Genomic DNA, 56,837 nt, shown 5'->3' with positions numbered 1-56,837 from the left:
AAATAGATGATCATTGTCTCTCACCACGCTACGCCTTCCGGGAGGGTTTAAAGGCTGGCTTTATGTGCCTGCCAGCGCTCATTCAGTGCTTCAAGCTGGGCATTGACCGTCTTCCAGCGCGCCGAGCCCATCAGCTCCTGACGACTAAATGAACCTTTATGATACAATTGTGTAACACGCTCTGCATTGATCGGCGACAGGTTATCCAGCACGCTGACGGCTCCTTTACGATTATTGCAGACGAGGATCATATCGCAACCCGCATCCAGCGACGCCTGCCCGCGTTCTGCATAGCTCCCCATAATCGCCGCTCCTTCCATCGACAAATCGTCGGAGAAAATCACACCGTTGAAACCGAGCTCCTGGCGCAGAACGGTTTTGAGCCAGTGCGCAGAACCGCTGGCCGGACGCGGGTCAACATCACTGTAAATCACGTGTGCTGGCATGATGGCATCCAGTTTGTTATCGGTAATCAACGAACGGAATACCGACATATCTTTGGCACGAATGTCCGCCTCCGGACGCGGATCGCGTGGCGTCTCTTTGTGCGAATCCGCAGTCACTGCGCCGTGGCCAGGGAAGTGCTTCCCGGTGGTTTTCATTCCCGCATCGTGCATACCATCAATAAAACGGGTAGCCATCGCCAGTGCAATACGCGGATCCTCATGATACGAACGTTCACCAATGGCAGCACTGATATGCCCTACGTCCAGCACCGGTGCAAAGCTGATGTCGATATCCATCGCAATCATCTCACTGGCCATCAACCAGCCCGCATCCTGTGCCAGTTTGCCGCCCTCTTCCGTACCCAACAGTGCCGCAAATGATTGTGCCGCTGGCAGGCGGGTAAAGCCTTCGCGGAAACGTTGTACACGCCCGCCTTCCTGGTCTACAGCGACCACCAGACGATGATGGGATGCTGCGCGGATTTGCCGGACCAGTTCACGCAGCTGCTCCGGATCGTGATAGTTGCGGGTAAACAGAATCAGACCACCAACCAGCGGGTGCGCCAGAATTTCACGCTCCTCCGCATCCAGCTCAAACCCTTCTACATCCAACATGACTGGACCCACACGAACCTCTCTTATCCTTTAGTTTGTAACTGACGCCAGACGTCATCTGCCAGCGTAATAAATTGTTTGTCACCTGACTGCCGCAGGCGGACTTCGAACCAGCCTGCCATCAGCATCAATACCCACGGCCGCCAGCGCCTGACCTGATGAGCCAGAATTGTGGCATCCAGGTGGGCAATCCGGGCATAGTCGCTGATGAGCGTTTGTCGCGCGGTATCCTCTTCCGCCCACACTGCTGCCAGCTCCAGTGCCACATCCCCGTCTCCGGCATATTCCCAGTCGATAAGCCTGGCCCCTGCTGACGTATGAACGATATTCCCGGCGTGGACATCCATATGCAATGGTACCAACCGTAGCGGCTGTGGCTCTCCCGCTTTACGCAGCCGTTTAAGCTCAGCCAGCCAGAAAGGCGTTCGTCTGCCGGGTAAAGCCTGCTGCCAGTATTGTTCAAGCAGTGGTGCCAGCGTGACTCGCCACCCCAGACGCGGCTGGCTGTGCAGATGATACAACATAGCCGCAAGCGTGGGGGGATCCGGCAGCTCGCTTTTGATCTCTCCCGCAAGATATTCCACGGCCATCCAGCCCTGCATAAAAAAACACGGCTGCGGCACGAGATCCACCGGAAGACGCCTCAACGCGCGATACTGTCGACGAAAGTGGGAGGCAGGAGCGGAAGCATCATGATGCTGGCGCAAAACCAGCCGATGAGAGTCTTGCTCAATAATGCAACTCGCGCCGCCAAGCCCGGAATGGGCCTGCGGCGCGATAAGGCGATACTGAGGGAAATAACGCGTCAGAACATCTTCACGCGTGCAGTTATTGTTGCGTAACGGCACCTTTACCTGACCAGATAATTTCGCCTGTCTGAACCAGCATCAGCTGCATCTGCAGCGCTGGCGTATTCACGTTACCGGAGGCGTTTGAGTAGAGCACATACTGAGCGCCAACGTTACGGGCGATACCAATCGCCTTGCTACGCGAACCGAGGCTATCCTGTGGAGACAGGCCCAGTTGCTGTTTGGCAACTGCCAGCTGTTGCGCGGAGACCAGCGTAAATTTACCGTTATTTGCCAGGGCATTGCGCAGCGTTTCCGTCGCTTCACCCGCGTTCAGGGAACCGTTAGTACGGTTATTCACGCTGTCCACCAGCAGTACGCTTCCCGGCGTGACGCCTTGCGCCTGCAGCATTTTGCCTACCATCGGCTGCATCGCGCCGTTCCAGTCATAGTGACGCACGCGTGGTGCAGGCTGGGACGTTTGATCCTGATGTTCAATCGGGCCTGGCTGTGCCGGAATGCTCGGTACAGACGGCACGGTTGGCTGCGGCTCCGTTGGTTGTGTCGGCTGCTCTGTGCCTGGTTTGGCCTCTTCCACAGGAGCAGGTTGTTCCGTTCGCGTCACACACCCTGCAAGGAAGAGTGCAAAAGCGGTCACGAGCGCATAACGGCTCATATTTTTAATCAAGGTTCACCCCTTACAAATAAAGATAAAGCCGCACCTTATGCGCACCCAGAGAGTTGGCACTGCCATAAAGCGTGACTGACGACCTTGCCGGAATGGTGACGCTGCGCGTCACCTCAAGCGGGTGCATTTCAAGGCCTCTTACGTCATACCAGTAAAAACGGTAGTGCACCGTTACCGGCTCATGTCTTTCGTTGAAGAGCGTAGAGGAAGCAGAAGACTGAATTTCACTGATGGTCAACGCGGGTTGCTCTGCCGTGATACCCGCAGCAAGCACGGAAGATTCCATCACCAGCGTCTGTTCATCACTGACCGGGATCGCCGGACGCGCGCTGCACCCGACCATCACCATTGTCATTACCAGCGCCACAATACGCCCTCTTAACATGTCAAAGACCTTTGTGTGCCAGCATCGGCCCCAGGGGACGACCACCCAGCAGATGCATATGAATATGATAAACTTCCTGACCACCGTGGCGATTACAGTTCATGATCAGACGGTAACCGTCTTCCGCAATCCCTTCCTGCTCAGCAATTTTCGCGGCCACCGTCAGCATACGGCCTAATGCCACTTCATGCTCGGTTTTTACGTCATTCATGGTCGGAATCAGAATATTTGGAATAATAAGGATATGTGTCGGTGCCTGAGGTGAAATGTCCCGGAAAGCCGTCACCAGCTCGTCCTGATAGACGATATCCGACGGGATTTCGCGGCGGATAATTTTACTGAAAATAGTTTCTTCAGCCATGACCTGTTCCTTTTTTGTTTAATCTGGCGTGGTGCGTCCGCTGTTAACACACAATGTCTGTATTACTGTGTGACATAACTCAAGAGTATGAGCGAATTTCTCCTGCCCTTTCAACCTTCTCCCTCGATTTCTTTCCTTATTGCTGACCAGCTGGCTGGAGAGTAACCACTCAGACACCTGTTTCATTTTTTACGGTGGCGTTTCATCCGCTCCACATATAAAAAAGGCAGCCATTCGGCTGCCTTAGTCTCCCCAGATCACAACTTAGTTGCTGCGGATGTATTCATCCATTTCGGTTTTCAGGTTATCGGATTTCGTACCGAAGATTGCCTGAACACCAGAACCAGCCACTACGACGCCCGCTGCGCCCAGTTTTTTCAGACCAGGCTGGTCTACTTTCGCAACGTCGGCAACACTCACACGCAGACGAGTGATACACGCGTCCAGGTTAGTGATGTTTTCTTTACCACCGAACGCGGCAACCAGAGCCGGAGCCATTTCGCTGGTCACGCCAGCTTTGCTGTCTTCTGACGCATCTTCACGACCTGGTGTTTTCAGGTCCAGTGCTTTGATCAGCACACGGAAGATGGTGTAGTACAGAACGGCGTAGCACGCACCAACCACTGGGAACAGCCACAGTTTGCTGCTGTTACCGGACAGAACGATGAAGTCGATCAGGCCGTGAGAGAAGGACGTACCGTCACGCATACCCAGCAGAATACAGATTGGGAATGCCAGACCTGCCAGAACTGCGTGGATAACGTACAGGATCGGCGCAACGAACATGAAGGAGAACTCGATCGGCTCGGTGATACCGGTCAGGAACGAGGTCAACGCTGCGGAGATCATGATACCGCCCACTTTTGCACGGTTCTCTGGTTTAGCAGAGTGCCAAATTGCAATTGCAGCGGCTGGCAGACCGTACATTTTGAACAGGAAGCCACCAGACAGTTTGCCTGCAGTTGGGTCACCTGCCATATAACGTGGGATATCACCGTGGAACACCTGACCTGCGGCGTTGGTGAATTCACCAATCTGCATCTGGAATGGAACGTTCCAGATGTGGTGCAGACCGAATGGTACCAGGCAGCGTTCAACGAAGCCGTAGATACCGAACGCCACAACCGGGTTCTGGTAAGCAGCCCACTGGGAGAATGCCTGGATCGCAGAACCAATTGGAGGCCAGATGAAGGACAAGAGCACGCCCAGAATAATCGCGGCCAGACCAGAAATGATCGGAACAAAACGCTTGCCCGCGAAGAAGCCCAGATACTCAGGCAGCTTGATGCGATAGAATCGGTTGAACATATACGCTGCAATCGCACCGGAGATGATACCGCCCAGAACACCGGTGTCTGCCAGGTGTTTCGCTGCGATCTCTTCAGCAGGTAAATGCAGAACCAGCGGCGCAACCACAGCCATAGTTTTCACCATGATGCCGTAGGCAACCACTGAAGCCAGAGCAGATACACCGTCGTTATTGGTGAAGCCCAGAGCAACACCGATAGCGAAGATCAGCGGCATGTTAGCAAAAACTGAGCCGCCTGCTTCGGCCATCACATGAGAAACTACGGCTGGCAGCCAGCTGAAGTTAGCAGAACCGACACCCAGCAGAATACCTGCGATAGGCAGTACGGATACTGGTAGCATCAGCGATTTACCGACCTTTTGCAGGTTAGCAAATGCATTCTTAAACATAATTGAGAGTGCTCCTGAGTATTTGTGCTTTTTTTTTACGCTTTCACGCATTGGCCCGGGGGGAGTACCGTGCCGTGGACGGGACATCTAAGCGCCCTTTATTTATTACACAGAGTAAAATAAATCCCTCTGAGTTTGTTTGACGGCTATCACGTTTCAGCTTAAGGCGGCCAAAAAACTTTCAGACATTTACAAAAAGCATTTCTGGATGTGTCTAAAAACACCATCACCGCCCCAAATGAGGCGGTGAACTTTACTCGCTTTGTTTATTAATTACGAGCCTAAAAAAAACAGGTGTATCAAACAGATTGCAGGCGGGCGGGATCAATGTGGAACAGCGTTGCGAAGTTTTCCGTTGTGGTGCGAGCCAGCTCATCGATGCTAACCCCCTTCAGAACGGCCATATACTCAGCCACATCTCTCGTCATGGCTGGCTGGTTTTCTTTACCGCGGTGCGGTACCGGTGCCAGGTAAGGAGAGTCTGTCTCCACCAGAATACGATCGAGAGGAACATAACGCGCGGCATCACGCAGTTGTTCTGCGTTGCGGAACGTAACGATCCCCGAAAACGAGATATAAAACCCCAAATCAAGCAGCTTACCCGCCGTTTCTCTGTCCTCTGTGAAACAGTGTAGTACGCCACCGCAATCCGTCACTTTTTCTTCCCTGAGGATCGCCAGCGTATCCGCACGCGCATCACGGGTATGGACAATAACTGGCTTGTTCAGCTCGCGACCAATGCGAATGTGGTGACGGAACGATTCCTGCTGGCGTGGTTTTGTTTCCGGCGTGTAATAATAATCCAGCCCGGTCTCCCCCAGCGCCACCACGCCCTCTTCCGCAGCCAGACGACGTAACTCTTCAACGTCGTACTCTTCATCCTGATTCAGCGGATGTACACCGCAGGAGAACACGACGTTATCGCGAACGCCCACCAGCTCACGCATGGTGCGGTAACCCGGTAGCGTCGTTGCTACAGCCAGGCAAAATTTCACATCACGGGCAGCGGCTTTTGCCAGCACATCGTCCACGTTTTTATGCAGGGATTGATAATCCAGGCCATCGAGATGGCAGTGTGAGTCGACTAAAAACATAATGTCTCTCTCAGAGATGGGAAACGGGCGGTATCACGCCCGGTTGCAGGTAATGTTCAATACGCAGTAACTGGTCGGTCAGTAAAAGCTCTCGATTGAGACCCGTGACGGCCAAAAGTTGTTCGCGGCTCTGACAAACGTCATGGAGGATAGCGCGCAGGGACGTGCCTGACAGACCGTTCGCCAGGGTGTTCACCAGCGGCCAGGCATCAGGGTTAGTCAACAACGTCGCCCCTTGCTGGATCTTGAGCGCATCAAGGAGTAAGGAGGCCAGCCAGTGCAGACGCTCGGTAACCTGATCGCTATTAAGTACAGGCAGCAGGCTCAACCAGTCGCGGCTATTCAGTGAAGATTCGACAGCCTGGCAGAGCGCCTCACGCTGTGACCAGACATCCGGTTGCAGCATCGCCAGAGCTGCAGCCGGTGCGCCACCGCACAGGCGTAGTGCAGAGAGCGCCACGTCTTGTGACGTTGTCACTTCCCGTTCCAGCCAGCTAAGCGCCCACGATTCCTGAGGCACTGCGAGGTGATGAAGGCGACAGCGGCTGCGTAGCGTGGCCAGCAATCTGCCCGGCTCACGGCATGACAGGAAGAACCAGGTTTTTTCCGGCGGTTCTTCCAGCGTTTTCAACAGTGCGTTAGCGGCTGCTTCGGTAAGCAGTGCCGCATCTTTCAGCCAGATGACTTTTGCCCCGTTGAGTCGCGCGTGTTCGTACAATTTTTCGCTAACTTCACGCACAGCGTCAATACCGAGCGTACTTTTACCTTTCTCAGGTTCAAGTGTGTAATAGTCAGGATGTGTACCGGCCTGCATCAGCTGGCAGCCACGGCATTTGCCACAGCTTTTGTGTCCTTCCGGCTGTTGGCACATCAGAAAACGGGTGATGGCGTAAATCAACGCATCATCGCCCATACCCGGCAATGCCTGAATCAGTAACGCATGATGCCCCCGACCGCCCTGATAGCTGTTGACCAGCTGTTCAAAGTGCGGGCGCAACCACGGATACCATTTCATGCCTGTTGTTCCTGTAGCCATTGCGCGACGGTTTCCTGAATGGAACGAGTGACAACCTCAAGGGATTGCGTTGCATCAATGGTACGAATTGTGCTGTCCTGTCCGGCCAGTTCAAGATAACGCGCACGAGTACGGTTAAAGAAATCGAATGACTCTTGCTCAATGCGATCCAGTTCACCACGCGCACGTGCGCGCTTCAGCCCCACTTCCGGCGTTACGTCCAGATAGAGCGTCAGATCGGGGCGGAAATCACCGAGCACCACATCACGCAGCGTTGCGAGCATCGTCTGGTCAATACCGCGCCCCCCCCCCTGATAAGCCTGGGTAGACAGATCGTGGCGATCGCCAATGACCCACTTACCTTCGGTCAGCGCGGGTTTGATCACTGTCTCCACCAGCTGCACACGCGCAGCATAGAACATCAGCACTTCGGCTTTGTCGGTGATAACTTCGTCGCCTACGGATTTGATATCCAGCACCAGACTACGCAGTTTTTCAGCCAGCTGCGTGCCGCCCGGCTCACGGGTGAACACCATATCCGCAATACCATTCGATTTCAGCGTCTCAACGACCACGTTGCGGGCGGTGGTTTTACCTGCCCCTTCGAGTCCCTCAATGACAATGTATTTACTGCGCATTTTTTTCCTTAAGTGCCTTCAGATAGTCCTGAACAGAGCGATTATGGCTGGCAAGGTTGGTGTTAAAGGTATGACCACCTTTTCCATCAGCCACAAAATAGAGATACGGTGTTTTTGCCGGGTGCGCGGCAGCCTGAAGCGATGCTTCGCTCGGGGTCGCAATCGGGCCCGGCGGTAAACCACTAATCACGTAAGTATTATACGCCGTTGGTGTCTCCAGATCTTTTCTGGATATCTTACCGTTATAACCCTCTCCCATGCCGTAAATCACGGTAGGGTCGGTTTGCAGGCGCATGCCGATGCGCAAACGGTTGATAAAGACCGACGCCACCTGGTCGCGCTCTGCGGCAACGGCCGTCTCTTTCTCGATGATCGAGGCCATCGTAACAAACTGATTTTGATCTTTATACGGCAACCCATCGATGCGCCCTTCCCAGGCCGCCCCGACCGCCGCGACCATTTTTTTGTGCGCCCGCTTCAGAATGGCAACATCAGTGGTACCTGCCGTATACATCCAGGTATCTGGCCAGAACCAGCCTTCTACCCACTCAGGATGTTCGAATTTCAGTACCTCAGCCACCGTCTGGTAGCGGTCATCTTTCAGGGTATGCTTAATATACGGAGCATCGCGCAGTTGTTTGAGGTAATCGCTCAGGCGCATACCTTCAACAAAACGCAGCGGGAACTGTGCCTCTTTGCCACTTTCCAGCAACAGCAGCATCTCCCTGACGGTCATTCCCGGGGTGAAGCGATAAGTCCCGGCTTTGAAGTGGGACAGCGCAGGTTCAACACGCAGTAACCACTGGAATACGCGCGGGCGGTTAATGATCTTATCGCCATAAAGCTGCTCACCCAGCGCCTGCCGCCCGGTACCCGCTTTAAGGGTAAAAATCATCTCGTCTTTAATCAGGATTTTACTGTCCGCCAGTTGGCGAACCTTCCACACTCCTGCTCCGCCAGCAATACCCAGCGTAACGACAAGGAGGAGAACAAAGCGCAACATTTTCTTCATGACTATCTGGTTTGCTCACATATCGGGGCTAAAAACTGAAACAGCTCGCGCGATGGCAGGTGGAGTTGGCCATAAGCGCGTACGGGCACAACAGGCATCAGCGCATTGCAGATAATCATTTCATCAGCTTTCTGCAGCGCCTCTTCCCTCGCACTCACTTCGACAACACGAAAGCCCGAGTGTGCCAGGTGCTGTAAGCAAAACTGACGCATGATGCCGTTCACACCGGCCTGCTCCAGTGAAGGCGTGAAAACATCACGACCCTGCCGCCAGAGTAAATTAGCCGCACAGCATTCCGTAATGAACCCTTCGCTGTCAAGAACCAGCGCCTCATCAGCGTCCGTCTGCTCAAGATGAGTACGGATAAGCACCTGTTCCAGGCGGTTGAGGTGTTTAATACCGGCAAGCATTGGGTTTCGCCCCAGACGTACCGGGCTAAGCGTCAGGGTAACGCCCTCTTTACACCAGCGTTCGTAATGGGCAGGGTACGCGGAAACCGACAGGATCCGTGTCGGATGTTCGCAACGGGCTCCACTATAGCCCCGCCCCCCGCTGCCGCGACTGATAATCACTTTGAGTACCCCGCTGCCCTTCCCTGACGCCAGCTGGCACATTTCGTGCCGCAGCGTATCCCACTGTGTAAATGGGATCAGCAAGGTTTCACAGGCATTTTGCAGGCGGCGGATATGCGCATCAAGCAGGCATACATCCCCGTCAAGAATGCGCGCCGTCGTAAAGCAGCCATCACCAAACTGAGTTGCTCTGTCGCTGGCAGGCAGAGAATCTAGCTCAAGGCCATTGATTAAAAACATGGTGGCTCCTTATGCGTGGGGGTTCAGTCTGGCAGGATGTCGTACACCCGACAAGAAGAAAAGACCTAATAAAAAAGGTCCGACAAGCGGACCTTTTTTGATAGCCATCGGGCAGTCAGACTCAAATCTTTTTGAAGATCAGAGAGCCGTTGGTGCCGCCAAAGCCGAAGGAGTTACACAGCGTGTACTCCATGCCACTAACCTGACGCGCTTCGTGCGGTACGAAATCCAGGTCACAACCTTCATCCGGGTTATCCAGGTTGATGGTTGGCGGTACAGCCTGATCGCGCAGCGCCAGGATAGAGTAGATAGACTCTACTGCACCCGCCGCACCCAACAGGTGACCGGTCATGGATTTCGTCGAGCTCACCAGTACGCGGTGGGCAGATTCGCCGAAGATAGACTTAACGGCCTGAGTTTCTGCTTTATCGCCCGCAGGAGTAGACGTACCGTGCGCGTTAACGTAGCCGATCTGCGCAGGGGTAATACCCGCATCGCGAATCGCATTTGCCATTGCCAGCGCGGCACCGGCACCATTTTCTGGTGGTGACGTCATGTGGTAGGCATCACTGCTCATACCAAAGCCAACGATTTCAGCATAAATTTTCGCACCGCGTTTTTTCGCGTGCTCGTACTCTTCCAGCACGATCATGCCCGCACCGTCACCCAGCACGAAACCATCACGGTCTTTATCCCACGGACGGCTCGCCGCCTGAGGGTTATCGTTACGGGTAGACAGCGCACGCGCCGCACCAAAGCCACCTACACCCAGCGGGGTACTGGCTTTTTCCGCACCGCCTGCAACCATAGCATCTGCATCGCCGTACGCAATGATACGCGCGGCCTGGCCGATGTTATGTACGCCAGACGTACATGCGGTAGCGATAGAAATGCTTGGCCCACGCAGGCCGAACATGATGGTCAGGTGACCTGCCACCATGTTAACAATCGTGGACGGAACGAAGAACGGGCTGATCTTACGCGGGCCACCATTCATCAGAGATGTATGGTTTTCCTCGATCAGGCCAAGACCGCCAATCCCGGAGCCGATAGCGGCACCGATACGGGTTGCGTTCTCTTCCGTAATTTCAAGACCAGAATCCTGCATGGCCTGAACGCCAGCGACAATTCCATATTGAATGAAGGCATCCATCTTGCGCTGTTCTTTGCGCGAGATTATCTCTTCACAGTTAAAATCCTTTACTAAGCCAGCAAATTTCGTTGCATAGGCGCTAGTATCGAAATGGTCGATTAGGCTGATGCCGCTCTGACCGGCAAGGAGAGCTTTCCAGGTGGACTCTACGGTATTGCCGACAGGAGACAACATGCCAAGTCCGGTCACAACTACACGACGCTTAGACACGTTTGTCCTCCAGGGAGGGATAAAAAAAAGAGATTCGTGGGACTAAAAAAGATAAAACTCAGGCGGTCGAATGACCGCCTGGAGATGTTCACTTACGCCTGGTGACCGTTGATGTAATCAATGGCAGCCTGAACGGTGGTGATTTTCTCAGCTTCTTCGTCCGGAATCTCAGTATCAAACTCTTCTTCCAGAGCCATTACCAGCTCAACGGTGTCAAGAGAATCTGCGCCCAGGTCTTCAACGAAGGAAGCGGAGTTCACAACTTCTTCCTGCTTAACGCCCAGCTGTTCGCCAATAATTTTCTTAACGCGTTCTTCGATAGTGCTCATACTCTTAAATTTCCTATCAAAACTCGCTTTCGCGATGGTTTTCGTAGTGTATAAAATGTTGAAAAATTTGCAACTAAATCCCGGCAGGTCTTACCACGATTTTACGTTATTTTGAGGCCATTCGCCCTAATAACGCAAATATTTTCGATCGTGATTAAACCATGTACATTCCGCCGTTGACGTGGAGGGTTTCACCAGTGATGTAACCCGCTTCGTCAGAGGCTAAAAATGCAACCGCGCTGGCGATTTCTTTAGGGTCGCCAAGACGACCCGCCGGAACTGCCGCCAACGTACCCGCACGCTGATCATCGGTCAGCGCACGCGTCATGTCCGTTTCAATAAAGCCCGGAGCAACAACGTTTACAGTAATACCGCGTGACGCGACTTCACGCGCCAGCGACTTACTGAAACCGATCAGACCCGCTTTCGCCGCAGCGTAGTTAGCCTGACCAGCATTTCCCATGGTACCAACCACAGAACCAACAGTGATAATACGACCATGACGCTTTTTCATCATAGCGCGCATTACCGCTTTTGACAGACGGAATACAGATGACAGATTGGTTTCGATAATATCGTTCCACTCGTCGTCTTTCATTCGCATCAACAGGTTGTCGCGCGTGATCCCGGCATTATTTACCAGAATGTCCACTTCGCCAAACTCTGCGCGAATATTTTCCAGAACAGATTCGATAGATGCAGGTTCAGTCACATTCAGTACCAGACCTTTACCGTTCGCACCCAGATATTCGCTGATGGCTTTAGCGCCATTCTCGCTGGTCGCTGTACCAATCACTTTCGCGCCGCGCGCAACCAGTGTTTCAGCAATTGCACGCCCGATACCACGGCTTGCGCCGGTGACCAGTGCGATTTTTCCTTCAAAACTCATGGTATTCCTCTTTTATTGCGAGAGTGCCGCTGACATCGCTTCCGGCTCGTTAATCGCCGAGGCAGTCAGGGTGTCAACAATACGTTTTGTCAGACCGGTGAGGACTTTACCTGGGCCAACTTCATACAGATGCTCAACGCCCTGTGACGCCATAAACTCAACGGTTTTGGTCCACTGTACCGGGCTATAAAGCTGGCGAACCAGCGCGTTACGGATAGCTTCCGGCGCGGTTTCGCATTTCACATCGACGTTGTTCACAACGGAAATCGTCGGTGCGTTAAAGACAATTTTTTCCAGCTCAATGGCCAGTTTGTCGGCTGCTGGTTTCATCAGCGCGCAATGAGATGGAACGCTCACTGGCAGCGGCAGAGCACGCTTCGCACCTGCAGCTTTACAGGCGGCACCTGCACGTTCAACCGCTTCTTTATGGCCCGCGATAACCACCTGGCCCGGCGAGTTGAAGTTAACCGGAGAAACCACCTGGCCTTCGGCTGATTCTTCACATGCTTTCGCAATAGAGGCATCATCCAGACCGATGATGGCAGACATGCCACCCGTTCCTTCTGGCACCGCTTCCTGCATGAATTTACCACGCAGTTCGACCAGACGTACTGCATCAGCAAAGGCGATCACACCTGCACATACCAGCGCAGAGTATTCACCCAGGCTGTGACCCGCGAGCAGCGCTGGCGTTTTACCGCCCTGCTGCTGCCATGCACGCCACAGCGCAACGGATGCGGTCAGCAGTGCTGGCTGAGTCTGCCAGGTTTTGTTCAGCTCTTCGGCTGGGCCCTGCTGGGTCAACGACCACAGATCATAACCCAGCGCATCGGAAGCTTCACGGAAAGTTTCTTCGATTACCGGATAGTTTGCTGCCATTTCAGACAACATCCCAACGGTTTGAGAGCCCTGGCCCGGGAACACAAAAGCAAATTGCGTCATTTTTTAATCCTTATTCTAGAAACGAACCAGCGCGGAACCCCAGGTGAATCCACCACCGAAGGCTTCAAGCAAGACCAACTGGCCCCGTTTGATTCGTCCATCGCGTACCGCTTCGTCAAATGCACACGGTACCGACGCCGCAGAGGTGTTGCCGTGGCGATCCAGCGTCACGACAACGTTATCCATCGGCATGCCCAGCTTTTTAGCGGTCGCAGTGATGATACGCAGGTTCGCCTGATGCGGTACCAGCCAGTCGAGCGCAGAGCGTTCAAGGTGATTCGCTTCCAGCGTTTCATCGACAATATGTGCAAGTTCGGTCACCGCCACCTTGAATACCTCATTACCTGCCATTGTCAGGTGGATTGAGTTCTCCGGATTAACGCGATCGGCGTTAGGCAGTGTCAACAGCTCGCCGTAGCTACCATCGGCATGCAAATGCGTGGAGATGATGCCCGGATCTTCGGACTGGCCCAGCAACACTGCGCCTGCACCATCACCAAAAATAATGATCGTACCACGATCGGTTGGATCGCAGGTACGTGCCAGCACGTCAGCACCGATCACCAGCGCATACTTTACTGCGCCAGATTTGACATACTGATCGGCAACGCTCAGTGCATAGGTGAAACCTGCACATGCAGCAGCAACATCAAACGCCGGGCAACCTTTAATGCCGAGCATGTTCTGCACCTGGCATGCCGCGCTTGGGAAAGCATGCGTGGCGGACGTCGTGGCAACCACGATCAAACCAATTTGTTCTTTATCGATGCCGGCCATCTCGAGCGCACGCTGTGCCGCTTCGTAGCCCATAGTCGCAACGGTTTCATCTGGCGCGGCGATACGACGCTCACGGATACCTGTGCGCGTGACAATCCACTCGTCAGACGTATCTACCATTTTTTCCAGATCGGCGTTGGTTCGCACTTGTTTTGGCAGATAGCTGCCGGTACCAATAATCTTCGTATACATGTACGCTCAGTCACTTTTAGCTAATACAGATCCCAGGCGAGCGGCAATCCGCTGAGGGACTTGTCGCTGCACCGCCTGCACTGCCTGTTCAATCGCGACGGAAAATGCTCGCTGATTGGCGGCTCCATGACTCTTAATCACGATGCCGCGCAATCCTAACAGACAGGCGCCATTATACTGGTCGGGGTTGAGGTGACTGAATCGCCGCGTCAGGCTTTTTTGTAACCAACGCTTTAATAAAATCAGCCACCAGGACCTTTTTTTACCTTCTCCCTGGGTTTTCAGCAGAGAAAGAAACATCCGAACGACCCCTTCCATGGTCTTCAGCGTTACGTTTCCGGTGAAGCCATCACACACTAATACATCCGTTTTACCCGTCAGCAACTCATTGGCTTCGAGATAACCAATATAGTTGATGGAAGGAACCTGTTTAAGTAATTCGGCAGCATCACGAATACTATCCAGGCCTTTGGTCTCTTCTTCACCAATATTCAGCAACGCAACGCGGGGGTTTTTAATCCCGACCACATCTTCTGCCAGCACCGACCCCATCACGGCGAACTGAACCAGCATTGTACTATCACAATCGACGTTAGCACCCAGATCGAGCACCACCGTTTTGCCCTTTTGCTGGTGCGGTAACACCGTCACCAGCGCCGGGCGCTCAATGCCCTCAATAGGTTTGAGCAATAATTTCGATAGCCCCATCAGCGCGCCGGTATTTCCCGCACTGACGCAAGCCTGCGCTCGCCCTTCTTTCACCAGCTCCAGTGCTATTCGCATGGAGCTGCCACGGCTATTGCGAATCGCTTGCGATGGCCGGGCATCACTGGCAATAACTGACTGCGCAGGAATAATCTGCAGACGCGAACGTTGTTCGAAGTCAGCTTTTGCAAGTAATGGCGTGATTGTGTCGGGGTTACCGACTAAAAGAAGTGTGAGTTGCGAATTAGAATTCAGTGCCTGCAATGCTGCAGGCACTGTCACAGAAGGGCCAAAATCTCCCCCCATGACATCTAACGCCAGGGTTAGACGTGTCAAGGTATCGTCACTGCCTGGTTTGGTGTTTCCCCAGTGACCTGGGGAAATCCTCACTAAGCTTCATCACGCTTGCGCGTGATTACTTAGTGATAACCTTGCGGCCGCGGTAGAAACCGTCAGCAGTGATGTGGTGACGCAGGTGTTTTTCACCAGAAGTCTTGTCTACAGACAGGCTGGTAACTGCAGTCAGCGCGTCATGGGAACGACGCATGCCACGTTTGGAACGGGTTGGTTTATTCTGTTGTACGGCCATGGACCTTACTCCTCAATTACTTACGCTTTAAGCTGGCTAATACGGCAAATGGGTTTGGTTTTTGCGCTTCATCAGGCAGTTCCCCAAAGACCATGTCCGCCTCGGACACTTCACAGTGTTCAGAATCATGCACCGGAACTACAGGCAAGGAGAGGATAATTTCATCTTCTACCAGAGCCAGCAGATCGATTTCACCGAATTCGTTAACCTCAATCGGCTCATACGCTTCCGGGAGTGCCTCAGCCTGTTCGACAGAGCGAACCGGACTGAAACAATACGTTGTGTGAACATGTTGTACGAACGGTTTCCCGCAACGCTGACATTCGAGCGTTACCGTCACCTTTGCATCACCGGTTAATACGGCAAGGCGCTGGTTATCGATAGCGAACGACATGGAGCATTCCACATCACTGTCCACACTGACTACGGATTCGGCGATACGCTCAGCCTGATCGGAAGAATAGATCCCTTCATAATCGAGGCGTTTTTGAGCCGTACGAACCGGATCAAGAGTCAGGGGTAATTTTACCTTTTGCATAGGGCGCGCATATTAACTTTGTAACGTCATATAGTCAAAGAAAAAGGCAACCAGGGCTGCCTTTTGCCAATTATTCGCACACATTGCGGCCTGTAGTTTAAAATGGCTGGCATCGATACGCTATATCCTGGTGATAAAAATATGCCAAATCTGGTTCTCGCCTCCACTTCACCCTACCGCCGAATGTTGCTTGAAAAGCTCGGGATCCCGTTTGAATGTGCTGCACCCGACGTTGACGAGACGCCACAACCTGGCGAATCTCCACGCCATCTGGTGACCCGTCTGGCCCAGGAAAAAGCACAATCGCTTGCCGTACGTTACCCTGCACATCTGATTATAGGCTCCGATCAGGTTTGTGTGCTGGACGGAGAAATCACCGGCAAACCCCATACTGAAGAAAACGCCCGCCAACAGCTCATGCGAGCGCGCGGTAACATTGTCACCTTCTATACTGGCCTCGCGCTCTATAACTCTGCCTCCGGTCACCTGCAGACCGAGTGCGAGCCTTTTGACGTACACTTCCGCCATCTCAGCGAACAAGAGATTATCGACTACGTGCGCCGGGAACGGCCACTCAACTGTGCGGGCAGTTTTAAAAGCGAAGGGTTAGGGATTGCGCTGTTTGAAAAACTGGAGGGTCGCGATCCGAATACGCTGATTGGGTTACCGCTGATTGCGCTGTGTCAGATGTTAAGGCGAGAAGAGTATAATCCGCTGACGATGTGATTGGATCACTGCGGCCTGATGCCCTCGCCCCGGCACTCTCCCACAGGACGAGGGAGCAAACATTAAAAACGGCAACATTCGTTGCCGTTTTACCTTTACCTTAACCGCGCAGAACTTTAAGACAGCGCTTCAACTGCTCATCCAGCGGCGCTTCAATACGGATAACTTCGCCCGTATTCGGGTGGGTAAACTTCAGCGCTGCCGCGTGCAGGAAAAGACGAGACAACCCCGTGCCCGCTAACTGCTTATCAAATTCACGATCGCCATAACGATCGTCAAACGCAATCGGATGCCCGGCATACTGGGTATGCACACGGATCTGGTGAGTACGACCGGTCACCGGACTACAACGCATCAGCGTGGCAAATTCATAGCGTTCTTCAACTTTGAATCGCGTTTCAGAAGGCTTGCCTTCCTGACTCACACGGACAATACGCTCGCCGCTTTGCAGAATATTTTTCAGCAACGGTGCCTGCACCACCTTAACGTGGGACTGCCACTGGCCGCGAACCAGCGCCAGATAATCCTTCTGCATCCCTTTTTCGCGCAGTTGTTCATGAAGAGAACGCAGTGCAGAACGCTTTTTCGCCACCAACAGCACGCCGGAGGTGTCACGATCAAGGCGGTGAACCAGTTCGAGGAAACGTGCTTCCGGGCGCAGTGCGCGCAGCCCTTCAATCACACCGAAGCTCAGACCGCTACCGCCATGCACAGCCGTGCCTGACGGCTTGTTCAGCACCAGGATATAGTCATCTTCATAGAGGATAACATCACTCAGGGCCGCCACTTTCTGTAGCTTCGGTGAAACCGCTTCTTCTTCACGCTCGGCAACACGTACCGGCGGGATACGCACTTCATCACCGGCTTCGAGTTTATACTCAGGCTTCACGCGTTTTTTGTTAACCCGCACCTCACCCTTACGCAAGATGCGATAAATCATGCTCTTTGGCACCCCTTTCAGTTGGGTGCGCAAAAAGTTATCGATACGTTGCCCCGCGTAGTCATCCGCGATAGCAACCATTTTTACGGCTGGAGTCTCTGTTTTCATGGTTGGCGATTCTAAATATCGTCAGGCATTAGCGCCACTCATTTTTCTATGCTTATATTTACTTTTATCCGGCCTGCCCTCCGTTTCGCGCAATCGATTTGGTGGTTATTAAACCAATCACCGCGTTGAAGTGAAGAAACTGTGAGTAACCGGGTGATAATTGGTAAAAGTCATCTTGCTATAACCCGGCGAGCAGTGGAATAATGATGTCGTTTTCCGTGTTAAATCCTGGTTAAGTAAGGATACTGACGGAATGACCAATTTTGTCTGACCGATCATCCACGCAGCAATGGCGTAAGACGTATTGATCTTTCAGGCAGTTAGCGGGCTGCGGGTTGCAGTACTTCCCGGTATAAGGATTGTTTTCTGGAGAGTTTTCCCAGGCAATTCCCCTGATAATTGCGCTGTATTTCCGTATGAAATACAGGCAACCGACACTCTGCGCCTCTTAAGCGGGCGACAACCGTGAGGTTGGCGACGTGAATAGACACGAGGCCATCGGTTCATACCCCGGAAAGCGTCACCTTGCCCGCAGCTTTGTCGTCAATGTAAGAATAATGAGTAAGTTACGATGAAAAGAATGTTAATCAACGCAACTCAGCAAGAAGAGTTGCGTGTCGCCCTTGTGGATGGGCAGCGCCTGTACGATCTGGATATCGAAAGTCCTGGACACGAACAGAAAAAAGCGAACATTTACAAAGGCAAAATCACCCGCATTGAACCAAGCCTTGAAGCTGCATTTGTCGACTACGGTGCTGAGCGTCATGGTTTCCTCCCTCTGAAAGAAATCGCCCGCGAATATTTCCCTGCAAACTACAACTCTCATGGCCGTCCGAACATTAAAGATGTTCTGCGTGAAGGTCAGGAAGTTATCGTTCAGATTGATAAAGAAGAGCGTGGCAACAAAGGGGCCGCACTGACCACCTTTATCAGCCTGGCGGGAAGTTATCTGGTTCTGATGCCAAACAACCCGCGTGCGGGTGGTATCTCTCGCCGTATCGAAGGTGATGACCGTACCGAACTGAAAGAAGCGCTGGCAAGTCTTGAACTGCCGGATGGCATGGGGCTTATCGTTCGCACCGCAGGTGTAGGCAAATCTGCCGAAGCGCTGCAGTGGGACTTAAGCTTCCGTCTGAAGCACTGGGAAGCTATCCAGAAAGCTGCAGAAAACCGCCCTGCACCGTTCCTGATCCACCAGGAAAGTAACGTTATCGTACGTGCCTTCCGTGACTACCTGCGTCAGGACATCGGCGAAATTCTGATTGATAACCCGAAAGTGCTTGAGCTGGCCCGCCAGCACATCGCCGCGCTGGGTCGTCCGGATTTCACCAGCAAAATCAAACTGTACACCGGTGAAATCCCGCTGTTCAGCCACTATCAGATCGAATCCCAGATTGAGTCCGCCTTCCAGCGTGAAGTGCGTCTGCCGTCTGGCGGTTCTATCGTTATCGATACTACTGAAGCGCTGACCGCGATCGACATCAACTCCGCACGTGCAACGCGCGGTGGTGATATCGAAGAGACGGCCTTCAACACCAACCTTGAAGCCGCTGATGAAATCGCCCGCCAGCTCCGCCTGCGCGACCTGGGTGGTCTGATCGTTATCGACTTTATCGACATGACACCGGTTCGTCACCAGCGTGCGGTTGAAAACCGTCTGCGCGAAGCGGTACGTCAGGACAGAGCCCGTATCCAGATCAGCCACATTTCACGTTTTGGCCTGCTGGAGATGTCCCGTCAGCGTCTGAGCCCATCACTGGGTGAATCCAGCCATCACGTGTGCCCACGCTGTTCCGGTACGGGTACCGTGCGTGACAACGAATCTCTGTCTCTGTCTATTCTGCGTCTGATTGAAGAAGAAGCGCTGAAAGAGAACACCAAAGAGGTTCATGCCATTGTTCCGGTGCCAATTGCCTCCTACCTGCTGAACGAAAAACGTGCAGCGGTCAGCGCCATTGAAGCACGTCAGGGCGGCGTTCGCTGCATCATCGTACCAAACGATCAGATGCAGACCCCGCACTATCACGTGCTGCGCGTGCGTAAAGGTGAAGAGACGTCTACTCTCAGCTACCTGCTGCCGAAACTGCATGAAGAAGAGATGGCACTGCCATCCGATGAAGAACCTGCCGAGCGTAAACTGCCTGAGCAGCCAGCATTAGCAACCTTCATCATGCCGGAAGCACCGCCTGAAGCGGCACTGGAAAAACTGGCAGCAAAACCTGCGGCGCAAAAACCAGCGGCAGAAGTGGCAAAAGCACAACCTGAACAACCGGGTCTGCTGAGTCGCTTCTTCGGTGCGCTGAAAAAGATGTTTGCAGGCGAAGAAGTTCAGCCGGAGCAGCCAAAAGAGGTAACGAAAGAAGCCAAACCTGAGCGCCAGCAGGATCGTCGTAAACGCCAGAACAACCGCCGCGATCGTAACGACCGCAGTGACCGTAATGACCGTAATGAGCGTCGTGACAACCGTTCTGACAATAACGAAGGCCGTGAGCAACGCGAAGACAACCGTCGTAACCGTCGCGATAAACAACAGCAGAATGTTGAAGATCGTGAAATTCGCCAGCAGGCGGGCGATGAGTCTGAGAAGAGCAAACAGCGTGACGAGCAGCAGCCTCGCCGTGAACGTAACCGTCGCCGCAACGACGAGAAACGTCAGGCGCAGCAGGAAGTTAAAAACCTGAACCGTGAAGAACCTGTTGAACAGCAGGACACGGAACAGGAAGAGCGCACTCAGGTGATGCAGCGTCGTAAACCGCGCCAGCTGGCTCAAAAAGTCCGTATTGGTGGCCAGCCAGCGGAAGAGACTGCAATTGTCAGCGCGGAAGTGACCGAAAGTGCACCGAACATGCAGCTGGCTAAAGTTGATCTGCCTGCAGTGGTAGAAAACAACGTCGAGCAGGATGAAAACGGTGAAGGCCGTGATAACGCCGGTATGCCGCGCCGTTCACGCCGTTCTCCGCGCCACCTGCGCGTCAGCGGCCAGCGTCGTCGTCGTTACCGTGACGAGCGTTACCCGACTCAGTCACCAATGCCGTTAACCGTGGCGTGCGCGTCACCTGAAATGGCATCCGGCAAAGTCTGGATCCGCTACCCGGTTGCACGCCCGGAACAAATTGTTGAAGAGCAAGCGCTCACTGAAGAAGTGATTGCACCTGTCGCTGCCGTTGAAGATGTGGCCGCTGCAGCCGCAACAGTGGTTGAACCGCAGGTTGTCGACGCAGCAGCACCTCACGCTGTTGCAGTAGAAACGACCCATCCTGAAGTGATTGCCGCGCCGGTTGATGCTGCACCGCAGTTTATCGCTGCAGAAGACACGGTGGTGGCTGAAGAAGTAGCAGAAGAAGTTGAACCTGCCGCAGCGGTTGAAGAAACCACTGAAGCCGTGGCTGAAACTGCCGCTGCAGAAGTCGTTCAGGAAGCCGCTGTTGACGTTGAACCTGTTCGCGAAGCCCAGGAAGTGAAAGCGCCTGAGGTGAAACCAGAGCCGGTTGTTGCTGCCCCTGCGTCTGCACACGTTGCGACAGCACCTATGACGCGTGCCCCGGCACCTGAATATGTGCCAGAAGCACCGCGTCACAGCGACTGGGTTCGCCCTGCATTCAGCTTTGAAGGCAAAGGTTCTGCCGGTGGTCACAGTGCAACGCACCAGGCTACTGCGCCAGCTACCCGTCCGCAGTCTGCCGAGTAAATCGACATAATGTAAAAAGCCGACCTCCGGGTCGGCTTTTTTATTGCTCGCTGACGGGCTTTCTCATCCCGGCAATATCCGGCATCACCTGCTTCATCATCTCCAGGAAACGTCGCAAGCGTGCCGGGTAATATCGGGACCACGGATACACCAGATGGACGGGCAGTGCCGCTGGCTGCCATTCTGGCAGCAGATGAATTAAACGTCCTTCCCGGATATCCTCTTTTACCGTCCAGCTTGATACCACGGCGACACCCAGACCCGTCAGCACGGTATTACGCGCCACATGGAGGCTGTCAGTGCTCAAGCGCGGGGTAATGGCGATACGTCGTGGCTGCATCGAAAGACCGTCAAACAAATCCACATGCCGTTGATAAAAGGTGCTGATGGCAATCCAGGGAAGCACCAGAAGATCTTCCGGGGTGTTAACCGGGGGGAACTGCGCCAGCAACGCGGGTGATGCCACCACACAGCGCGGTACTTCAGCCAGCATGACCGACACCGTCGCGGGATCTACCTCGGCCCCGACACGGATTGCACAATCAAGATTATCGCTCAGAAAATCCACCGACTTATCATTCAGCATCCACTCGACGGACAGCTGCGGATAACGCTGTAAAAATTCCGTTAACGGTTTCAGAAGCTGATCCTGCCCAAAAGCATGCGGGGCACACACCCGTAATACCCCAACAGGCTCATCCTCCGCCTGCCCGACTTCGTCTTCCAGCGCCAGCCAGCTATCAATCACACGTCTGGCATGCTGATAACAGCGCTCACCGTCGTCGGTGAGCTTGGTCGCATGGGTCGTACGCAACAGCAGGCGTGCCCCCAACAGGGTTTCCAGAGACTGCAAACGCCGGCTCACCGTGGCCTGGGTGGTAGAAAGCTGCCTTGCCGCCGCCGATAACGACCCGGTTTCCACGATACGCACAAAGGTGCGCATCAGCTCTACCCTGTCTATACGCTCAACTCGTTTCATATTTTCATCTGTCATACGCCTAACGTATATGCGTTTTACCACCGGGCCGTCTACCGTCGCAAGACGTACTGATAAAAAATAGCCGCACACTATGACTGAGGAACGTCTTATGAACACAACAACTGCTCCCCACGCGGCAAGCCGCTGGGTGATTTTAATGCTGGCTCTGGGGGCTGGCTTCAGCGTGGCATCCATATACTACGCACAACCGCTGTTGCCGCTGATGGGGTCAGATCTTCATCTGAGTATTGAAGGCATGGGGCTGGTTCCGACATTGACCCAGGCAGGCTATGCGCTCGGCATACTCTTCTTACTACCGCTTGGCGATCGCCACGACCGCAGAACGCTGATCCTGATTAAGAGCGTCGCCCTGGCCCTCTTCCTGCTGGGTTGTAGCCTGGCCGGACAATTGCACTCATTGCTGCTGGCAAGCCTGCTGATCGGGATGACGGCAACAATGGCGCAGGATATCGTCCCTGCCGCCGCCATCCTCGCGCCGGAAGGGAAACAGGGTAAAACCGTGGGAACAGTGATGACAGGGCTGTTGCTGGGTATATTGCTGTCGAGAACCGTCAGCGGCGTGGTGGGTGAAGCTTTTGGCTGGCGCGTCATGTACCAGCTGGCAGCGGCAAGCATTGCGTTTGTCGGCGTGGCGATGTGGGCAGTCCTTCCCCGATTTGCCATCCACTCTACGCTCAGCTATCCCGCGTTGATGCGTTCAATGGAACATCTGTGGCGTCGCTATCCGGCACTGCGTCGTGCGGCGCTGGCTCAGGGGTTCCTGTCGATTGCCTTTAGCGCATTCTGGTCAACGCTTGCCGTTATGCTCTACGAACACTATCACTTCGGCAGTGCCGTGGCGGGTGGGTTTGGTATTGCGGGTGCCGCAGGTGCATTGGCCGCCCCACTGGCAGGGGGACTGGCGGATAAGCTGGGCGCAAGGAAAGTCACACAGCTGGGAGCCATGCTCGTCACCGCCGCGTTTGCCCTGATGTTTCTGATGCCCATTTTTGGTCTTCACGGACAACTCATTCTGATTGCCGTGTCCGCCGTCGGGTTTGATCTTGGTCTGCAGTCGAGTCTGGTGGCACACCAGAATCTGGTGTACAGCCTTGAACCTCAGGCCCGTGGACGCCTTAACGCTCTGCTGTTTACGGTGGTGTTTATCGGTATGGCGATGGGTTCTGCTTTAGGGAGCAATATCTATACCCTGGCGGGCTGGCCTGGCGTAGTGGCTCTGGCGACAGTGTGTGGTGTCATTGCACTGGCGATCCGTCTGACTGAAAGCACCCACATCACCTCTGCACCGGTAAAGGCCGCATAAAAAAATGCCCAATCCATTTACGGATTGGGCAGTCAGAATATGCCCAGTTTCAAGACATGTTCTAAGAGGTCAAGACTTTATTTATTCATCTGGAACAGCGACATACCTTGCATATCACTGAACGCTTTATAAGACGCCTTCAGGGCCGCCTGTTGCATGGAGTAAGACGAGATCACCGAGTTCCAGTCAACGTCCACCAGGTTACTCATCTGCTGAGTTTGCCCCAGCGCACGGTCATCACCCAGTGAATCCAGCTTGCCCAGTTCATCCAGTTTAATCCCCAGATCGGCACGCACGGTAAGCACGTTGTTCAGAGAATTGCTCAGACCACGGTTGGCTTTATCCATACTGGCCTTGAACGCATCCGCTTTGGTCTGATCATCGCCTACTGGCGTATTCAGTGCAGCAATGGCGGTATCCAGGATCTTAAACAGGTTAGTTTCCGACGCGCTGCCATCCGGCTCTGGTTTCGCGTTGCTGGTAAAGCTGTCGAAAACTTCGGTTCCCGTATGGCTGATTTGCATCGTACGGGAGGCGTCAACCTGCTGGCTAATTGGCGTAGTCCCGCCATTATAATTACCCGTGGTCTGGTCGAACGCCGCCGCTTCCGTTTTGTAACCGGCAAAGATGTAACGACCATTACCGTCCGTGCTGTTTGCCAGGTTCATCAGCTGATCGCGAAGACCTTTCAGGTTGGTTCCCAGCGAGGCACGGTCATCGTCACTCAACGTTCCGTTACCCGCGTTCACAATTTTTTCCTGCGAGCTGATAATCGCCGAGGTCACCTGCTGCAGTACGTTCTCTTCCAGCGACACTTTGGTCGTTGCAAAGGTACGCGCCAGAGCATACTGGCTGTTCTGCGTTTGAGCCTGAGACAGCACAACGGCCTGAGAGGCGGCAATCGGATCGTCTGATGGGCGGTTTACCCGCTTACCGGTAGACATCTGCTCGCCGTAGCCCATCCAGAGACTTTGGGAGTTCGTCACTCCACGCATGCTCTGCTCATACATCATTTGAGTACTAATACGCATTTTTAACCTCAGCCTTAGCGAATATTAATTAACGCATCAAACAGCGTGCTCGCCGTTTGCAGAACCTGCGCATTCGCCAGGTAGTACTGCTGATAACGCTGCAGGTTACCGTACTCTTCATCCAGGTTAACCCCGGAAATAGACTGCTGCTGCTTAGTCAACTGCGTCACCACGTTGACTTTGGTTTCGCTACTGGTTTTCAGTGACGCCGTGGTGCTCCCCACAGTACTCACCAGAGCCGCATAAGCATCGTTGAAGGTCTTGTTGCCCCCCACCCGTTTGGCATTCTGCAGATCCAGCAGTTTTTGACCGTTGGTATTGTCGCTCTCACCGCTGGTACTTGATGAAGCCATCGCCAGTTTGGATTCGTCGCTGATCGCAACGTCCATATTCATGATGACGTCATTCACCGGTTTGACGAGGAAACTGTCTTTCGTGTTGGCAGAACCGCTGATATTGAGGTTCAAACCATCAAATGCCAGGTTACCGCTGGCGTCCGGCGTTGCGGTGAAGCTGGTTTTGTCAGACAGACGCGTCACCGTCCAGTTGGTACCGTTATATTCAACTTTATAGTTGGTCGCCTGAACCGCAGAGCTGTTCGTCATGGACACCGTCACCGACGCGCTACCGGTGTTTTTACCGTTACTCAGCGCTGACGGAGAGCCGAAATCAAACAGTTTACCGCCAGCATCACCGTTCGCATCGAATCCGGCTTGATGCTGGGTATTCATGGCATCGGCAAAGGCCAACGCCATCTGGTTCAGGGCGTTACGCGCGTTATCCAGGTCTCCGGAGCGGAAAGTCAACAGCCCACCCAGTGAACCGGTGGTGATCTGCTTTTCCGGGATCTCTACGCTACCGGCTGCGGCATCAACATAGGCAATGGTGGTACGCGCCGGATCGGCGCTTGATTTCACCGCAGCCAGCTGGCTGGCGGTACTACCCTGCACCAGGGTGTAACCATTAGCGAACGAGACGTTATAGGTGCCACCGTCCTGTACGGCCACTTCCACGCCCACAATCTGGTTAAGCTGGCTCACCAGTTGGTCACGCTGGTCGAGCAATTCGTTAGGTGATGCGCCTGCGCCGACACCGGTCAGACGGGAAATCTGATCGTTAAGGTTAGCAATCTGCTTCGCATAGTTATTGATCTGATCAACGCTGGTCGTAATCGCCGTGTTAACCTGCGAATCCTGGTCACGAAGATATTGATCGTTGGTTTTAAACTGGTTTACCAGGCCATCCGCTTTACCGATAACCGTCTGGCGCGCAGCCGGATCTTCGGCGTTGCTGACCAACGTCTGCATGCTTTTAAAGAAATCCTGCAGGGTGGTCGCCAGCGAATTGGTGGTATCAGAGAGCACATCGTCAATTTTTGACATCTGCTGATAACGCGTCGTCAGACCGCTGCTCTGCGTCTGCGCGGCGCGCAGCTGATTGGTAATAAAGGCATCATACTCACGCTGCACACCGGAGACATAAACCCCGTTACCCACCCAGCCACCGCCGGTCAGTGTGCTGTTAGCCGCACCCAGAATAGTATTCTGACGGGTATAACCTGCCACGTTATAGCTTGAAATATTATTACTTACGGTATTGAGTGCCGCCTGTGCAGCACCGAGGCCACTCATGGCGCTGTTAATCAAACTGGACATGGGGGTTCCTTTTATACTTTCAGACACGAGTCCTGATGAAGGTTATCGGCAACCTCCAGCGGGACTTGAGAACTTTCAGAACAGATTTTCGAGATCTGTGCTATAGGCTTTGCTGACCTTCTCACCCATTGATTTCAGTTGCTGAATCATGCTGGTGAGCTTGCGCGCATAGTTCGGATCGGTGGCATAGCCAGCATTTTGCAGCGCCTGTGCCCCCTGCTCCGGCGTCGCCGCCTGCGTGACGGCGGTATAGCGTGGGTTTCGGCTCAACAAGCCCACATAATCCGACAACGCCTCAAGATAAGAGCTGTAGACGCGGAATTTGGCTTTGACCTTCACCGCCGCACCGTTTTCATATTCGGTGGTGGTGATCTCGGTTGTCGGCCCCTTCCAGCTGGCGTTGGCCTTCACGCCGAAGATGTTAAAGCTTGGTTCGCCATTTTCCTTACGGATCTGCCGCTGGCCCCAGCCCGATTCCAGCGCAGCCTGCGCCAGGATCAGGTGATGAGGCACACCACTTTGCTCACTGGCAAGACGTGCAGGCAGAGAAAGCTGCGCCAGGAAGTCTTTGCTGTCACCTGAAAGCGGTGTATCACCGCCGTCCGTGGCCTTCGGCATCGCTTTACGTACCATCTGCGTCAGTGCCTGGTTCTGATAACTGGTCACCGTTTCCAGAGAGAACTTCATCGGCACCTGCTGCGCTTGCCCTTCCGGCTGAATACCCTGCGCGGCTTCGGTCTGTTTAACAATCATGTCCGCCAGACCTAACCCTTTACCGGCGGTCATCTGCTGCGCAATCTGCTGGTCATACATGCTGGTGTAAAGACGCGTAGAATCACTGCTGAAAATCCCGTCTTTCGGCAGGGCTTCACGCATGCTTTTCAACATCATCTGTACAAACATCCCTTCCACCTGGCGGGCGACCGGGCGGATATTCGCCGCCGGATCTTTGCCTGCGTTGGTTTTCAGTTCGTTGAGCGACTGGGCGTCCCAGGCAGCACTGGTCAACAGTTTGCTATCGGTTAGCATCAGATGATTTCCAGTTTGGCGCGCAGACAGCCTGCACTTTGCATGGATTGCAGGATGGACATCAGATCCATCGGCGTCGCACCCAGCGCATTCAGGGCACGTACCACGCTGTTCAGGTTGGCACTGGCACGCACGCTTTGCAGTGAACCACCGCTCTGGCGCATATCAATCTGTGTTTGTGGTGTCACAACGGTCTGGCCACCGCCAAATGGCGTTGTTGGCTGGCTGACGTTAGCCGAGCGGTTCACCGTCACTGAGAGGTTGCCCTGTGCGACAGCACAGCTGTCCAGCGAGACTTCGCGGTTCATCACCACCGAGCCGGTACGTGAGTTGATGATCACTTTGGCATCCTGAACCGGAACGTTAACTTCCATATTCTGGATATCCGCCAGCATACGCACCTGGCTGCTGCTACCTGATGAGGTGCGGATCTGCACGGTACGGGCATCCAGCGCGGTAGCGCTGCCATAGCCACGGCTGCGGTTGATGGTGTCGGCAATTTGCTGCGCCATGGTGAAGTCTTCATTATTCAGCTGCAGGTTAATGGTATTACCGGCACCGAACTGAGTCGGCAGTTCACGCTCGATGATTGCCCCGTTAGTGATACGCCCACCGTTCAGCTGGTTCACCTGCACGCTGCTTCCGCCTGCGGACGCGCCCGCACCGCCCACCAGGATGTTCCCCTGCGCCAGCGCATAAACCTGGCTGTCGACACCCTTCAGCGGTGTCATCAGCAGCGTACCGCCGCGCAGGCTTTTGGCGTTCCCCATTGAGGAAACCACCACATCAATGGTTTGACCCTGACGCGCGAACGCCGGGAAGGAGGCCGTGACCATCACTGCCGCCACGTTTTTCAACTGCATGTTGGTTCCCGCCGGTACGGTGATACCGAGCTGGGAAAGCATGTTGTTTAAGCTCTGAGTGGTGAATGGCGTCTGGGTAGTCTGGTCGCCCGTGCCATCCAGCCCCACGACCAGGCCATAGCCAATCAGCGAGTTTTCTCGTACGCCCTGAACGCTGGTGAGATCGCGAATACGGTCAGCCTGGGTACAGGTTGCCACCAGGGCCAGCGCCATTGCGAAGAAGAATTTAAACATGGGTCACCTCGCTTACATCGGCGATAAGTTAAGGAAGAAGCGCTGCAGCCAGCCCATATTTTGCGCCTCGTTGATGTAGCCGTTACCGACGTACTCGATGCGCGCATCCGCCACCTGGGTGGACGGTACGGTATTGGTGCCGCTGATGGTGCGAGGGTTAACCACACCGGAGAAGCGGATGAACTCGGTGCCCTGGTTGATGGCAATCTGTTTTTCACCCACAACGTGTAAGTTGCCGTTAACCAGTACCTGGTCAACTGTCACCGTCAGCGTACCGCTGAAGGTATTGCTGGCATTCGCGCCACCTTTACCATTAAAGGTATTGCCGCCAGACGCGTTCACATCAGCACGCGCATTGCCGAACAGCCCTTCGAGATAGCGTGGCACGGTATCGAAGCCAAAATTCGTTTTGCCATCGCGGCTGGCATTCGCCGACGAGCTTTTGCTCGCGCTGACGTTTTCCTGCAGCACAATGGTCAATGTATCGCCGACATTACGCGGGCGGCGATCTTCAAACAGCGGCTGATAACCGTAATTAATCGGCTGCGCGGTCTGGAAAATGGAGCCGTTTACCACTGGCGCAGGGCCAGGAACGGGTTGGGCAGTCGTCGCACCCTGGACCAATGGTTTAGACGGGATCAAAGCACACCCGCTGAGGGTGACAGCCAGAACAGTCAGTATCGGATAACGAAACGCCGCGTTTTTTTGCATTGCCTTCATCTTCGAAAACAGGGAGCCGGTGCGGCATTTACCGCACCGGTCTGCACCTTAGAGTTGCGTCAGTTTCTGCAGCATCTGGTCGGTCGTCGACACTGCTTTACTGTTAATTTCATATGCGCGCTGAACCTGGATCATATTCACCAGTTCTTCCGCAACGTTTACGTTGGAGGTTTCGACATAACCCTGATACAGCAAACCTGCGCCGTTCAGACCAGGTGTACTTTCATTCGGCGTACCGGAGGACTGGGTTTCGGTGTAGAGGTTCTCACCAATGCTTTCCAGACCGGTATCGTTCATGAAGGTGGTCAGGTTAAGCTGCCCGACCTGTACCGGGTTGGCCTGCCCCTGCTGGGTCACACTCACGACCCCATCACGCCCGATGGTAATGCTCAGGGCATTCGCCGGGATGGTGATCGCAGGCTGAACCTGGAAGCCGCCCGCCGTCACCAGCTGACCGTTCTGATCCACCTGGAATGAGCCGTCGCGGGTATAGGCTGAGGTTCCGTCAGGCAACTGAACCTGGAAGAAACCCTGACCTTTAATGGCCACATCTTTACTGTTGTTGGTCTGGGACAGGTTGCCCTGGCTGTGCAGACGTTCCGTTGCCACCGGACGAACACCGGTACCAATCTGGAGACCTGACGGCAGCGTTGTTTGCTCAGAAGACTGCGCACCCGGCTGACGAATGGTTTGATAAAGCAAATCTTCAAAAACGGCACGCTGACGCTTAAAACCATTGGTGCTGACGTTTGCCAGGTTGTTGGCAATCACATCCATGTTGGTTTGCTGCGCGTCCAGGCCAGTTTTCGCGATCCATAAAGAACTGATCATAAGAAGTCCTGTTAACTCATAGCCAGAAGTTGGTTAGCCTTGCTCGCGTTTTCGTCCACGCTGCTGATAACCTTCATCTGCATTTCAAAACGACGGGCGCTGGCGATCATGTCGGTCATGGCTTCTACCGGTTTGACGTTACTGCCTTCCAGTACTCCCGACATCACACGGATGCCCGGATCGGCCTGTAACGTGGCACCGCGGGTAGCCTGTGCTGCCTGGGTCAGACGGAACATACCGTCATCGCCACGCTGCACTTCTTTGCCGTCCGCTTTAACCAGCTTCAGACGCCCGACAGGCGCAACGGTATTGGCCGGATCGCCCGGATTCAACGCCGAGATGGTGCCGTCTGCCGCAATGGTCAGCTCTGATCCTTCCGGCACCGTAAGCGGGCCTGCTTCGCCCATCACCGGATGCCCCTGGATCGTCAACTGACCGGTGGCGCTGACCTGGATATTCCCGTTACGGGTATACCCTTCGCCGCCATCTGCCGTTTGCACCGCCAGCCAGCCGTCCTGCTGCAGGGCCACGTCCAGCGGACGCGAGGTGTAATCCATCTGGCCTGGCGTCATATCAGCACCCGGAGTGGATGCCGTCACCAGCGTACGTGTCGGCAGGGAAAGCCCTTCTACCGGCACCGCACGCAGCGCATTAAGCTGCGCACGAAAGCCCGGCGTAGAGGCGTTTGCCAGGTTGCTGGCCGTAACGGCCTGCTGATTGAGCGTCTGACTTGCCGCGCCCATCGCGGTATATATTGCGTGATCCATTGCGCTTTCCTGTTAGCCGCTTAACGCAGGTTAACCAGCGTGTTGAGGATCTGATCCTGAGTTTTGATGGTCTGCGCGTTCGACTGATAGTTACGTTGCGCGACAATCATGTTCACCAGCTCTTTACTCAGATCAACGTTAGAGGCTTCCAGCGCACCGTTAGTCAACTTACCGAAGTTACCGGTACCCGCTGTACCCAACAGCGCCACGCCGGAGGACTGGGTCGCAGACCAGACGTTGTCGCCTTCAGATTTCAGACCTTCGTTGTTCGCGAAGTTTGCCAGCACGATCTGGCCCAGAACCTGAGACTGTTCGTTGGAATATTTACCCACAACGGAACCGTCATCGTTGATCTGGTAGCTCACCAGGTCACCCGGTTTGTAGCCGTTCTGATTGGTTGCCACAACGCTGTTCGCACCGGTGTTCTGTTGCATGGAGTTCAGGAAGCTCAGGGAGAAGGTGGCCGCCGTCGCACCACTGACTGAACCTGTGGTGACATTGATTGCTGGCGTTGTGTTTGCTGTTGCGCTCAACACACCCGCAGCGTCGTAGTTGTACACACCAGCCAGGCTACCATTCACATCGAAATTCATCTGTGCCGCTTTCGTTGCAGCAGAGCCGGTAACGCTACCGTCCTGAGTGTAGAGATCCCATTTATTGTTGGCTGTCTTAACGTAGTAGACATACATGTTATGGGCGTTACCCTGGCTGTCGAATACGGTCACGGTGCCTTTTTTGTTATAGGTATCCGGGTTAGTTGCATCGAAAGGGGCCGTTTGAACAGGATCGGTCGAGTTCAGGTTGATCTGCTGCGTCGCGGTGGTAGTCGATTTCGCCGCCATCAGGGTATTCGGGATAGTAATCGCCTGTGGGTTCGCACCGGTCTGAACGGTCGGGGGCGTTCCGGCAACCGGATACCCTGTCAGCTGCATACCCTGCATGTTCACCAGGTTACGGTTTTCGTCCAGCTTGAACTGACCGTTACGGCTGTAGAACACGGAACCGTTGGAATCGACCATACGGAAGAAACCGTTCTGGCTAATGGCAACGTCCAGGCCACGACCCGTGTTGGTGGTCGTACCGTCGGTAAAGTCCTGAGTGATACCCGCAACTTTTACGCCCAGGCCTACTTTGGAACCGGCAAACATGTCTGCAAATGAGGCAGAACCGGATTTAAAACCATAGGTCGCGGAGTTGGCGATGTTGTTGCCAATGACATCCAGGTTGGTGGCCGCAGCATTCAGGCCGCTGACCGCTTGAGAAAAGGCCATGACTTACTCCTGATAAGTGTTAAGGCTTAGATAATCTGCCGAACTTCGTCGAGTGTGGTGGTACCAGAGGTACCCAAATCCAGTTTATTGTTGCCATCGCTACCTTTAATGACGCCCTGAACCAGCGCGAACTGCAGCGGTTGTGCCACCAGCTGGGTGGAGCCGTTGCTGGCGCTGATCGCCACTTTGTAGGAACCGTTTGGTGCTTTCGTGCCGTCTGTAATGCTGCCATCCCAGGTAAAGGTATGAACACCTGCGTCCAGCTTACCGATATCAATGGTACGAACCACGGCACCGGTCGCATCGGTGATCGTCGCTGTCACCTTGTCAGCTGCCTGCTGCAGCTCTACGCCAAACGGGGTGGTGGAGGTCGTGGTTGTCCCTTCCGTCGTACTGCTACCCGCAAGAACGGTGGTACCCGGGATCATCACCCCGTGACCAATCAGGTTCGCGGCCTGCAGGGATTGACTGCTGTCGATTTGACCCGAGACGGAGCCGAGGGTGGTATTGAGTTTTTCGATGCCGCTCACGGTACTGATCTGCGCAAGCTGCGTGGTCAGTTCGTTGTTCTGCATCGGGTTGGTTGGATCCTGGTTCTTAAGCTGAGCCACCAGCAGCGTCAGGAAGCTGCTTTGTAGATCGGAGGCGCTGTTAGTGGTCAGGGAACTGGAACTCGTCGAACTTTTTGTACTACTGACACCTGAGTTCGTTGGGTCATTCACATTTACGGCGATGGACATGCGTGTCTCCTTTACTGGCCGAGCGTGAGCGTTTTGAGCATCATGCTCTTCACGGTATTAAGCACTTCGACGTTTGCCTGGTAGCTACGTGAGGCAGACATGGAGTTCACCATCTCACCGACCACATCCACGTTAGGCATTTTCACGTAACCGCTGGCATCGGCGAGTGGGTTACCCGGTTCATACACCAGCTTGTCGGGTGCCTGGCTCTCGACCACGTCAGCGACTTTCACGCCGCCCGTCGCTGCGCCTGGCGCGGCATCCACCTGAAAAACCACCTGTTTTGCACGATAAGGTTGTCCGTCAGGGCCGGTCACGCTGTCGGCGTTGGCCAGGTTACTGGCCGCTACGTTCAGGCGTTTGGACTGAGCGGTTAACGCAGAACCGGCAATATCAAAAATATTCAGCAAAGCCATTGATTAGTTGCCCCCCTGCAGGACGCTCATCACGCTTTTAATTTGCCCGCCGAGCACATTCAGCCCTGTCTGGTATTGCAGGCTGTTATCGGCAAACTGTGTACGTTCCCTGTCCATATCAACGGTATTACCGTCGAGAGAAGGCTGATCGGGAATGCGATAAAGTAAGTCGGTCGTGGGTGCGGTCATCGCCTGAGCGGGAATATGGCGAGAGGATGTCATTGCAAGTGCGACACCCGTGCCTTCGGCACGTCCACGCTCCATCACTTTTTTGAGTTCACTGGAGAAATCGATATCGCGCGCCTGATACCCTGGCGTATCGGCGTTAGCGATATTGGCGGCTAAAATCTCCTGCCGCTGGGCGCGTAAATTGAGCGCTTCCTGCTGAAAACGTAACGCGGCGTCGAGTTTATCGAGCATGTCTCCTCCGCTGATGGCAAAATTTCAGTTCACAGCTTAAATCTCAACCCGTCCGCCTTATCGACGGAATAAGCGCAAAATGCGTCGCTATTTATTCCGTTGATGCAAAACCACTGCAGGTAAAATCGTCCCACTTCTGGAAACGGTGGAATTTGCGATGCGGACGTGGAAAAGAGCCCTGGTGGCAACCTTATTGCTGTTAAGCCCCCTGGTGCAGGCGGAAGGTCTGCAGGCTCAACTGACGGCTTTTTTTGCTCAGCAACTGGCGGGTTTTAGCGATGACGTCAGTGTGACCGTTCGCACACCGCCTAATTTGTACCCCTCCTGCGAACAACCCTCCTTCAGCGTGGCCGGCACGACAAAACTGTGGGGTAACGTGAACGTTCTGGCGCGTTGTGCCAATGAAAAACGCTATTTACAGGTTGCAGTTCAGGCCACAGGCAATTATGTTGTCGCCGCCGTTCCCATCGCCCGTGGCAGCGCGCTGCAGACCAGCAGCGTGACGCTGAAGCGTGGCCGTCTGGATCAACTGCCTCCGCGGACGATGCTTGAAATTAACCAGGCGCAGGATGCCATCAGCCTGCGTGATGTTGCTCCCGGACAACCCATCCAGCTCTCAATGTTGCGTCAGGCATGGCGGGTTAAGGCGGGTCAACAGGTGATGGTGGTGGCCAACGGAGACGGCTTTAGTATCAACAGCGAAGGGAAGGCATTAAACAATGCCGCCGTGGCGCAAAATGCCCGAGTCAAAATGTCCTCAGGCCAGGTGGTTAGCGGAACCGTCGATTCTGATGGGAATATTCTGATTAACCTATAATCTTTTTAAAGATTTCGTGGCGGCTGCCGATAAATAATCAACTAATGATGATGTCAGGCGCAAACGCCGCGAACCCTCGATGAGGACCACAATATGAGCATTGATCGTACATCAGCCCTGAAGCCGGTTAGCACTGTACAACCTCGCGAAACGAATGACGCTACGCCACAGAAAACGCGTCTGGAAAAACCGTCAACCGCCAACAGCACCAGCGTGACCCTGAGCGATGCCCAGGCAAAACTGATGCAGCCAGGCAGCAGCGATATCAACATGGAACGTGTTGAAGCGCTGAAAACGGCGATTCGTAATGGTGAACTGAAAATGGACACCAGCAAAATTGCTGACGCGCTGATTCAGGAAGTGCAGAGTTTCTTACAGAGTAACTAATCGTATGAGTCGACTGTCAGAAATACTGGATCAAATGACGGTTGTCCTGAATGACCTGAAAACGGTAATGGATGCAGAACAACACCACCTGTCTTCTGGTCAAATCAACGGCAGCGCGTTGCAACGCATTACTGAAGACAAAAGTTCGCTGCTGGCGACACTGGACTATCTGGAGCAGCAGCGTCGCGCGGAACAAGATCCGCACCGCAGTGCCAATGATGAAATTATTGAGCGCTGGCAGACTATTACAGAAAAAACCCAGCATCTGCGCGATCTCAACCAGCATAACGGCTGGCTGCTTGAAGGCCAGATAGTGCGTAATCAGCAAGCGCTTGAGGTATTAAAGCCTCATAAAGAGACTGGACTGTACGGCGCGGATGGTCAGACATCCACGGCGCGAATTACAGGCGGGAAAAAGATTTCGATTTGAAGCAAAAGCGACAAATCATGCAGTGGGGAGCACCAGCAGGTGAACTCCCCTTTTGGCGTTTATGCCGTACGGCGGGTGAACTCTTTCACTTTAAAGCCCAGCACGGCGAGCGTGGCAAAGTAAGCGACAATACCGACCACCACCACGGCCATCAGACGCATCAGACGGTAAGGCATGGTGCCCAGTGACCACTCAGGCATCACATACATCATGCCGTACAGTGCCGCTGACATCACCAGCACCGCAATCACCAGGCGCACGAGGAAACTCGTCCAGCCAGGCTGCGGGGTGAAGATCTTCTGCTTGCGCAGCTGCCAGTACAACAACCCGGCGTTCAGACAGGCCGCCAGACCAATCGACAATGACAGACCCGCATGCTTCAGCGGACCAATAAATGCCAGGTTCATCAGCTGCGTCATAATCAGCGTCACAATGGCAATCTTCACCGGCGTTTTGATGTTCTGACGTGAGTAGAACCCCGGAGCCAGCACCTTAACGACGATAAGCCCCATCAACCCTACCGAGTACGCCACCAGCGCGCGCTGCGTCATCGCCGCGTCAAAGGCGGTAAATTTGCCGTACTGGAACAGAGACACCGTCAGCGGTTTCGCCAGGATCCCCAGAGCCACCGCGCTTGGCAGCGCCAGCAGGAAGCACAGACGTAATCCCCAGTCCATCAGACGGCAATATTCATCATGGTTACCGCTGGCAAAGCTTTTCGACAGCGACGGCAGCAAAATCGTCCCCAGCGCTACGCCCAACACCCCGGACGGAAACTCCATCAGGCGGTCAGCGTAGTACATCCAGGAAACCGAGCCGGAAACCAGGAAAGAGGCAAAGATGGTGTTGATGATAAGCGAAATCTGGCTCACGGAGACGCCAAGGATTGCGGGCCCCATCTGCTTGATCACGCGCATTGCGCCAGCATCACGGAAGTTAACGCGCGGCAGCACCAGCATGCCGATTTTTTTCAGATGCGGAAGTTGATAAGCCAGCTGCAATACCCCGCCCACGGTCACCGCCCAGGCCAGTGCCAGCACCGGTGGGTGGAAGTGTGGTGCGGCGAACAGCGCAAAACCGATCATGCTGACGTTGAGGAACGTCGGTGCAAACGCCGGAACGGAGAAACGGTTCCAGGTATTCAGGATCGCCCCCACCAGGGAAGCCAGTGAAATCAACAGAATATAAGGAAAGGTAATACGCAGTAGCTGAGTGGTGAGCGCAAATTTGTCTGCCGTATCGGCAAACCCCGGGGCCGTCACCATAATGACCCAGGGCGCAGCCAGCATCCCGACAACGGTCACCACCGCCAGTGCCAGCGTCAGTAACCCTGAAACGTAAGACACGAACACCCGGGTCGCATCTTCACCCTGCTTGCTTTTATATTCCGCGAGGATAGGGACAAACGCTTGCGAAAACGCCCCTTCTGCAAAAATACGGCGCAGCAGGTTCGGCAGTTTGAACGCGACGAAAAAGGCGTCCGTTGCCATCCCTGCGCCAAAAACCCTTGCCACAATCGCGTCGCGGGCAAAGCCGAGCACGCGGGAAAACATGGTCATCGAGCTGACTGCTGCCAGCGATTTTAATAAGTTCATTAACGTGAATTTCCACAACCCTACGGCAAAACGCCTGCAATGCAGGCGTAATTATTGCCCGGCGGCGCGTCGCTTGTGCGGGCCTACGGGCTTGCAGTCCGGGTTAGCGTAAGCGCCACCCGGCTAAATCAACAATCGGCGCTTAGTCTACCCGGATTTAAGGGAATTACTATCGACAGATGTTACAGAGGATTATTCACTCATGGCATCGCGCCAGAGCCTTTCCACAACGCGTTGCGCCATAATGGCCTGCTCGCCGGATGTTTCCGGAACCGTCTGATTTTGCACGCAAGTGATAAAGTGACGCGCACACCCGACGAAGCCGCGCTGTTCCAGCGTACTCTGCCAGCCCGGAACCGGAAGCGTGACCACACCGCTGCCCTTCTCTTCCCGCCATTCACGCATGTCGGTGAGGTCATACAGCGCGCCGTCCGTGACAGCCTGCACAGACTCTCGCTGGCTACCAGAACGGCGGTGCATACTGGTCGTCACCTGGAGGTGATCGGCGGCGAAATGGTGTTCGGCATAAACCATCTCACCCTGTTCGTTGGTCAGCAACGTACCGCTTTTCAGCTGTGCATGACCGCCGGTAAGCCAGAGCGCCGTGTCCACGACATGCAGATAATCGTCCAGAAGCGTAAAGCGCAGGTCGTTAGGCCCGATGCTGTCAGTACGGTGCTTATCCATTCGCAGCGAGGCAAGATTGCCCGCCTGTGCCTTCAGTTGCTGATAAAGCGGCGCGAAACGGCGGTTGAAACCCACCATCAGCGTCAGCTTTTTGCGCGCCGCCAGCTCAATCAGGCGTTCTGCATCCTGCACGTTTTCCGCCAGTGGCTTATCCACGCAGACGTGAACACCTGCATTTAGCAGCTCACTCACCACCTGATAGTGGGTTGCCGTTGAGGTATGGACAAACACCACATCACACTCACGGGCTAACGCCGGCAACGAGCTGGCGTACGGTATCCGCCAGGTTTCACAGATACGCTCTGCCTTTTCACGGGTGGGAGACCACGCCCCCTGTAACGTCCAGTCTGACGCGGCTCCCAGGACAGGCAGCCAGGCTTTTTGCGCAATACCACCCAACCCCACCACGCCCACACGTAATTTTTTCACCATCAATCTCCTAAATGTGCCAGCAATGCATCCAGACGCTGTTTCAGCCCGGCGACCTCGTCTTCCAGCGCCTCCACACGCGCCGTCAGGCTATCATTGACGACTGCGGATCCAGCATCTGTTGCCATTGTTGAGGCCTCTACCTCACCGCAGAACAGGTGCATATAGCGGCTTTCACGTTTACCCGGCTCGCGCGCCAGACGTACCACATAAGGGCCATCATCGCGGGTGGCAAGCCCTTCCAGGGTTTGTTCGACTTCCTGCATATCGCTGAATTCATGCATTCGGGAAGCGCGCGTGCGCAGCTCGCCCGGCGTTTGCGCCCCGCGTAGCAGCAGGGTGGTGATCACCGCCACTTCCGCCTGACTTAGCTTCAAATCACCAAATTCGGAATTACAGAAACGCTGCTCATATTTGGTCACACGGTTACCGAAACCACTGACGGTGCGCAGATAGTGACGTTTAACCAGTTCATCCAGAATGTCCTGCACGTCATGCTCACCGAGGTTCATCACCGGCTCACGGTTGGTCTTTTGATTGCAGGCCATCGTCACGGCATTCACAGAGAGCGGATACTGCTCCGGGGTGGTGACCTGTTTTTCAAGCAAGCACCCGATAACGCGCGCTTCTGTACCGCTTAACTGATATTTCATTTTTTCTCCTTAGCGACCTGCACTCCAGTCCTGGGTGGTTAATGCCGTGAGCACGTGGTCTCGCCATTCCCCATCAATAAGCAGATAGTCTTTGGCGTAGCCCTCTTTCTCAAACCCTAAACGCGCCAGCAAATTACCGCTGCGCTGATTATGCGGCATGTAGTTCGCCATAATGCGATGGATATGTTGCGTGCGTTGCATGTAGCGGATCGCCACCGTTAACGCCTCGTACATCATCCCCTGCCCCTGCCATTTCTGACCGATGGAATAGCCGAGATAACAGGCGTGAAACGACCCGCGCACCACGTTTGAAAAATTGGCAATGCCGATGATCTCTTTTTCATCCGGATCCAGCAGCGCAAAGTAGAAGGCGCTGCCCTGTTTATGAAATTCCGTAATCATGCTGAGGCGCGCCTGCCAGCCGGAGGGGTAGCAATGGCTCTCATCCCGAACGGGTTCCCAGGGTTTTAAAAACTGGCGATTCTCGGCGTAATAATCCGCCAGACGCCAGGCATCACGCTCATGCACCAGACGAACGACCAGCCTGTCCGTTGTCAGACGCACTTTTGGCACATTACTACGATAGCCAAACATTGATACCACTCCTTCCCGTCACTTCTGCTCTGCCCATTAGCTTTACTATACCTGCGCCTGCGCCGTCTGTGAAAACAGTGACATACCATTTTCACATTTTTCGATGAGAACTCTCTATCAAAGCACTCTTTTGATAAAAAAATATTGTCGTAGTCGGGGATGGGAAAAAACATGGCGACATCGCAGAATGTTAGCGTGCTCACCGTCTCTTTTCCCTGGAGGGGAAATGTCCCGCGTATCACAGGCCAGGAGCCTGGGTAAATATTTCCTGCTGGTCGATAACATGCTGGTCGTGCTCGGCTTTTTTGTTGTGTTTCCTCTCATCTCGATCCGCTTTGTCGATCAAATGGGCTGGGCAGCATTAATGGTCGGTATCGCGCTGGGATTACGCCAGTTTGTCCAGCAAGGCCTGGGCGTCTTTGGCGGGGCCATTGCTGACCGCTTTGGCGCAAAACCGATGATCGTCACCGGCATGCTGTTACGCGCGGCAGGCTTTGCCACAATGGCAATCGCCCATGATCCCTGGCTACTGTGGTTCTCCTGCTTCCTCTCCGGTATTGGCGGCACCCTGTTTGATCCGCCGCGTACCGCGCTGGTGGTGAAATTAATTCATCCACGGCAGCGAGGCCGCTTCTTCTCGATTCTGATGATGCAGGACAGCGCCGGGGCAGTTGTTGGCGCACTGCTGGGAAGCTGGTTGCTGCAGTACGACTTCCGTCTGGTCTGCGCAGCCGGGGCGGTACTCTTTATTCTGTGCGCCCTGTTTAATGGGCTGTTTCTGCCCGCCTGGAAGCTGTCGACAGTTAAAACACCGGTGCGCGAAGGTCTTGGCCGCGTTCTGCGCGACAAACGCTTCGTCACCTACGTGTTGACCCTGACGGGCTACTACATGCTGGCCGTGCAGGTCATGCTGATGTTACCGATCATGGTTAACGACATCGCGGGCACGCCTGCCGCCGTCAAATGGATGTACGCCATTGAAGCCTGTCTTTCATTGACGCTGCTGTATCCGATTGCCCGCTGGAGCGAACGGCGTTTTCGCCTTGAACATCGTCTGATGGCAGGGCTTTTGCTGATGACGCTGAGCATGGTGCCGGTCGGTATGGTGAGTACACTTCAGCAACTGTTTACGCTAATTTGCACCTTTTATATCGGCTCCATTATCGCTGAACCCGCCCGTGAAACGCTGAGCGCCTCGCTGGCAGATGCCCGCGCCCGTGGCAGCTATATGGGGTTCAGTCGGCTGGGTCTGGCCTTTGGCGGTGCATTAGGCTATGCCGGAGGCGGCTGGCTGTTCGACGCCGGCAAAGCGCTGAATCAGCCGGAGCTCCCGTGGATGATGCTTGGCGCGGTAGGCATTATGACGCTGCTGGCCCTGTGGTGGCAGTTCAGCCAGAAACGCAGCACCAGCGGAATGTTCGAACCTGGCGCGTAGCCCTTCTCTCTGGCGGGATCCCTGTTCCGCCTGTATTCTCAGTTTTTTCTGCTGGTTTCTGCCATTTCACACTGACATACTGGCGCTTCAGGACAGAAGCGCCGATTTTTCGTTGAGGAACACCATGAAGAAGATTGTCATTGCTGCTGCATTAGTCATCAGTGGTCTGCTGGTAGGCTGTAACCAGCTTACGCAATACACTGTCAGTGAACAGGAAATTAATCAGGCGCTGGAAAAACACAACAACTTTTCCAAAGACATTGGCGTGCCGGGGCTTGCCGATGCGCATATCGTCCTCAGCAATCTCACCAGTCAGATTGGGCGTGAAGAGCCCAATAAAGTCACCCTTTCCGGGGATGCGAACCTGGATATGACATCGTTATTCGGCAACCAGAAAGCAAACATTAAGCTGAAGCTCAAGGCACTGCCGGTCTTCAATAAAGAAAAAGGGGCCATTTACCTGCAGGAGATGGAAGTGGTCGACGCCGTGGTTACTCCGGACAAGATGAAACCGGTCCTGCAAACCCTGATGCCCTATCTGAACCAGTCGCTGAGCAGCTATTTTAACCAGCAACCGGCGTATGTCTTAAGTGAAGACAAGAGCAAGGGCGAAGCGCTCGCAAAGAAATATGCAAAAGGGATCGAGGTGAAACCGGGCGAAATTATCATTCCTTTCACCGATTAACCTGAAGGGCGCAGAAGCGCCCTTTTTTTTACGGAAAAGTGTGCAAAGGAAAACGTTTCCGCTTATGATTTGTGTCCGGCAAAAACAGCCATCCTAATGACTGATCCCTGACAAGCCGGAGCTTCCATGACTGCACAATCCCAGGTTCTTAAAATCCGCCGCCCTGACGACTGGCATATCCATCTGCGCGATGGCGATATGCTGAAAACCGTTGTGCCGTATACCAGCGAAATTTATGGCCGTGCGATTGTCATGCCTAACCTGGCTCCCCCCGTCACCACCGTTGATGCCGCTATCGCTTATCGCCAGCGTATTCTTGATGCGGTTCCGGCGGGACATGATTTCACCCCGCTGATGACCTGCTACCTGACCGATTCACTCGACCCGAATGAAGTGGAGCGCGGGTTTAACGAAGGCGTGTTCACCGCCGCCAAACTTTACCCGGCCAATGCCACCACCAACTCCAGCCACGGCGTCACCAGCATTGATGCCATCATGCCGGTTCTGGAACGCATGCAAAAACTGGGTATGCCGCTGCTGGTACACGGTGAAGTGACGCACGCTGAGATTGATATCTTCGATCGTGAAGCCCGGTTTATCGATACCGTGATGGAGCCGCTGCGTCAGCGTCTTCCTGCGCTGAAAGTGGTATTTGAACATATCACCACCAAAGATGCGGCGGAATATGTCCGCGAGGGTAACGAACTTATTGCGGCCACCATCACCCCTCAGCATCTGATGTTTAACCGCAACCACATGCTGGTGGGCGGCGTGCGCCCTCACCTGTATTGCCTGCCAATCCTCAAACGCAACGTCCACCAGCAAGCCCTGCGCGAGCTGGTTGCCAGCGGCTTCTCCCGTGCATTCCTGGGTACAGACTCCGCGCCTCACGCGCGCCATCGCAAAGAAGCAAGCTGTGGTTGTGCAGGGTGTTTCAACGCGCCGACCGCTCTTGCAAGCTACGCAACCGTGTTTGAAGAGATGAATGCGCTGCAGCATTTCGAGGCGTTCTGCTCCCTTAATGGCCCGCGTTTCTACGGGCTGCCCGTCAATGACACCTTTATTGAGCTGGAGCGCAAAGCGCATCAGGTGGATGGATCTATTCCGCTGACGGATGACACGCTGATCCCATTCCTGGCGGGTGAAACCGTAAACTGGACGGTAAAACGCTAAAAAATCAACGCCCCTTGTTGTCAAATCAGCAATATACCTGTATAAATACACAGTATATTACACAGGGGGCATTTATGCGTATTGAAGTCACCATAGCCAAAACAACCGTCCTGCCTGCCGGCGCACTTGATGCGCTGGCGGGCGAACTTTCTCGCCGCATTAACAATACTTTCCCGGAAAACGAAGGTGCCGTAACGGTGCGTTATGCGACGGCGAACAACCTCTCCGTCATCGGCGGTGCAAAAGAAGATAAAGATCGTATCAGCGAAATCCTGCAAGAAACGTGGGAAAGCGCCGAAGACTGGTTCATTACCGATTAAATTTTGCTCCCTCATTGTGTTTTTTGCCGGGTCGCCCCGGCTTTTTTTTGCTCTGTTCCCAGAAAGTTCAATTTAATTCAGCATCTTCTTAAAAATCGTGAGCAAGATGGTGTTTTATTGTTCGAAAAATCCTAAAGCGCAGAAAAATGTGTTGCCAGCTATTTATTTTTCCCTTCAGAACCCTTATTTATTGATATACTGAAAAAGCTTTCAGAAAAACATGCATTGAACCTCAAAGTCGTTGTCTTCTAACACGTATTAAGGGGGTTATAATGGAAAAGAATAGTGAAGTCATCCAGACCCACCCACTTGTTGGCTGGGATATCAGTACCGTAGACAGCTACGATGCACTGATGCTGCGTTTGCACTACCAGACCCCGAATCAACTAAACCGTGAAGAAGCGGAAGTTGGACAGACGCTGTGGCTTACAACAGACGTCGCACGTCAGTTTATTTCTATTTTAGAAGCAGGCATCGCAAAAATAGAATCTGGCGACTACCAGGAAAATGAGTATAAACGGCATTAATCTTATGCCAACTGTCACTCAACAGGCACCCTCGGGGTGCCTTATTTATTTCTCCCTTGTATAACCCCCCGATGTTAATTACTCTGCTAACAAAGCGTTAGTTAAGAGATCCCCATGAAATACGATTTAATCATTATTGGTAGCGGCTCCGTTGGCTCTGCTGCAGGCTATTACGCGACACAGGCAGGGCTGAACGTCCTGATGATTGATGCCCACCTTCCCCCGCATTCGGAAGGCAGCCATCATGGTGATACCCGGCTCATTCGTCATGCTTATGGCGAAGGTGAACGCTATGTCCCGCTGGTGCTCCGCGCTCAGACGCTGTGGGATGAGCTGGCAAAACTGACCGAAGAACGTATTTTCGATCGCACAGGGGTTATCAACCTCGGCCCGGCCAGTTCGGCGTTTCTCGCGACGGTCGAACACAGTGCAAACGCATTTCACCTCGATGTGGAGCGGATGGACGCCCCGGCCATCATGAAACGCTGGCCAGAGATTTCCGTTCCGGACGATTATATCGGGCTGTTTGAAGCCAACTCTGGCGTCCTGCATTGCGAAACCGCCATTAAAACCTGGGTGGATCTTGCCGCGAAAGCAGGCTGCACGCAGCTCTTCAACTGCCCGGTGGACGCCATCACGCATCATGCTGACGGTGTCACAGTGACCACCCAGGATGGGGAATATTCGGCCTCCCGTCTGTTGATTAGCGCGGGGACCTGGGTCACCAGACTGCTGCCAGACCTGCCCGTTCAACCGGTGCGCAAGGTCTTCTCCTGGTTCCAGTCGGATGGTCGTTACAGCAGCCAGAACAAATTCCCGGCGTTCACCGGCGAATTGCCCAATGGCGATCAGTTCTATGGTTTCCCGTCGGAAAAAGACGCGCTCAAAATCGGGAAACATAACGGCGGGCAGATCATCTCCTCGCCAGAAGAGCGTAAACCGTTTGGCGCATACCCTCAGGATGGTTCAGAAGCCTTTACTTTTCTGCGCAATATTCTGCCGGGCATTGGTGGCTTACTCTATGGTGCAGCATGCACCTACGACAACACGCCTGATGAAGACTTTATCATCGACACCCTGCCCGGGCATGACAACACACTGCTCATCACCGGGCTAAGCGGCCACGGCTTTAAGTTTGCCTCCGTTCTGGGCGAAATCGCCGCGCAGTTTGCCCAGGGGATAACGCCACAGTTTGATCTGACGCCCTTCTCGCTGTCGCGTTTTAACGGATAATCCTCCACGGGCTCCGGGTGTCCGGGGTCCGTTTTCTTCACACATTTTCGCGGGGAATGATGCACAAGATCGTGAACTTTCTCATCAACAATATTCGCGAGCATTTCATGCTCTATATTTTATTGTGGTCAGTACTGGCCATCATCGATTTTATTTACATTGTATTTTACTGAAAAGAATAACTTACAATTATTGACGTTACTTTATGTTTATTGAATAACATCACTTCATCATATAAGCCATTCACCCTGCCTCGCTCGAAGCCATTGAATTACATTTCCGATCACTTTCAAAATAGCTGAAATAAGAAAAATAAAAATGGTTATTCATTTATTTCAGTTGCAATATTTCCTCTTCCCGTTCATTTTTATTATTCTGTTTTTTTGAATGGTACTCCTTATGCAATTGCGTAACTCCCCCCAGCGCTACGGGATAATATCCATGTGCTTGCACTGGATATTTGCCCTCGCCGTTTATGCTATGTTCGGGCTTGGACTCTGGATGGTGACGCTCAGTTATTATGATGGCTGGTATCACCAGCACCTGAATTACATAAGAGTATTGGGGTTCTGCTGATGATGGGGCTGGTCATTCGTGTGATCTGGCGACATCTGTCCCCACCGCCCGCCGCGCCAAAAACCCACAGTAAATTGACCCGCGTCAGCGCAACGGCAGCCCATATTGCACTCTACACTCTGCTCTTCGCTATTCTGATTAGCGGCTATCTTATTTCAACGGCAGACGGTAAACCCGTTAGCGTATTTGGCTTTTTTGACGTTCCGGCAACGTTTACCGATGCGGGTTCTCAGGCTGACACTGCGGGCGTTATTCATCTCTGGCTGGCGTGGAGCGTGGTGATCCTTTCCGTGCTGCACGGACTTACCGCCCTTAAACACCATTTTATCGATAAAGACAATACGCTCAGGCGCATGCTTGGCCGTTCGTCAGTTGACTCTGGAGCATAAAAATGAAAAAACACCTGTCAGGCATCGCATTAGGTTCTCTGTTATTTATCACCGGCTCAGCCGTCGCCGCTGATTATAAAATTGATAAAGAAGGTCAGCATGCTTTCGTTAATTTCCGTATTCAGCATCTTGGCTATAGCTGGCTGTATGGCACCTTTAAGGATTTCGACGGCACATTCAGCTTTGACGAGAAAAATCCTGCGTCTGATAAAGTCAATGTGACCATTAATACCAACAGCGTCGACACCAACCATGCTGAACGCGATAAACATTTGCGCAGTGCAGAATTCCTGAATGTGACAAAATTCCCGCAGGCCACTTTTGCCTCCACTGGGGTAAAAAGGGATGGCGATAAACTGGACATTACCGGAAATCTGACGCTTAACGGCGTAACAAAACCCGTCACACTTAGTGCTAAATTAATGGGCCAGGGTGATGATCCGTGGGGAGGCAAGCGCGCAGGTTTCGAAGCCGCAGGTAAAATTCACCTGAAAGATTTTAATATCACAACAGATTTAGGTCCGGCATCGCAGGATGTGGAGCTGATTATTTCTGTGGAAGGGGTTCAGCAGAAGTCATAATCAATACGCCCGGCAGGCTTTCACTCCGCCGGGCGTTATCGTTATTCAGGATCGGGAATACCGAGTTTGGTATTCAGCCGGCCACGGGATTTATTAAAGATCTTATTCCCGTTTTCACGCCCTGCACGACGGCGACGCTGCTCTTCTTCCGGCAACACGCTCTCTTCACTGCACAGCTCGCTACAGCAGCCGTTAAACTTCACGGCACACGTCGGACACTGAATAAACAGCAGATGGCAACCATCATTTTTACAGTTCGTGTGCGTATCACACGGCGCACCGCACTGATGGCATTGTGCGATCACATCTTCAGAAATGCGCTCACCCATACGCTCGTCAAAGACAAAGTTTTTACCGATAAAACGTACCGGCAAGCCCTGTTCGCGGGCACGGCGGGCGTACTCGATAATGCCGCCTTCGATATGCCAGACCTTATTAAAGCCATTGTGCTTCATCCACGCGCTGGCTTTCTCACAGCGGATACCCCCGGTGCAGTACATAACGATCTTTTTGTCTTTATGTTCCTGCATCATTTCAACGGCTTTTGGCAACTGCTCGCGGAAGGTGTCCGCCGGGATTTCCATCGCATTCTCGAAATGCCCCACCTCATACTCATAGTGGTTACGCATATCAATGAATACTGCATCAGGATCGTCGAGCATCGCATTCACTTCTGCGGCTTTGAGGTATTCACCCACATCGCCCGGGTTGAACGCCGGATCGTCAATACCATCCGCCACGATACGTTCACGCACCTTCATACGCAGAACCCAGAACGATTTCCCGTCATCATCCAGGGCAATGTTCAGGCGTAAACCACTGAGTGCCGGATCGAACGCGTAAAGGAAATCGCGAAAAGCGCCCACTTTACTTTCCGGTACGCTAATTTGCGCATTGATACCCTCACGTGCCAGATAGACGCGTCCGAACACATTCAGCGTGGTGAAAGCCTGGTAGAGTACATCGCGGGTCGCTTGTGGATCGTTGATAGTGAAGTATTTGTAGAATGAGATTGTCGTGCGCGGTTCGGTTTCAGCCAACATGCGCGCCTTTAACATCTCATTCGAAACGCGGTTGTGTAACACTGGCATGGTGTACAAGTCCTGCAATCGTTATTGAGAAAGAAAAATCGGTCGGCATCATATAGCAAACAATGACAATTTACATCCATACAATTTACGTTACATTTCATTCGGCCTGGCCCATCTGTCTTAACATTTGCTGTAGTAGTGCGCGTTTCGGTGACAGATATTTTGGCTATGCCTTAAAAAATGAGAGAATAAGACCTTCAGGACGTTAGAAAACAGGACAGACATGACTCAGTTACCGAAATTTACTGTCGCCCTTTTGCATCCCCGCTATTGGTTGACCTGGCTTGGCATTGGCATTTTGTGGCTTCTTGTACAACTTCCCTACCCCGTGATTTTCCGTCTGGGCAACTGTCTGGGTCGTATTGCACAAAAATTCATGAAACGTCGCGCCAGGATTGCGTACCGCAATCTTGAGCTGTGCTTCCCGCAAATGCGCGAATCGGAACGTCATGAAATGGTCACAAAGAATTTTGAATCCGTTGGCATGGGGCTGATGGAAACCGGGATGGCATGGTTCTGGCCGGACAAACGTATGGCACGCTGGAGCGAAGTCACCGGAACCGGGATGGAGCCTGTACATACGCTCCAGGCGAATCAAACCGGTGTTCTGCTGATTGGCGTGCACTTTTTGACGCTCGAAATCGGCGCACGCATGTTCGGCATTCAGGCTCCTGGCATTGGCGTTTATCGTCCGAATGACAACCCGGTGCTCGATTTAATCCAGACCAATGGCCGCATGCGTTCCAACAAAAGCATGATCGACCGTAAAGATTTAAAGGGCATGATCCGCGCGCTAAAATCAGGCGAAGTTATCTGGTACGCCCCTGATCACGATTACGGCCCGCAATCCAGCGTGTTTGTGCCCTTCTTTGCCGTTGAAGAGGCGGCCACTACCACCGGTACCTGGATGCTGGCGCGGATGTCCAAGGCGGCCATTGTCCCCTTTGTACCTCGCCGCAAACCAGACGGCTCTGGCTACCAGTTAATTATGCTCGAACCAGAGCTTGCCCCACCGCTGGACGATGCGGAGACAACCGCTCGCTGGATGAACGGCATCGTCGAGAAGTGCATTATGCTCGCTCCCGAGCAGTATATGTGGCTGCACCGTCGCTTTAAAACCCGCCCTGAGGGCGTCCCTTCTCGCTACTGATCCTCATGCGGCCACGATGGCCGCATGCTGTTTTAGCTTTAAAAGCCCCTCCGCATTGCAGCAATCATAAACCCGGCGCATAATTAGCAGGCTTATTACCTCACGATTCCCCGTGCCCTGCACCTCATTATGCGGATAGTTATGTCACCCTCAGATGCCCCCATAAGCTGGAAACGTAACCTCGCGGTTGCCTGGCTTGGCTGTTTTCTTACAGGCGCGGCATTTAGCCTGGTTATGCCCTTCCTGCCTCTTTACGTCGAACAGTTGGGCGTGACGGGTCACAGCTCACTCAATATGTGGTCTGGCCTGGTGTTTAGCATCACGTTTCTTTTTTCCGCTATTGCTTCGCCCTTCTGGGGAGGTCTTGCCGACCGCAAGGGGCGTAAAATTATGCTGCTGCGTTCAGCGCTGGGGATGGCCGTCATCATGGCGCTGATGGGGGTGGCACAAAACGTCTGGCAGTTCCTGATTTTACGAGCGTTACTTGGTCTGTTGGGGGGATTTATCCCGAATGCTAATGCCCTGATCGCCACGCAAATTCCGCGTCATAAAAGCGGCTGGGCGCTCGGGACGCTCTCAACCGGCGGTGTGAGCGGCGCGCTGCTGGGGCCACTGGCGGGTGGGTTACTGGCAGACAGCTACGGCCTGCGGCCCGTCTTTTTCATTACGGCCAGCGTATTGTTCCTCTGCTTTGTCGTCACCCTGCTTTGCATCCGTGAGAACTTCACCCCTGTGACCAAAAAAGAGATGCTTCACGCCCGGGATGTACTGACTTCGCTGAAAAACCCACGACTGGTACTGAGCCTGTTTGTCACCACCATGATAATCCAGGTGGCGACCGGGTCGATTGCCCCAATACTGACGCTTTACGTTCGCGATCTGGCTGGTAACGTCAGCAATATTGCGTTTATCAGCGGGCTGATTGCCTCGGTACCTGGCGTGGCAGCGCTGCTCAGCGCACCACGGCTGGGAAAACTGGGCGACCGTGTTGGCCCGGAAAAAATCCTGATTTGCGCACTGGTGGTTTCCGTCCTGCTGCTTATCCCGATGTCGATGGTGCAGTCCCCGTGGCAGTTGGGTCTGTTACGTTTCTTACTGGGCGCGGCGGACGGCGCGTTATTGCCTGCAGTCCAGACCTTGCTGGTCTACAACTCGACCAATCAGATTTCCGGCCGTATTTTTAGCTACAACCAGTCATTTCGCGATATCGGTAATGTTACCGGGCCGCTTGTCGGGGCGGGTATTTCCGCCAGCTTCGGTTTCCGCGCCGTTTTTATCGTCACGGCAGGTGTCGTGCTGTTCAATGCCATTTATTCGTGGCTCAGCTTATCCCGGACGTTACGCCCTTCCTCCTCTCAGCAGACGGAGCAAAACAGAACCGCGCCTGAATAAGACAAATGCGTGATAGCTTATTTGCGCATTCATACTTGCAGGATCAGATATTCAGCTATTCTTTCCCTGAATACCTTCTCGAAAACAGGGAGACACCAATGACTATGTACGCCACGCTGGAAGAAGCTATTGATGCCGCTCGCGAAGAATTCCTTGCCGATAACCCCGGCATTGAGGAAGAAGATGCTGACGTGCAACAACTCAATATCCAAAAATATATTCTGCAGGACGGGGATATTATGTGGCAGGCTGAATTCTTCGCAGAAGAAGGCGAAGATGGAGAATGCTTGCCGATCCTGAGCGGTGAAGGTGCACAGGCCGTCTTCGATGGTGACTATGATGAAATCGAGCTACGTCAGGAGTGGCTTGAAGAAAATACCCTGCACGAGTGGGATGAGGGAGAATTTCAGCTTGAACCTCCGCTGGATACGGAAGAGGGTCAGACCGCTGCCGACGAGTGGGACGAACGTTAACTTACCCTTACTCGTAGGGACCGTGCTGGGCGTCAATCGGTAACAGTAGCGTATCGAATACCAGTGAGAATGGTAGATCGAGCACGGTCAGATAGCGCCATGCGGAATCACGTACATCCCATTTCACGCCGGGGTAGTACTGATTGCCATGACCTTGCCCTGGAATGGTGCGGCTGATGATACTGCCGCAACCGCTGAGTAAACACGCCATCATCACAACGATGATTATTCTCATGAGTAACCTCTAAAAAAATACCGGCCTCTCAGCCGGTATTTTGTTGCCGGGTGGTGCTTCGCTGACCCGACCTGCGTGATTTTCAGGCCCGCGCACGGGCAAAGAAAACCTATTTTGCCTTCAGCGCCAGTGGGTTAAGCTTCAGCCCTTCATAGTAGCCCACCCACGAAGAGTATTTCTCCGGAGCAGACCACACACGATAGTGAAGCCGGGCCATGGTGACCGGGTCGCTCAACAGAACCAGACGACGGTCGCGGTTCAGTTTTTCCGGCGTCTCATTCAGCGCTTGCTCAACGTGACGATCGCGGGCAATTTCCAGCACTTTACTTGCACGGTGACGCGCCGTCGCCATTGCCGTTGCCAGGGCGTTGAATGACGGGTTAAACACCGCGTGCATAAAGCCATCATCCAGCGTGCGGTTACGGTTCAGCTCCAGATATTTGTCCGTATCAACCAGTACCTGCGGCGGTGAATACTCTTCCGGGATCAGGAACAGCTTCCAGCGTTTGGTACGCAGCCCCACCGTTGAACGGCTGGAGATCACGGAGACAAACGGCGACAGGATCAGCGAGAAGACAATCGGGGCAAGCCAGAACAGGAAGCGCAGATCCAGCCACGCCATCCCTGCCGCCCACACCAGACCCAGCAGCAACTGCGAACCGTGACGCATAAAGGCTTCACTCCACGGCGTGGAATCATCGTCACGCTGTGGTGAGTTCCATACCACTTCCCAGCCCAGGAACGCGCTGACCACAAACACGGTATGGAACAGCATACGAACCGGTGCCAGCAGCACGGAGAACAGCACCTCAAGGAGCAACGACACCGTCACACGGCAGAAACCGCCATACTCTTTCGAGCCTTTGCACCAGATCAGGATGATACTGAGCAGCTTCGGCAGGAACAGCAGCACCATTGTTGAGGCAAACAGCGCAATCGCCAGTTCAGGACGCCACTGCGGCCACACCGGGAACAACTGGCGCGGCTGCAGGAAGTACTGTGGTTCCGTCAGGGCATGTACCACCTGTAACGCGGTGGAGAGTGCAAGGAACATAAACCACAGCGGTGCGGAGAGATAGGACATCACACCCGTCAGGAATACCGCACGGTGAACCGGGTGCATCCCTTTCACCAGGAACAGGCGGAAGTTCATCAGGTTACCGTGACACCAGCGGCGGTCACGCTTGAGTTCATCCAGCAGGTTCGGTGGCAGTTCTTCATATGAGCCAGGCAGATCATAGGCAATCCAGACGCCCCACCCTGCACGACGCATCAGCGCCGCTTCCACGAAGTCGTGCGACAGAATAGACCCGGCAAACGAACCTTCACCCGGCAGCGGTGCCAGCGCACAGTGCTCGATGAACGGTTTCACGCGGATAATAGCGTTGTGGCCCCAGTAGTGAGACTCACCCAGTTGCCAGAAGTGCAGACCCGCAGTGAACAGCGGCCCGTAAACACGCGTGGCAAACTGTTGGCAGCGCGCATAAAGCGTGTCCATACCGGATGCTTTTGGCGAGGACTGAATGATACCCGCGTTCGGGTTAGCTTCCATCAGACGCACCAAGCCGGTCAGACAGTCACCGCTCATCACGGAGTCGGCATCCAGCACCACCATGTAGCTGTACTGATTACCCCAACGACGGCAGAAGTCATCGATGTTACCGCTCTTACGCTTCACACGACGACGACGGCGGCGGTAGAAAATCTGGCCTTCGCCCTGCACTTCGGCAATCAACTCCATCCAGGCCTTTTGCTCGGCCACGCAGATATCCGGGTTGTAGCTGTCACTCAGGATATAGACGTCGAAATGTTCCGCGTTGCCGGTCGCCTTAACGGACTCCCAGGTTGCACGCAGCCCCGCAAATACGCGGTCAACGTCTTCGTTACAAATAGGCATGATCAGCGCAGTACGGTGTTCAGGATTAAGGGGTTCATCCCCAACCGTTGACGCGGAAATGCTGTATTTGTCTCGTCCCATCAGTAGCTGCAGGAAGCCCATCAGCGCCGTCCAGAAACCGGCCGATACCCAGCAGAACAGAACGGCGAACAGCAGAAGGATGCCACTTTGCAGGATATACGGCAGCAACTGCATGAAGGAGACCCAGAAATTCTGGCCCACCATGTCAGCTGGGTTGATAAGCGCCCAGCCCTGGTAAGGCAGAATGGTTTTCATGTACCAGGTTGCAACGACCGTTTGCGCCAGCGTCAGCAACAGCAAAATGTAGCGACGGATCGTCCCCACGGTACGCCATTTCTGTTCCGATGCCTGTTCTTCTTTCGTCAGACGCGACAGATAGCGGGGCGTCACATCACGCCCGCGCAAGCGGTCCCAGAAGCGGCCTACCGGGTTGGTACGCCAGGGATCCGGGAACATAGAGGAACGCGTTGCCTTCGGCATTGCCTGCAGCTGGTCACGTCCTTCATCGTCTTTGATCAGCTGCCCTTCTGCCAGCGAGTCTGGCCATGCCTGCGCCAGACGCGCCTTCACTGACCCCAGAGGCGTATCATCATCACGGGTAAACTGACGATGTTCACCATCCAGCGCGGTTTGCACCGCACGGATGTCGCTCTCAGGCAGTGCCGCTTTTTCAATGTCCGTCAGCGGCATGGCATCAATATATTCAGTTGTATTATTCATTGGCAGGTAGCTGATAGCTCCAGGTTTCACTCAGCGGCTGATCGTCACTCACCAGCGCAGCGCGCATTTCAGTGGTCTGTTTCGGATCTTTCACTTTCACGCGCAGGGTCAGACGCCACCCTTTCGTTACCGGGTTATAACGCACGGCATTCTCAACGATCTCACCGTTATCACCGATGCTGGCCTGTGCGGTAACAGCGGTATCCGGAGACAGTTTTTTCATATCCTGCCCGGTGAAATCCACGACAAATGCAAGAGTGCCATCCGGCTGACGGATAAGATTAGACTGCTTCACATCACCCGTAGAACGGCGCGTCTGCATGACATACGCATTATCCGGCGCATGCAGTTTGTCTTCGTCACGGCTAAAGGTAATGGTGTATTTGAAGTTCATCTCTTTACCGGATTCCGGGAGTTGATCCGGCGTCCAGTAAGCAACGATGTTATCGTTGGTTTCGTCGTTGGTTGGAATTTCAACCAGCTCAACCTTCCCTTTACCCCAGTCACCTTTTGGTGTTACCCAGGCGCTTGGGCGCTGATCGTAACGGTCATCCAGATCTTCAAAGCGGGAGAACTGACGACCGCGTTGCAGAAGGCCGAAACCTTGCGGGTTTTCCATCGCAAAGCTGCTAACCGCCAGATGTTTCGGGTTGTTCAGCGGACGCCAGATCCACTCACCGTTACCGGCATGAATAGAGAGACCGTTGGAGTCATGCAGTTCCGGGCGGAAGTTGGTCGCCGGTGACGGCTGATTCGGCCCGAACAGGAACATACTGGTCAGTGGCGCAACACCCAGTTTGCCCACTTTATCGCGCAGGTACACTTTAGACTGCACGTCAACAACCGTGTCACGTCCTGGCATAATCACGAAGCGATAAGCACCTGTTGCGCGAGGGGAATCCAGCAGTGCGTAGATAGTCAGACGTTTATCCGTTGGTTTTGGACGTTCAATCCAGAACTCACGAAAACGTGGGAACTCTTCACCGGAAGGCAGTGCGGTATCAATAGCCAGGCCACGCGCAGAAAGCCCGTATACCTGCCCTGAGCCAATCACGCGGAAGTAGCTGGCACCGAGCATACTGACGATTTCGTCGTTTTTATCTTTGCTGTTGATAGGGTAAAGCACTTTGAAGCCAGCAAAGCCCAGGTCCTTCACCGTGTCTTTGTCGTGCTGCACATCACCAAAATTGAAATAACCCGGGTTGTACTTGATTTTACGTACCGTGTTCGCGGTCACTTCATTGATCGCAACAGGCGTGTCGAAGTACATGCCCTGGTGATAAAACTCAAGCTTGAACGGGGTTTTAATATTGTTCCAGTACGCTTTGTCGTGATTGAACTGGATCTGCTGATAGTCCGCATACTTCATGTCGCGGAAAACGGAGGGCAAGTTACTTTTCGGCGCTTCATAGCCCTTGCCAGCCATCGATTTCGCCTGTTTTGCGACATCATCGATGTTAAAGGCCAGTGCCGATGAGGTATACAGGGACAAGACCACTGCCGCACCCAACCAACGCATTTTCATCATCTGTGGTTTATGTTTCATAATAAGTAAGCACTTCCCCCTTTGTGTGCTTATATCGATCCGATCCATTTTAATGGAAACTCAGGCAATCCGACAACATTATCACTGCTTTGTTCAGCTCGCTGGCTCAGGGATTAAGCAAATGAAAGAACCTGCTTTTCACTTTGCGTGCTTATCCTGGAGACAGGGTGTCGGTCTTGGTGTAGGGTTGGCTTCGAATGTAACCATTATGAGTCTTAGGGATAAGGCGAAAAGTCTGAGAATGCACAAAGTTATATGAGCACAACACCCGTACAACGTGAATATTTCCTCGACTCGATCCGGGCATGGCTGATGCTATTGGGGATCCCATTCCACATTTCATTGATTTACTCCAGCCACACCTGGCACGTTAACAGCCAGGTTCCTTCCTGGTGGCTCACGCTGTTTAATGATTTTATTCACGCCTTCCGTATGCAGGTGTTTTTTGTCATTTCCGGTTACTTTTCCTACATGCTGTTTTTGCGCTATCCGATCAAGCGCTGGTGGAAAGTGCGAGTGGAGCGAGTAGGCATCCCGATGTTGACCGCTATCCCGCTGCTGACGCTGCCTCAGTTTATTATGCTGCAGTATGTAAAAGGTAAAGCGGAGAACTGGCCCAATCTGTCGCTGTATGAAAAATACAACACGCTGGTCTGGGAGCTGGTATCCCACCTCTGGTTCTTGCTGGTTCTGGTGGTGCTCACTACGGTCAGTCTGGTGATATTCGGTCGCCTGCGCCGTCACCTGAGCGATCAAACCGACCGTTTCTTCACCAGCATTACCCTGGGTAAACTGTCACTGCTCTTTTTGCTGCTGGGTATCATTTATGCGGCCATAAGACGCACCCTTTTTATTGTCTATCCACCGATACTGAGCGACGGGTTGTTCAATTTTGTGGTAATGCAGTCGCTGTTCTATATCCCTTTCTTTTTAATCGGGGCACTGGCATTTGTTTATCCGAAGCTTAAATCGCTCTTTACAACCCCGTCACCGTGGTGCGCTTTCGGTGCGGCAATCGCCTTTATGGCCTACCTGCTGAACCAGCGTTACGGCAGCGGCGATGCATGGATGTATGAAACCGAGAGCGTCATCACCATGCTGCTCGGTTTGTGGATGGTCAATGTGGTATTCGCGTTAGGCCATCGCCTGCTGAATTTTAAATCCCACCGGGTGACCTATTTCGTCAACGCATCGCTGTTTATTTATCTGGTGCACCACCCGCTGACACTCTTCTTCGGAGCCTATATTACGCCGCATATCGCCTCCAACACGCTGGGCTTCTTTACCGGGCTGGTCTTTGTTGTTGGCCTGGCGCTCGTGCTCTACGAAATCCATCTGCGGATCCCGCTGCTGCGCTTCCTTTTTTCGGGAAAAACGCAAACGAAAACCTCATAAACAACGCGGCGCACTCAGTGCGCCGCGTTTGCATTTCAGGTATCGAATTCTTGCCCACGCTGGGCCAATAGTCGCTGATAGAGGTGTGTCGTTTCTTCATCGAAACAGACAAAGAACACCTGCTCTGGCATCGGTTTGAGGGACAGGTATCGGTAAACGGTTTCAACGGCGATGGTTGCCGCTGCAGCCCTGGGATAGCCGAAAACACCGGTACTGATGGCCGGGAAGGCCATCGTTTTATAGCCATTGTCGGCAGCAAGGCGCAGACAGTTACGGTATGCATCTTCCAGGATCCGTGCCTCATGCTGTTCGCCACCCTGCCATATCGGCCCCACGGTGTGAATCACTGCTTTGGCAGGGAGATTACCCGCAATTGTAATCACCGCATGCCCGGGAGGACATTCACCTTGTTGCTGACGCACCATTTTACAGGCTTCTGACAACTGTGGCCCTGCTGCACGGTGGATAGCGCCATCCACACCCCCTCCCCCCATCAGTGATGGATTTGCTGCATTGACGATCACGTCGACGTGCTGCGTCGTAATATCGCCGTGAATGACTTCAATTTGCGGTTTCATAAATACCCTCTGCTACCCGCCTTTTTCTTAAGTGTATCGCAGAGGAGGTATTGAGAAAAAACTATCGGAAAAAACCTCTTCCGCCGCCCAGCGGAAGAGAGGGATCAACGATACTGAATTTGTACAACCGCAAGCGTTTTTTCAGGATTGAGGTACTTCATACTGAGAGTCGCCAGGCTGGAAGCGGTCTCCTTACCGTTCAGGGCATCC

The 56,837-nt window shown here is 53.8% G+C and carries 60 protein-coding genes and 2 pseudogenes (1 of these 62 running past the window's edge); 19 read left to right on the top strand and 43 right to left on the bottom strand.

Features of this window, described 5'->3' with window-relative positions:
* The 20 genes from ycfP to yceD form a co-directional block, all read right to left on the bottom strand.
* Nucleotides 1–14: the 5' end (the start) of an alpha/beta hydrolase YcfP gene (gene ycfP / locus HV318_RS00305; RefSeq protein WP_182271039.1), read on the bottom strand. The gene continues 529 nt to the left of window position 1, outside the view; only the first 14 of its 543 coding nucleotides appear in the window; it begins with the start codon at nt 12–14; its stop codon lies beyond the left edge, outside the window.
* A 33-nt stretch (nt 15–47) separates the two neighbouring features.
* Nucleotides 48–1,073, bottom strand: a complete 1,026-nt coding sequence (gene nagZ, locus HV318_RS00300) for a beta-N-acetylhexosaminidase (RefSeq protein ID WP_182271038.1) — start codon at nt 1,071–1,073, stop codon at nt 48–50.
* Between the two features lie 11 nt (nt 1,074–1,084).
* A complete protein-coding gene (gene thiK, locus HV318_RS00295) occupies nt 1,085–1,909 on the bottom strand; it encodes a thiamine kinase (RefSeq protein WP_182271037.1) in 825 nt (274 codons plus the stop codon).
* Nucleotides 1,890–2,537 carry a penicillin-binding protein activator LpoB gene (gene lpoB / locus HV318_RS00290; RefSeq protein WP_182271036.1) on the bottom strand — a complete coding sequence of 216 codons (648 nt, stop codon included), beginning with the start codon at nt 2,535–2,537 and terminating at the stop codon, nt 1,890–1,892. Before lpoB ends, thiK begins: the two co-directional genes overlap by 20 nt.
* A 10-nt stretch (nt 2,538–2,547) precedes the next feature.
* Nucleotides 2,548–2,922, bottom strand: coding sequence for a YcfL family putative periplasmic lipoprotein (locus tag HV318_RS00285; protein WP_182271035.1), 375 nt, complete (start codon nt 2,920–2,922; stop codon nt 2,548–2,550).
* Between the two features lies 1 nt (nt 2,923).
* Entirely contained in the window at nt 2,924–3,283 is a 360-nt protein-coding gene (gene hinT, locus HV318_RS00280; RefSeq protein WP_182271034.1) for a purine nucleoside phosphoramidase, read from the bottom strand.
* A gap of 264 nt (nt 3,284–3,547) precedes the next feature.
* Nucleotides 3,548–4,981, bottom strand: a complete 1,434-nt coding sequence (ptsG, locus tag HV318_RS00275; RefSeq protein ID WP_182271033.1) for a PTS glucose transporter subunit IIBC — start codon at nt 4,979–4,981, stop codon at nt 3,548–3,550.
* A 299-nt stretch (nt 4,982–5,280) separates the two neighbouring features.
* Entirely contained in the window at nt 5,281–6,075 is a 795-nt protein-coding gene (locus HV318_RS00270) for a metal-dependent hydrolase (protein ID WP_182271032.1), read from the bottom strand.
* A gap of 10 nt (nt 6,076–6,085) precedes the next feature.
* Nucleotides 6,086–7,090, bottom strand: coding sequence for a DNA polymerase III subunit delta' (gene holB / locus HV318_RS00265; protein WP_182271031.1), 1,005 nt, complete (start codon nt 7,088–7,090; stop codon nt 6,086–6,088).
* The gene (gene tmk / locus HV318_RS00260; RefSeq protein ID WP_182271030.1) at nt 7,087–7,728 is read right to left on the bottom strand and encodes a dTMP kinase; all 642 of its coding nucleotides are present in this window, start codon (nt 7,726–7,728) and stop codon (nt 7,087–7,089) included. The genes holB and tmk overlap by 4 nt, the downstream gene beginning before the upstream one ends.
* Nucleotides 7,718–8,740, bottom strand: a complete 1,023-nt coding sequence (yceG, locus tag HV318_RS00255; RefSeq protein ID WP_182271029.1) for a cell division protein YceG — start codon at nt 8,738–8,740, stop codon at nt 7,718–7,720. Before yceG ends, tmk begins: the two co-directional genes overlap by 11 nt.
* A gap of 2 nt (nt 8,741–8,742) precedes the next feature.
* Complete coding sequence (gene pabC, locus HV318_RS00250; protein ID WP_182271028.1) at nt 8,743–9,552, bottom strand: aminodeoxychorismate lyase; 810 nt, start codon at nt 9,550–9,552, stop codon at nt 8,743–8,745.
* A gap of 121 nt (nt 9,553–9,673) precedes the next feature.
* The gene (fabF, locus tag HV318_RS00245) at nt 9,674–10,915 is read right to left on the bottom strand and encodes a beta-ketoacyl-ACP synthase II (protein WP_182271027.1); all 1,242 of its coding nucleotides are present in this window, start codon (nt 10,913–10,915) and stop codon (nt 9,674–9,676) included.
* 92 nt (nt 10,916–11,007) lie between these two features.
* On the bottom strand, nt 11,008–11,244 hold the full coding sequence (gene acpP / locus HV318_RS00240) for an acyl carrier protein (protein ID WP_003857954.1): 237 nt from the start codon (nt 11,242–11,244) through the stop codon (nt 11,008–11,010).
* A gap of 154 nt (nt 11,245–11,398) precedes the next feature.
* Nucleotides 11,399–12,133 (bottom strand): 3-oxoacyl-ACP reductase FabG, encoded by a 735-nt coding sequence (gene fabG, locus HV318_RS00235; protein ID WP_182271026.1) that lies wholly within the window; start codon nt 12,131–12,133, stop codon nt 11,399–11,401.
* 12 nt (nt 12,134–12,145) lie between these two features.
* Nucleotides 12,146–13,075 (bottom strand): ACP S-malonyltransferase, encoded by a 930-nt coding sequence (fabD, locus tag HV318_RS00230; protein WP_182271025.1) that lies wholly within the window; start codon nt 13,073–13,075, stop codon nt 12,146–12,148.
* A 15-nt stretch (nt 13,076–13,090) separates the two neighbouring features.
* Nucleotides 13,091–14,044, bottom strand: a complete 954-nt coding sequence (locus HV318_RS00225) for a beta-ketoacyl-ACP synthase III (protein ID WP_182271024.1) — start codon at nt 14,042–14,044, stop codon at nt 13,091–13,093.
* 6 nt (nt 14,045–14,050) lie between these two features.
* The gene (gene plsX, locus HV318_RS00220; RefSeq protein ID WP_182274491.1) at nt 14,051–15,085 is read right to left on the bottom strand and encodes a phosphate acyltransferase PlsX; all 1,035 of its coding nucleotides are present in this window, start codon (nt 15,083–15,085) and stop codon (nt 14,051–14,053) included.
* A 79-nt stretch (nt 15,086–15,164) separates the two neighbouring features.
* On the bottom strand, nt 15,165–15,338 hold the full coding sequence (gene rpmF, locus HV318_RS00215; protein ID WP_003857964.1) for a 50S ribosomal protein L32: 174 nt from the start codon (nt 15,336–15,338) through the stop codon (nt 15,165–15,167).
* Between the two features lie 16 nt (nt 15,339–15,354).
* The gene (yceD, locus tag HV318_RS00210) at nt 15,355–15,876 is read right to left on the bottom strand and encodes a 23S rRNA accumulation protein YceD (RefSeq protein WP_182271023.1); all 522 of its coding nucleotides are present in this window, start codon (nt 15,874–15,876) and stop codon (nt 15,355–15,357) included.
* A gap of 141 nt (nt 15,877–16,017) precedes the next feature.
* Here yceD and HV318_RS00205 point away from each other — a divergent pair, with 141 nt between their 5' ends.
* Nucleotides 16,018–16,602: a Maf family protein gene (locus HV318_RS00205; protein ID WP_182271022.1), complete on the top strand. Its 585-nt coding sequence runs from the start codon at nt 16,018–16,020 to the stop codon at nt 16,600–16,602.
* Between the two features lie 100 nt (nt 16,603–16,702).
* Here the strand turns inward: HV318_RS00205 and rluC are convergent, their stop codons facing one another.
* On the bottom strand, nt 16,703–17,650 hold the full coding sequence (gene rluC / locus HV318_RS00200) for a 23S rRNA pseudouridine(955/2504/2580) synthase RluC (RefSeq protein WP_182271021.1): 948 nt from the start codon (nt 17,648–17,650) through the stop codon (nt 16,703–16,705).
* A 571-nt stretch (nt 17,651–18,221) separates the two neighbouring features.
* Between rluC and rne the strand changes: the two genes are divergently transcribed.
* Nucleotides 18,222–21,338, top strand: coding sequence for a ribonuclease E (gene rne / locus HV318_RS00195; RefSeq protein WP_182271020.1), 3,117 nt, complete (start codon nt 18,222–18,224; stop codon nt 21,336–21,338).
* Between the two features lie 40 nt (nt 21,339–21,378).
* Here the strand turns inward: rne and HV318_RS00190 are convergent, their stop codons facing one another.
* Nucleotides 21,379–22,410 carry a LysR substrate-binding domain-containing protein gene (locus HV318_RS00190; protein ID WP_524537207.1) on the bottom strand — a complete coding sequence of 344 codons (1,032 nt, stop codon included), beginning with the start codon at nt 22,408–22,410 and terminating at the stop codon, nt 21,379–21,381.
* Nucleotides 22,411–22,426: 16 nt separating this feature from the next.
* Here HV318_RS00190 and HV318_RS00185 point away from each other — a divergent pair, with 16 nt between their 5' ends.
* Complete coding sequence (locus tag HV318_RS00185; protein WP_182271018.1) at nt 22,427–23,641, top strand: MFS transporter; 1,215 nt, start codon at nt 22,427–22,429, stop codon at nt 23,639–23,641.
* A gap of 77 nt (nt 23,642–23,718) precedes the next feature.
* Here the strand turns inward: HV318_RS00185 and flgL are convergent, their stop codons facing one another.
* From flgL to flgB, 11 genes are all read right to left on the bottom strand, one after another.
* A complete protein-coding gene (gene flgL, locus HV318_RS00180) occupies nt 23,719–24,672 on the bottom strand; it encodes a flagellar hook-associated protein FlgL (RefSeq protein WP_182271017.1) in 954 nt (317 codons plus the stop codon).
* 14 nt (nt 24,673–24,686) lie between these two features.
* Nucleotides 24,687–26,327 carry a flagellar hook-associated protein FlgK gene (flgK, locus tag HV318_RS00175; protein ID WP_182271016.1) on the bottom strand — a complete coding sequence of 547 codons (1,641 nt, stop codon included), beginning with the start codon at nt 26,325–26,327 and terminating at the stop codon, nt 24,687–24,689.
* 75 nt (nt 26,328–26,402) lie between these two features.
* Nucleotides 26,403–27,356, bottom strand: a complete 954-nt coding sequence (gene flgJ / locus HV318_RS00170) for a flagellar assembly peptidoglycan hydrolase FlgJ (protein ID WP_182271015.1) — start codon at nt 27,354–27,356, stop codon at nt 26,403–26,405.
* The gene (locus HV318_RS00165; protein ID WP_182271014.1) at nt 27,356–28,453 is read right to left on the bottom strand and encodes a flagellar basal body P-ring protein FlgI; all 1,098 of its coding nucleotides are present in this window, start codon (nt 28,451–28,453) and stop codon (nt 27,356–27,358) included. Before HV318_RS00165 ends, flgJ begins: the two co-directional genes overlap by 1 nt.
* A 12-nt stretch (nt 28,454–28,465) precedes the next feature.
* Nucleotides 28,466–29,164 carry a flagellar basal body L-ring protein FlgH gene (flgH, locus tag HV318_RS00160; RefSeq protein WP_024909015.1) on the bottom strand — a complete coding sequence of 233 codons (699 nt, stop codon included), beginning with the start codon at nt 29,162–29,164 and terminating at the stop codon, nt 28,466–28,468.
* A 57-nt stretch (nt 29,165–29,221) separates the two neighbouring features.
* Nucleotides 29,222–30,004, bottom strand: coding sequence for a flagellar basal-body rod protein FlgG (gene flgG, locus HV318_RS00155; RefSeq protein WP_182271013.1), 783 nt, complete (start codon nt 30,002–30,004; stop codon nt 29,222–29,224).
* An 11-nt stretch (nt 30,005–30,015) separates the two neighbouring features.
* The gene (locus HV318_RS00150; RefSeq protein WP_182271012.1) at nt 30,016–30,771 is read right to left on the bottom strand and encodes a flagellar basal-body rod protein FlgF; all 756 of its coding nucleotides are present in this window, start codon (nt 30,769–30,771) and stop codon (nt 30,016–30,018) included.
* Between the two features lie 20 nt (nt 30,772–30,791).
* Nucleotides 30,792–32,042, bottom strand: a complete 1,251-nt coding sequence (gene flgE, locus HV318_RS00145) for a flagellar hook protein FlgE (protein WP_182271011.1) — start codon at nt 32,040–32,042, stop codon at nt 30,792–30,794.
* Between the two features lie 26 nt (nt 32,043–32,068).
* Nucleotides 32,069–32,782, bottom strand: a complete 714-nt coding sequence (gene flgD / locus HV318_RS00140; protein WP_182271010.1) for a flagellar hook assembly protein FlgD — start codon at nt 32,780–32,782, stop codon at nt 32,069–32,071.
* Nucleotides 32,783–32,793: 11 nt separating this feature from the next.
* Entirely contained in the window at nt 32,794–33,198 is a 405-nt protein-coding gene (gene flgC / locus HV318_RS00135) for a flagellar basal body rod protein FlgC (RefSeq protein WP_003857997.1), read from the bottom strand.
* Nucleotides 33,199–33,201: 3 nt separating this feature from the next.
* Complete coding sequence (gene flgB / locus HV318_RS00130) at nt 33,202–33,618, bottom strand: flagellar basal body rod protein FlgB (protein ID WP_182271009.1); 417 nt, start codon at nt 33,616–33,618, stop codon at nt 33,202–33,204.
* A 157-nt stretch (nt 33,619–33,775) separates the two neighbouring features.
* Here flgB and flgA point away from each other — a divergent pair, with 157 nt between their 5' ends.
* From flgA to flgN, 3 genes are all read left to right on the top strand, one after another.
* Nucleotides 33,776–34,435: a flagellar basal body P-ring formation chaperone FlgA gene (gene flgA, locus HV318_RS00125; RefSeq protein WP_182271008.1), complete on the top strand. Its 660-nt coding sequence runs from the start codon at nt 33,776–33,778 to the stop codon at nt 34,433–34,435.
* Nucleotides 34,436–34,528: 93 nt separating this feature from the next.
* Complete coding sequence (gene flgM / locus HV318_RS00120; RefSeq protein ID WP_182271007.1) at nt 34,529–34,822, top strand: flagellar biosynthesis anti-sigma factor FlgM; 294 nt, start codon at nt 34,529–34,531, stop codon at nt 34,820–34,822.
* Nucleotides 34,823–34,826: 4 nt separating this feature from the next.
* Nucleotides 34,827–35,252 carry a flagella biosynthesis chaperone FlgN gene (gene flgN / locus HV318_RS00115; RefSeq protein WP_182271006.1) on the top strand — a complete coding sequence of 142 codons (426 nt, stop codon included), beginning with the start codon at nt 34,827–34,829 and terminating at the stop codon, nt 35,250–35,252.
* A 59-nt stretch (nt 35,253–35,311) separates the two neighbouring features.
* Here the strand turns inward: flgN and murJ are convergent, their stop codons facing one another.
* The 4 genes from murJ to rimJ form a co-directional block, all read right to left on the bottom strand.
* Nucleotides 35,312–36,847, bottom strand: a complete 1,536-nt coding sequence (murJ, locus tag HV318_RS00110; RefSeq protein ID WP_182271005.1) for a murein biosynthesis integral membrane protein MurJ — start codon at nt 36,845–36,847, stop codon at nt 35,312–35,314.
* A 192-nt stretch (nt 36,848–37,039) separates the two neighbouring features.
* Nucleotides 37,040–37,963, bottom strand: coding sequence for a Gfo/Idh/MocA family protein (locus HV318_RS00105; RefSeq protein WP_182274490.1), 924 nt, complete (start codon nt 37,961–37,963; stop codon nt 37,040–37,042).
* A 2-nt stretch (nt 37,964–37,965) separates the two neighbouring features.
* Entirely contained in the window at nt 37,966–38,616 is a 651-nt protein-coding gene (locus tag HV318_RS00100; RefSeq protein WP_182271004.1) for a YceH family protein, read from the bottom strand.
* A gap of 9 nt (nt 38,617–38,625) precedes the next feature.
* Entirely contained in the window at nt 38,626–39,210 is a 585-nt protein-coding gene (gene rimJ / locus HV318_RS00095) for a ribosomal protein S5-alanine N-acetyltransferase (RefSeq protein ID WP_182271003.1), read from the bottom strand.
* Nucleotides 39,211–39,436: 226 nt separating this feature from the next.
* On the opposite strand from rimJ, the gene mdtH reads away from it, so the two are divergent.
* The 9 genes and pseudogenes from mdtH (at nt 39,437) to HV318_RS00050 (ending at nt 46,129) form a co-directional block, all read left to right on the top strand.
* Nucleotides 39,437–40,645: a multidrug efflux MFS transporter MdtH gene (mdtH, locus tag HV318_RS00090; protein WP_182271002.1), complete on the top strand. Its 1,209-nt coding sequence runs from the start codon at nt 39,437–39,439 to the stop codon at nt 40,643–40,645.
* A gap of 124 nt (nt 40,646–40,769) precedes the next feature.
* Nucleotides 40,770–41,330 carry a lipoprotein gene (locus HV318_RS00085; RefSeq protein ID WP_182271001.1) on the top strand — a complete coding sequence of 187 codons (561 nt, stop codon included), beginning with the start codon at nt 40,770–40,772 and terminating at the stop codon, nt 41,328–41,330.
* A gap of 126 nt (nt 41,331–41,456) precedes the next feature.
* Entirely contained in the window at nt 41,457–42,503 is a 1,047-nt protein-coding gene (gene pyrC, locus HV318_RS00080) for a dihydroorotase (RefSeq protein WP_182271000.1), read from the top strand.
* Nucleotides 42,504–42,577: 74 nt separating this feature from the next.
* Nucleotides 42,578–42,823 (top strand): DNA damage-inducible protein I, encoded by a 246-nt coding sequence (gene dinI, locus HV318_RS00075; protein WP_182270999.1) that lies wholly within the window; start codon nt 42,578–42,580, stop codon nt 42,821–42,823.
* A 272-nt stretch (nt 42,824–43,095) separates the two neighbouring features.
* Nucleotides 43,096–43,350 (top strand): biofilm formation regulator BssS, encoded by a 255-nt coding sequence (gene bssS, locus HV318_RS00070; protein ID WP_008500827.1) that lies wholly within the window; start codon nt 43,096–43,098, stop codon nt 43,348–43,350.
* 114 nt (nt 43,351–43,464) lie between these two features.
* Entirely contained in the window at nt 43,465–44,583 is a 1,119-nt protein-coding gene (gene solA / locus HV318_RS00065) for an N-methyl-L-tryptophan oxidase (protein ID WP_182270998.1), read from the top strand.
* 59 nt (nt 44,584–44,642) lie between these two features.
* Nucleotides 44,643–44,756 carry a DUF2770 family protein gene (locus tag HV318_RS00060; RefSeq protein ID WP_182274489.1) on the top strand — a complete coding sequence of 38 codons (114 nt, stop codon included), beginning with the start codon at nt 44,643–44,645 and terminating at the stop codon, nt 44,754–44,756.
* A 226-nt stretch (nt 44,757–44,982) separates the two neighbouring features.
* Nucleotides 44,983–45,548, top strand: a pseudogene (locus HV318_RS00055) (cytochrome b).
* Nucleotides 45,549–45,550: 2 nt separating this feature from the next.
* Nucleotides 45,551–46,129: a YceI family protein gene (locus HV318_RS00050; protein ID WP_182270997.1), complete on the top strand. Its 579-nt coding sequence runs from the start codon at nt 45,551–45,553 to the stop codon at nt 46,127–46,129.
* A gap of 41 nt (nt 46,130–46,170) precedes the next feature.
* Here HV318_RS00050 and trhO read toward each other — a convergent pair whose 3' ends face one another.
* A complete protein-coding gene (trhO, locus tag HV318_RS00045) occupies nt 46,171–47,220 on the bottom strand; it encodes an oxygen-dependent tRNA uridine(34) hydroxylase TrhO (protein WP_182270996.1) in 1,050 nt (349 codons plus the stop codon).
* Between the two features lie 223 nt (nt 47,221–47,443).
* Between trhO and HV318_RS00040 the strand changes: the two genes are divergently transcribed.
* The 3 genes from HV318_RS00040 (at nt 47,444) to HV318_RS00030 (ending at nt 50,235) form a co-directional block, all read left to right on the top strand.
* On the top strand, nt 47,444–48,370 hold the full coding sequence (locus HV318_RS00040) for a Kdo(2)-lipid IV(A) acyltransferase (RefSeq protein WP_182270995.1): 927 nt from the start codon (nt 47,444–47,446) through the stop codon (nt 48,368–48,370).
* 141 nt (nt 48,371–48,511) lie between these two features.
* Nucleotides 48,512–49,762, top strand: a complete 1,251-nt coding sequence (gene mdtG / locus HV318_RS00035; protein ID WP_182270994.1) for a multidrug efflux MFS transporter MdtG — start codon at nt 48,512–48,514, stop codon at nt 49,760–49,762.
* A gap of 98 nt (nt 49,763–49,860) precedes the next feature.
* The gene (locus tag HV318_RS00030) at nt 49,861–50,235 is read left to right on the top strand and encodes a MysB family protein (RefSeq protein ID WP_182270993.1); all 375 of its coding nucleotides are present in this window, start codon (nt 49,861–49,863) and stop codon (nt 50,233–50,235) included.
* Nucleotides 50,236–50,242: 7 nt separating this feature from the next.
* Here HV318_RS00030 and HV318_RS00025 read toward each other — a convergent pair whose 3' ends face one another.
* From HV318_RS00025 to mdoG, 3 genes are all read right to left on the bottom strand, one after another.
* Nucleotides 50,243–50,470, bottom strand: coding sequence for a YceK/YidQ family lipoprotein (locus HV318_RS00025; protein WP_182270992.1), 228 nt, complete (start codon nt 50,468–50,470; stop codon nt 50,243–50,245).
* A gap of 109 nt (nt 50,471–50,579) precedes the next feature.
* A complete protein-coding gene (gene mdoH, locus HV318_RS00020; protein WP_182270991.1) occupies nt 50,580–53,108 on the bottom strand; it encodes a glucans biosynthesis glucosyltransferase MdoH in 2,529 nt (842 codons plus the stop codon).
* The gene (gene mdoG, locus HV318_RS00015) at nt 53,101–54,654 is read right to left on the bottom strand and encodes a glucans biosynthesis protein MdoG (RefSeq protein WP_182270990.1); all 1,554 of its coding nucleotides are present in this window, start codon (nt 54,652–54,654) and stop codon (nt 53,101–53,103) included. Before mdoG ends, mdoH begins: the two co-directional genes overlap by 8 nt.
* Nucleotides 54,655–54,909: 255 nt before the next feature.
* Between mdoG and mdoC the strand changes: the two genes are divergently transcribed.
* On the top strand, nt 54,910–56,049 hold the full coding sequence (mdoC, locus tag HV318_RS00010) for a glucans biosynthesis protein MdoC (protein WP_182270989.1): 1,140 nt from the start codon (nt 54,910–54,912) through the stop codon (nt 56,047–56,049).
* A gap of 35 nt (nt 56,050–56,084) precedes the next feature.
* Here mdoC and ymdB read toward each other — a convergent pair whose 3' ends face one another.
* Together ymdB and HV318_RS24350 are read right to left on the bottom strand one after the other, a co-directional pair.
* Entirely contained in the window at nt 56,085–56,627 is a 543-nt protein-coding gene (gene ymdB, locus HV318_RS00005) for an O-acetyl-ADP-ribose deacetylase (RefSeq protein ID WP_182270988.1), read from the bottom strand.
* 104 nt (nt 56,628–56,731) lie between these two features.
* Nucleotides 56,732–56,837, bottom strand: a pseudogene (locus HV318_RS24350) (type 1 fimbrial protein); the annotation flags it as partial.

The organism is Enterobacter sp. RHBSTW-00901 (assembly GCF_014103115.1).
GTDB classification, from domain to species: Bacteria; Pseudomonadota; Gammaproteobacteria; order Enterobacterales; family Enterobacteriaceae; genus Enterobacter; species Enterobacter cloacae_P.
The sequence above is the reverse complement of the archived record's forward strand: the minus strand, read 5'-3'. Positions and strand labels throughout refer to the sequence as shown.

Excerpts from the sequence above, each read along its gene's own strand:
- HV318_RS00285 (WP_182271035.1), bottom strand. The coding sequence starts at position 2,922 with ATGTTAAGAGGGCGTATTGTGGCGCTGGTAATGACAATGGTGATGGTC.
- hinT (WP_182271034.1), bottom strand. The coding sequence starts at position 3,283 with ATGGCTGAAGAAACTATTTTCAGTAAAATTATCCGCCGCGAAATCCCG.
- ptsG (WP_182271033.1), bottom strand. The coding sequence starts at position 4,981 with ATGTTTAAGAATGCATTTGCTAACCTGCAAAAGGTCGGTAAATCGCTG.
- HV318_RS00270 (WP_182271032.1), bottom strand. The coding sequence starts at position 6,075 with ATGTTTTTAGTCGACTCACACTGCCATCTCGATGGCCTGGATTATCAA.
- holB (WP_182271031.1), bottom strand. The coding sequence starts at position 7,090 with ATGAAATGGTATCCGTGGTTGCGCCCGCACTTTGAACAGCTGGTCAAC.
- tmk (WP_182271030.1), bottom strand. The coding sequence starts at position 7,728 with ATGCGCAGTAAATACATTGTCATTGAGGGACTCGAAGGGGCAGGTAAA.
- yceG (WP_182271029.1), bottom strand. The coding sequence starts at position 8,740 with ATGAAGAAAATGTTGCGCTTTGTTCTCCTCCTTGTCGTTACGCTGGGT.
- pabC (WP_182271028.1), bottom strand. The coding sequence starts at position 9,552 with ATGTTTTTAATCAATGGCCTTGAGCTAGATTCTCTGCCTGCCAGCGAC.
- acpP (WP_003857954.1), bottom strand. The coding sequence starts at position 11,244 with ATGAGCACTATCGAAGAACGCGTTAAGAAAATTATTGGCGAACAGCTG.
- fabG (WP_182271026.1), bottom strand. The coding sequence starts at position 12,133 with ATGAGTTTTGAAGGAAAAATCGCACTGGTCACCGGCGCAAGCCGTGGT.
- fabD (WP_182271025.1), bottom strand. The coding sequence starts at position 13,075 with ATGACGCAATTTGCTTTTGTGTTCCCGGGCCAGGGCTCTCAAACCGTT.
- HV318_RS00225 (WP_182271024.1), bottom strand. The coding sequence starts at position 14,044 with ATGTATACGAAGATTATTGGTACCGGCAGCTATCTGCCAAAACAAGTG.
- rpmF (WP_003857964.1), bottom strand. The coding sequence starts at position 15,338 with ATGGCCGTACAACAGAATAAACCAACCCGTTCCAAACGTGGCATGCGT.
- yceD (WP_182271023.1), bottom strand. The coding sequence starts at position 15,876 with ATGCAAAAGGTAAAATTACCCCTGACTCTTGATCCGGTTCGTACGGCT.
- HV318_RS00205 (WP_182271022.1), top strand. The coding sequence starts at position 16,018 with ATGCCAAATCTGGTTCTCGCCTCCACTTCACCCTACCGCCGAATGTTG.
- rluC (WP_182271021.1), bottom strand. The coding sequence starts at position 17,650 with ATGAAAACAGAGACTCCAGCCGTAAAAATGGTTGCTATCGCGGATGAC.
- rne (WP_182271020.1), top strand. The coding sequence starts at position 18,222 with ATGAAAAGAATGTTAATCAACGCAACTCAGCAAGAAGAGTTGCGTGTC.
- HV318_RS00185 (WP_182271018.1), top strand. The coding sequence starts at position 22,427 with ATGAACACAACAACTGCTCCCCACGCGGCAAGCCGCTGGGTGATTTTA.
- flgL (WP_182271017.1), bottom strand. The coding sequence starts at position 24,672 with ATGCGTATTAGTACTCAAATGATGTATGAGCAGAGCATGCGTGGAGTG.
- flgK (WP_182271016.1), bottom strand. The coding sequence starts at position 26,327 with ATGTCCAGTTTGATTAACAGCGCCATGAGTGGCCTCGGTGCTGCACAG.
- flgJ (WP_182271015.1), bottom strand. The coding sequence starts at position 27,356 with ATGCTAACCGATAGCAAACTGTTGACCAGTGCTGCCTGGGACGCCCAG.
- HV318_RS00165 (WP_182271014.1), bottom strand. The coding sequence starts at position 28,453 with ATGTTTAAATTCTTCTTCGCAATGGCGCTGGCCCTGGTGGCAACCTGT.
- flgH (WP_024909015.1), bottom strand. The coding sequence starts at position 29,164 with ATGCAAAAAAACGCGGCGTTTCGTTATCCGATACTGACTGTTCTGGCT.
- flgG (WP_182271013.1), bottom strand. The coding sequence starts at position 30,004 with ATGATCAGTTCTTTATGGATCGCGAAAACTGGCCTGGACGCGCAGCAA.
- HV318_RS00150 (WP_182271012.1), bottom strand. The coding sequence starts at position 30,771 with ATGGATCACGCAATATATACCGCGATGGGCGCGGCAAGTCAGACGCTC.
- flgE (WP_182271011.1), bottom strand. The coding sequence starts at position 32,042 with ATGGCCTTTTCTCAAGCGGTCAGCGGCCTGAATGCTGCGGCCACCAAC.
- flgD (WP_182271010.1), bottom strand. The coding sequence starts at position 32,782 with ATGTCCATCGCCGTAAATGTGAATGACCCAACGAACTCAGGTGTCAGT.
- flgC (WP_003857997.1), bottom strand. The coding sequence starts at position 33,198 with ATGGCTTTGCTGAATATTTTTGATATTGCCGGTTCTGCGTTAACCGCT.
- flgB (WP_182271009.1), bottom strand. The coding sequence starts at position 33,618 with ATGCTCGATAAACTCGACGCCGCGTTACGTTTTCAGCAGGAAGCGCTC.
- flgA (WP_182271008.1), top strand. The coding sequence starts at position 33,776 with ATGCGGACGTGGAAAAGAGCCCTGGTGGCAACCTTATTGCTGTTAAGC.
- flgM (WP_182271007.1), top strand. The coding sequence starts at position 34,529 with ATGAGCATTGATCGTACATCAGCCCTGAAGCCGGTTAGCACTGTACAA.
- flgN (WP_182271006.1), top strand. The coding sequence starts at position 34,827 with ATGAGTCGACTGTCAGAAATACTGGATCAAATGACGGTTGTCCTGAAT.
- murJ (WP_182271005.1), bottom strand. The coding sequence starts at position 36,847 with ATGAACTTATTAAAATCGCTGGCAGCAGTCAGCTCGATGACCATGTTT.
- HV318_RS00100 (WP_182271004.1), bottom strand. The coding sequence starts at position 38,616 with ATGAAATATCAGTTAAGCGGTACAGAAGCGCGCGTTATCGGGTGCTTG.
- rimJ (WP_182271003.1), bottom strand. The coding sequence starts at position 39,210 with ATGTTTGGCTATCGTAGTAATGTGCCAAAAGTGCGTCTGACAACGGAC.
- mdtH (WP_182271002.1), top strand. The coding sequence starts at position 39,437 with ATGTCCCGCGTATCACAGGCCAGGAGCCTGGGTAAATATTTCCTGCTG.
- HV318_RS00085 (WP_182271001.1), top strand. The coding sequence starts at position 40,770 with ATGAAGAAGATTGTCATTGCTGCTGCATTAGTCATCAGTGGTCTGCTG.
- pyrC (WP_182271000.1), top strand. The coding sequence starts at position 41,457 with ATGACTGCACAATCCCAGGTTCTTAAAATCCGCCGCCCTGACGACTGG.
- dinI (WP_182270999.1), top strand. The coding sequence starts at position 42,578 with ATGCGTATTGAAGTCACCATAGCCAAAACAACCGTCCTGCCTGCCGGC.
- bssS (WP_008500827.1), top strand. The coding sequence starts at position 43,096 with ATGGAAAAGAATAGTGAAGTCATCCAGACCCACCCACTTGTTGGCTGG.
- solA (WP_182270998.1), top strand. The coding sequence starts at position 43,465 with ATGAAATACGATTTAATCATTATTGGTAGCGGCTCCGTTGGCTCTGCT.
- HV318_RS00060 (WP_182274489.1), top strand. The coding sequence starts at position 44,643 with ATGCACAAGATCGTGAACTTTCTCATCAACAATATTCGCGAGCATTTC.
- HV318_RS00050 (WP_182270997.1), top strand. The coding sequence starts at position 45,551 with ATGAAAAAACACCTGTCAGGCATCGCATTAGGTTCTCTGTTATTTATC.
- trhO (WP_182270996.1), bottom strand. The coding sequence starts at position 47,220 with ATGCCAGTGTTACACAACCGCGTTTCGAATGAGATGTTAAAGGCGCGC.
- HV318_RS00040 (WP_182270995.1), top strand. The coding sequence starts at position 47,444 with ATGACTCAGTTACCGAAATTTACTGTCGCCCTTTTGCATCCCCGCTAT.
- mdtG (WP_182270994.1), top strand. The coding sequence starts at position 48,512 with ATGTCACCCTCAGATGCCCCCATAAGCTGGAAACGTAACCTCGCGGTT.
- HV318_RS00030 (WP_182270993.1), top strand. The coding sequence starts at position 49,861 with ATGACTATGTACGCCACGCTGGAAGAAGCTATTGATGCCGCTCGCGAA.
- HV318_RS00025 (WP_182270992.1), bottom strand. The coding sequence starts at position 50,470 with ATGAGAATAATCATCGTTGTGATGATGGCGTGTTTACTCAGCGGTTGC.
- mdoH (WP_182270991.1), bottom strand. The coding sequence starts at position 53,108 with ATGAATAATACAACTGAATATATTGATGCCATGCCGCTGACGGACATT.
- mdoG (WP_182270990.1), bottom strand. The coding sequence starts at position 54,654 with ATGAAACATAAACCACAGATGATGAAAATGCGTTGGTTGGGTGCGGCA.
- mdoC (WP_182270989.1), top strand. The coding sequence starts at position 54,910 with ATGAGCACAACACCCGTACAACGTGAATATTTCCTCGACTCGATCCGG.
- ymdB (WP_182270988.1), bottom strand. The coding sequence starts at position 56,627 with ATGAAACCGCAAATTGAAGTCATTCACGGCGATATTACGACGCAGCAC.